General features: G+C 45.7%; 58 protein-coding genes, 1 riboswitch and 1 other annotated feature (1 of these 60 only partly in view). Of the genes, 40 read left to right on the top strand and 18 right to left on the bottom strand.

Annotated features, from left to right (window positions below; translation table 11 throughout):
- The 3 genes from recF to dnaN all read right to left on the bottom strand — a co-directional run.
- Positions 1–116: the start of a DNA replication/repair protein RecF gene (recF, locus tag DW091_RS10430; protein WP_118518108.1), read on the bottom strand. Its footprint begins 988 nt before the window's first position; the window shows 116 of its 1104 coding nt (coding positions 1–116); it begins with the start codon at positions 114–116; the stop codon falls past the left edge of the window.
- The gene (yaaA, locus tag DW091_RS10425; RefSeq protein WP_118518107.1) at positions 113–331 is read right to left on the bottom strand and encodes a S4 domain-containing protein YaaA; all 219 of its coding nucleotides are present in this window, start codon (positions 329–331) and stop codon (positions 113–115) included. Before yaaA ends, recF begins: the two co-directional genes overlap by 4 nt.
- Positions 332–538: 207 nt before the next feature.
- On the bottom strand, positions 539–1654 hold the full coding sequence (dnaN, locus tag DW091_RS10420) for a DNA polymerase III subunit beta (protein WP_074616389.1): 1116 nt from the start codon (positions 1652–1654) through the stop codon (positions 539–541).
- A 96-nt stretch (positions 1655–1750) separates the two neighbouring features.
- Between dnaN and DW091_RS20135 the strand changes: the two genes are divergently transcribed.
- Complete coding sequence (locus DW091_RS20135) at positions 1751–1918, top strand: hypothetical protein (RefSeq protein WP_158577868.1); 168 nt, start codon at positions 1751–1753, stop codon at positions 1916–1918.
- On the opposite strand, the gene dnaA is transcribed toward DW091_RS20135, so the two are convergent.
- Positions 1905–3254 (bottom strand): chromosomal replication initiator protein DnaA, encoded by a 1350-nt coding sequence (gene dnaA / locus DW091_RS10415; protein ID WP_074616390.1) that lies wholly within the window; start codon positions 3252–3254, stop codon positions 1905–1907. The genes DW091_RS20135 and dnaA overlap by 14 nt on opposite strands.
- 511 nt (positions 3255–3765) lie before the next feature.
- On the opposite strand from dnaA, the gene rpmH reads away from it, so the two are divergent.
- The 18 genes from rpmH (at position 3766) to rpsR (ending at position 17091) form a co-directional block, all read left to right on the top strand.
- Positions 3766–3900, top strand: a complete 135-nt coding sequence (gene rpmH, locus DW091_RS10410; protein WP_013378361.1) for a 50S ribosomal protein L34 — start codon at positions 3766–3768, stop codon at positions 3898–3900.
- 94 nt (positions 3901–3994) lie between these two features.
- Positions 3995–4345 carry a ribonuclease P protein component gene (gene rnpA, locus DW091_RS10405; protein WP_224168776.1) on the top strand — a complete coding sequence of 117 codons (351 nt, stop codon included), beginning with the start codon at positions 3995–3997 and terminating at the stop codon, positions 4343–4345.
- Positions 4338–4550 carry a membrane protein insertion efficiency factor YidD gene (gene yidD, locus DW091_RS10400; RefSeq protein ID WP_074616391.1) on the top strand — a complete coding sequence of 71 codons (213 nt, stop codon included), beginning with the start codon at positions 4338–4340 and terminating at the stop codon, positions 4548–4550. Before rnpA ends, yidD begins: the two co-directional genes overlap by 8 nt.
- 33 nt (positions 4551–4583) lie before the next feature.
- Positions 4584–5507: a YidC/Oxa1 family membrane protein insertase gene (locus DW091_RS10395; protein WP_058696311.1), complete on the top strand. Its 924-nt coding sequence runs from the start codon at positions 4584–4586 to the stop codon at positions 5505–5507.
- 62 nt (positions 5508–5569) lie between these two features.
- Positions 5570–6196 carry an RNA-binding cell elongation regulator Jag/EloR gene (gene jag / locus DW091_RS10390; RefSeq protein ID WP_038353309.1) on the top strand — a complete coding sequence of 209 codons (627 nt, stop codon included), beginning with the start codon at positions 5570–5572 and terminating at the stop codon, positions 6194–6196.
- 180 nt (positions 6197–6376) lie between these two features.
- On the top strand, positions 6377–7753 hold the full coding sequence (mnmE, locus tag DW091_RS10385) for a tRNA uridine-5-carboxymethylaminomethyl(34) synthesis GTPase MnmE (protein WP_058696310.1): 1377 nt from the start codon (positions 6377–6379) through the stop codon (positions 7751–7753).
- 9 nt (positions 7754–7762) lie between these two features.
- Positions 7763–9664 carry a tRNA uridine-5-carboxymethylaminomethyl(34) synthesis enzyme MnmG gene (gene mnmG / locus DW091_RS10380; protein ID WP_118518106.1) on the top strand — a complete coding sequence of 634 codons (1902 nt, stop codon included), beginning with the start codon at positions 7763–7765 and terminating at the stop codon, positions 9662–9664.
- On the top strand, positions 9657–10376 hold the full coding sequence (rsmG, locus tag DW091_RS10375; protein ID WP_074616395.1) for a 16S rRNA (guanine(527)-N(7))-methyltransferase RsmG: 720 nt from the start codon (positions 9657–9659) through the stop codon (positions 10374–10376). Before mnmG ends, rsmG begins: the two co-directional genes overlap by 8 nt.
- 50 nt (positions 10377–10426) lie before the next feature.
- Positions 10427–11236, top strand: a complete 810-nt coding sequence (locus DW091_RS10370; RefSeq protein WP_074616396.1) for a ParB/RepB/Spo0J family partition protein — start codon at positions 10427–10429, stop codon at positions 11234–11236.
- 146 nt (positions 11237–11382) lie between these two features.
- A complete protein-coding gene (locus DW091_RS10365) occupies positions 11383–12183 on the top strand; it encodes an AAA family ATPase (RefSeq protein ID WP_082669426.1) in 801 nt (266 codons plus the stop codon).
- 3 nt (positions 12184–12186) lie between these two features.
- Positions 12187–13086, top strand: coding sequence for a ParB/RepB/Spo0J family partition protein (locus DW091_RS10360; protein WP_118518105.1), 900 nt, complete (start codon positions 12187–12189; stop codon positions 13084–13086).
- Positions 13073–14149 carry a hypothetical protein gene (locus tag DW091_RS10355; RefSeq protein WP_074616398.1) on the top strand — a complete coding sequence of 359 codons (1077 nt, stop codon included), beginning with the start codon at positions 13073–13075 and terminating at the stop codon, positions 14147–14149. The genes DW091_RS10360 and DW091_RS10355 overlap by 14 nt, the downstream gene beginning before the upstream one ends.
- Before the next feature lie 2 nt (positions 14150–14151).
- Positions 14152–14802 carry a CvpA family protein gene (locus DW091_RS10350; protein WP_058696304.1) on the top strand — a complete coding sequence of 217 codons (651 nt, stop codon included), beginning with the start codon at positions 14152–14154 and terminating at the stop codon, positions 14800–14802.
- Positions 14803–14814: 12 nt separating this feature from the next.
- The gene (locus DW091_RS10345) at positions 14815–15696 is read left to right on the top strand and encodes a mechanosensitive ion channel family protein (protein ID WP_118518104.1); all 882 of its coding nucleotides are present in this window, start codon (positions 14815–14817) and stop codon (positions 15694–15696) included.
- 12 nt (positions 15697–15708) lie between these two features.
- Positions 15709–15912, top strand: a complete 204-nt coding sequence (locus DW091_RS10340; protein ID WP_058696302.1) for a DUF951 domain-containing protein — start codon at positions 15709–15711, stop codon at positions 15910–15912.
- Between the two features lie 171 nt (positions 15913–16083).
- On the top strand, positions 16084–16371 hold the full coding sequence (gene rpsF / locus DW091_RS10335; RefSeq protein ID WP_013382826.1) for a 30S ribosomal protein S6: 288 nt from the start codon (positions 16084–16086) through the stop codon (positions 16369–16371).
- Positions 16372–16381: 10 nt separating this feature from the next.
- Positions 16382–16846, top strand: coding sequence for a single-stranded DNA-binding protein (gene ssb / locus DW091_RS10330; RefSeq protein WP_013382825.1), 465 nt, complete (start codon positions 16382–16384; stop codon positions 16844–16846).
- A 17-nt stretch (positions 16847–16863) separates the two neighbouring features.
- Positions 16864–17091 carry a 30S ribosomal protein S18 gene (gene rpsR, locus DW091_RS10325; RefSeq protein WP_013382824.1) on the top strand — a complete coding sequence of 76 codons (228 nt, stop codon included), beginning with the start codon at positions 16864–16866 and terminating at the stop codon, positions 17089–17091.
- Between the two features lie 42 nt (positions 17092–17133).
- Here the strand turns inward: rpsR and DW091_RS10320 are convergent, their stop codons facing one another.
- Positions 17134–17403: an acylphosphatase gene (locus DW091_RS10320; RefSeq protein WP_074616402.1), complete on the bottom strand. Its 270-nt coding sequence runs from the start codon at positions 17401–17403 to the stop codon at positions 17134–17136.
- Between the two features lie 10 nt (positions 17404–17413).
- Entirely contained in the window at positions 17414–18832 is a 1419-nt protein-coding gene (locus DW091_RS10315; protein ID WP_118518103.1) for a PLP-dependent aminotransferase family protein, read from the bottom strand.
- A 125-nt stretch (positions 18833–18957) separates the two neighbouring features.
- On the opposite strand from DW091_RS10315, the gene pdxS reads away from it, so the two are divergent.
- Positions 18958–19830, top strand: coding sequence for a pyridoxal 5'-phosphate synthase lyase subunit PdxS (gene pdxS, locus DW091_RS10310; protein WP_118518102.1), 873 nt, complete (start codon positions 18958–18960; stop codon positions 19828–19830).
- Positions 19811–20446, top strand: a complete 636-nt coding sequence (gene pdxT / locus DW091_RS10305) for a pyridoxal 5'-phosphate synthase glutaminase subunit PdxT (RefSeq protein WP_074616405.1) — start codon at positions 19811–19813, stop codon at positions 20444–20446. Before pdxS ends, pdxT begins: the two co-directional genes overlap by 20 nt.
- Before the next feature lie 29 nt (positions 20447–20475).
- Here pdxT and hslO read toward each other — a convergent pair whose 3' ends face one another.
- Positions 20476–21381: an Hsp33 family molecular chaperone HslO gene (gene hslO, locus DW091_RS10300; RefSeq protein ID WP_058696297.1), complete on the bottom strand. Its 906-nt coding sequence runs from the start codon at positions 21379–21381 to the stop codon at positions 20476–20478.
- Between the two features lie 282 nt (positions 21382–21663).
- On the opposite strand from hslO, the gene DW091_RS10295 reads away from it, so the two are divergent.
- From DW091_RS10295 to DW091_RS10260, 8 genes are all read left to right on the top strand, one after another.
- Positions 21664–22632 (top strand): DUF2232 domain-containing protein, encoded by a 969-nt coding sequence (locus tag DW091_RS10295; RefSeq protein WP_074616406.1) that lies wholly within the window; start codon positions 21664–21666, stop codon positions 22630–22632.
- Complete coding sequence (locus DW091_RS10290; protein WP_058696295.1) at positions 22629–24608, top strand: DHH family phosphoesterase; 1980 nt, start codon at positions 22629–22631, stop codon at positions 24606–24608. The genes DW091_RS10295 and DW091_RS10290 overlap by 4 nt, the downstream gene beginning before the upstream one ends.
- Positions 24605–25054, top strand: a complete 450-nt coding sequence (gene rplI / locus DW091_RS10285) for a 50S ribosomal protein L9 (protein ID WP_118518101.1) — start codon at positions 24605–24607, stop codon at positions 25052–25054. Before DW091_RS10290 ends, rplI begins: the two co-directional genes overlap by 4 nt.
- 57 nt (positions 25055–25111) lie before the next feature.
- Positions 25112–26452: a replicative DNA helicase gene (dnaB, locus tag DW091_RS10280; protein WP_058696293.1), complete on the top strand. Its 1341-nt coding sequence runs from the start codon at positions 25112–25114 to the stop codon at positions 26450–26452.
- A 234-nt stretch (positions 26453–26686) separates the two neighbouring features.
- Entirely contained in the window at positions 26687–28072 is a 1386-nt protein-coding gene (locus DW091_RS10275) for an FAD-dependent protein (RefSeq protein ID WP_118518100.1), read from the top strand.
- Between the two features lie 14 nt (positions 28073–28086).
- Complete coding sequence (gene rsmI / locus DW091_RS10270) at positions 28087–28917, top strand: 16S rRNA (cytidine(1402)-2'-O)-methyltransferase (protein WP_118518099.1); 831 nt, start codon at positions 28087–28089, stop codon at positions 28915–28917.
- Positions 28918–28982: 65 nt separating this feature from the next.
- Positions 28983–29226: a binding site (T-box leader), on the top strand.
- 44 nt (positions 29227–29270) lie between these two features.
- A complete protein-coding gene (metG, locus tag DW091_RS10265; RefSeq protein ID WP_074616409.1) occupies positions 29271–31214 on the top strand; it encodes a methionine--tRNA ligase in 1944 nt (647 codons plus the stop codon).
- A gap of 82 nt (positions 31215–31296) precedes the next feature.
- Entirely contained in the window at positions 31297–33300 is a 2004-nt protein-coding gene (locus tag DW091_RS10260; protein WP_118518098.1) for an LTA synthase family protein, read from the top strand.
- Positions 33301–33337: 37 nt separating this feature from the next.
- Here DW091_RS10260 and DW091_RS10255 read toward each other — a convergent pair whose 3' ends face one another.
- The 3 genes from DW091_RS10255 to trxA all read right to left on the bottom strand — a co-directional run bounded on the left by DW091_RS10255 (position 33338) and on the right by trxA (position 34815).
- Positions 33338–33670 (bottom strand): helix-turn-helix transcriptional regulator, encoded by a 333-nt coding sequence (locus DW091_RS10255; protein ID WP_058696288.1) that lies wholly within the window; start codon positions 33668–33670, stop codon positions 33338–33340.
- 91 nt (positions 33671–33761) lie between these two features.
- Positions 33762–33849: riboswitch (cyclic di-GMP riboswitch) on the bottom strand.
- Positions 33850–33940: 91 nt separating this feature from the next.
- On the bottom strand, positions 33941–34276 hold the full coding sequence (locus DW091_RS10250) for a helix-turn-helix transcriptional regulator (RefSeq protein ID WP_058696287.1): 336 nt from the start codon (positions 34274–34276) through the stop codon (positions 33941–33943).
- A gap of 215 nt (positions 34277–34491) precedes the next feature.
- Positions 34492–34815, bottom strand: a complete 324-nt coding sequence (gene trxA / locus DW091_RS10245) for a thioredoxin (protein WP_058696286.1) — start codon at positions 34813–34815, stop codon at positions 34492–34494.
- A 97-nt stretch (positions 34816–34912) separates the two neighbouring features.
- Between trxA and DW091_RS10240 the strand changes: the two genes are divergently transcribed.
- The 7 genes from DW091_RS10240 (at position 34913) to DW091_RS10210 (ending at position 41078) form a co-directional block, all read left to right on the top strand.
- Positions 34913–36325, top strand: coding sequence for an aminotransferase class I/II-fold pyridoxal phosphate-dependent enzyme (locus DW091_RS10240; protein ID WP_118518097.1), 1413 nt, complete (start codon positions 34913–34915; stop codon positions 36323–36325).
- A 59-nt stretch (positions 36326–36384) separates the two neighbouring features.
- Complete coding sequence (locus DW091_RS10235) at positions 36385–37071, top strand: deoxynucleoside kinase (protein ID WP_058696284.1); 687 nt, start codon at positions 36385–36387, stop codon at positions 37069–37071.
- Positions 37058–37321 (top strand): hypothetical protein, encoded by a 264-nt coding sequence (locus DW091_RS10230; RefSeq protein WP_058696283.1) that lies wholly within the window; start codon positions 37058–37060, stop codon positions 37319–37321. The genes DW091_RS10235 and DW091_RS10230 overlap by 14 nt, the downstream gene beginning before the upstream one ends.
- A gap of 12 nt (positions 37322–37333) precedes the next feature.
- The gene (gene holB / locus DW091_RS10225; RefSeq protein WP_058696282.1) at positions 37334–38296 is read left to right on the top strand and encodes a DNA polymerase III subunit delta'; all 963 of its coding nucleotides are present in this window, start codon (positions 37334–37336) and stop codon (positions 38294–38296) included.
- An 18-nt stretch (positions 38297–38314) separates the two neighbouring features.
- Positions 38315–39214: a stage 0 sporulation family protein gene (locus tag DW091_RS10220; RefSeq protein ID WP_074616415.1), complete on the top strand. Its 900-nt coding sequence runs from the start codon at positions 38315–38317 to the stop codon at positions 39212–39214.
- A gap of 67 nt (positions 39215–39281) precedes the next feature.
- Positions 39282–39452: a 4Fe-4S binding protein gene (locus DW091_RS10215; protein ID WP_074616416.1), complete on the top strand. Its 171-nt coding sequence runs from the start codon at positions 39282–39284 to the stop codon at positions 39450–39452.
- Between the two features lie 192 nt (positions 39453–39644).
- The gene (locus tag DW091_RS10210; protein ID WP_118518096.1) at positions 39645–41078 is read left to right on the top strand and encodes a sigma 54-interacting transcriptional regulator; all 1434 of its coding nucleotides are present in this window, start codon (positions 39645–39647) and stop codon (positions 41076–41078) included.
- A gap of 40 nt (positions 41079–41118) precedes the next feature.
- Here the strand turns inward: DW091_RS10210 and DW091_RS10205 are convergent, their stop codons facing one another.
- Both DW091_RS10205 and DW091_RS10200 read right to left on the bottom strand, forming a co-directional pair.
- A complete protein-coding gene (locus tag DW091_RS10205) occupies positions 41119–42435 on the bottom strand; it encodes an MATE family efflux transporter (protein WP_118518095.1) in 1317 nt (438 codons plus the stop codon).
- A 102-nt stretch (positions 42436–42537) separates the two neighbouring features.
- Positions 42538–43977: a trimethylamine methyltransferase family protein gene (locus tag DW091_RS10200; RefSeq protein ID WP_118518094.1), complete on the bottom strand. Its 1440-nt coding sequence runs from the start codon at positions 43975–43977 to the stop codon at positions 42538–42540.
- 174 nt (positions 43978–44151) lie between these two features.
- Here DW091_RS10200 and DW091_RS10195 point away from each other — a divergent pair, with 174 nt between their 5' ends.
- Positions 44152–44796: a TetR/AcrR family transcriptional regulator gene (locus DW091_RS10195; RefSeq protein WP_096918788.1), complete on the top strand. Its 645-nt coding sequence runs from the start codon at positions 44152–44154 to the stop codon at positions 44794–44796.
- Positions 44797–44837: 41 nt separating this feature from the next.
- On the opposite strand, the gene DW091_RS10190 is transcribed toward DW091_RS10195, so the two are convergent.
- Positions 44838–45488 (bottom strand): TetR/AcrR family transcriptional regulator, encoded by a 651-nt coding sequence (locus tag DW091_RS10190; RefSeq protein ID WP_058696276.1) that lies wholly within the window; start codon positions 45486–45488, stop codon positions 44838–44840.
- 193 nt (positions 45489–45681) lie between these two features.
- Between DW091_RS10190 and DW091_RS10185 the strand changes: the two genes are divergently transcribed.
- From DW091_RS10185 to DW091_RS10175, 3 genes are read left to right on the top strand one after another with little or no spacing between them, the layout of a single operon-like run.
- Positions 45682–47118, top strand: a complete 1437-nt coding sequence (locus DW091_RS10185; protein WP_118518093.1) for a trimethylamine methyltransferase family protein — start codon at positions 45682–45684, stop codon at positions 47116–47118.
- Positions 47119–47135: 17 nt separating this feature from the next.
- Positions 47136–48404 carry an MFS transporter gene (locus tag DW091_RS10180; RefSeq protein WP_058696274.1) on the top strand — a complete coding sequence of 423 codons (1269 nt, stop codon included), beginning with the start codon at positions 47136–47138 and terminating at the stop codon, positions 48402–48404.
- A 44-nt stretch (positions 48405–48448) separates the two neighbouring features.
- Positions 48449–49957: a BCCT family transporter gene (locus tag DW091_RS10175; RefSeq protein ID WP_118518092.1), complete on the top strand. Its 1509-nt coding sequence runs from the start codon at positions 48449–48451 to the stop codon at positions 49955–49957.
- A 48-nt stretch (positions 49958–50005) separates the two neighbouring features.
- Here the strand turns inward: DW091_RS10175 and DW091_RS10170 are convergent, their stop codons facing one another.
- The 5 genes from DW091_RS10170 to DW091_RS10150 form a co-directional block, all read right to left on the bottom strand.
- Entirely contained in the window at positions 50006–51619 is a 1614-nt protein-coding gene (locus DW091_RS10170) for a BCCT family transporter (RefSeq protein ID WP_118518091.1), read from the bottom strand.
- 196 nt (positions 51620–51815) lie between these two features.
- Positions 51816–53408 carry a BCCT family transporter gene (locus DW091_RS10165; RefSeq protein ID WP_058696271.1) on the bottom strand — a complete coding sequence of 531 codons (1593 nt, stop codon included), beginning with the start codon at positions 53406–53408 and terminating at the stop codon, positions 51816–51818.
- Between the two features lie 166 nt (positions 53409–53574).
- Positions 53575–54855: an MFS transporter gene (locus DW091_RS10160; RefSeq protein ID WP_224168775.1), complete on the bottom strand. Its 1281-nt coding sequence runs from the start codon at positions 54853–54855 to the stop codon at positions 53575–53577.
- A 103-nt stretch (positions 54856–54958) separates the two neighbouring features.
- Positions 54959–56368, bottom strand: a complete 1410-nt coding sequence (locus tag DW091_RS10155; protein WP_118518090.1) for a trimethylamine methyltransferase family protein — start codon at positions 56366–56368, stop codon at positions 54959–54961.
- A gap of 365 nt (positions 56369–56733) precedes the next feature.
- Positions 56734–57633: an EamA family transporter gene (locus DW091_RS10150; RefSeq protein ID WP_118518089.1), complete on the bottom strand. Its 900-nt coding sequence runs from the start codon at positions 57631–57633 to the stop codon at positions 56734–56736.
- Between the last annotated feature and the right edge of the window lie 38 nt (positions 57634–57671).

Genomic DNA, 57671 nt, shown 5'->3' with positions numbered 1-57671 from the left:
AAGTTGGTTTTTCCCTGGGCATTCTGTCCGCAGATTACATTGATACCCGGTGAGAATTCAAAGGTTTCATCCATATAATTCCGGTAATGGACGAGGTGCAGCCTGGTGAGAATCATTGGGCGACGGCAACCTCAAAGCTTCCGGCGTCCTCCACCTCAACCACATCTCCGGGACGAAGTTTTTTACCGCGCATGGTACAGATTTCTCCGTTTACGCGCACCATTTCATCCTGAATCACCATTTTTGCGTCGCTGCCATTACCAACCAGCCCGGCAAACTTAAGAAGCTGATCCAGCTTTATGAACTCCGTGTTAATTTCAATAATTTCCATATTTATTCCTCTTTAAGTTTGTAAGCCTTTTAAAAAATAGTTTTTCGAGCGTTTTCCCCTTAAAATTGGAAATACGCTCGAAAAACAGCAATAAAAATCGCATACATAGGATAGTATACCACAAATAAAAAAGGATTTGTAAACAAATCCTTTAAAATCATGATTTTTCTTAATGATAATACAGGTTTTTCTCTGAGATAAAAAAACTCAGGCTTCCTCAGCGATCCGGACTGGCAGAATCAGGTAAATAAATTCATCTGAACCGTCTGCGGGCACGATAACCGCCGGTCCGACAGAGGTAGTCAGTTCAATACTCATCTCATCCCGGTCAATAACCTTCAGCGCGTCGATGAAAAATTTAGAGTTAAAAGCGATTTTGATGGGATCGCCCTGATTTTCAATGGGAATCACTTCAAAGACATCCCCGATTTCAGCATTGGAGGTCAAAATCAACTGATCAATGTTAAAATCCATTTTAATCAGGTTGTTTTTACCCTCTCTCGCCAAAAGGGCAGCGCGCTCGCTGCTCTCCAGCAAAAGCTTTCTGGAAACCTTGACTTGAGCAGCCTTTTCTGTTGGGATGATGTGCTTATAATTGATGAACTCACCCTCCAGCAGACGGGAAGTGAACTGGGTATTGCCCATTTCAAAGAAAATCTGGGTTTTTGAAAATTTCACAATAACATTTTCATTATAGCCGGATAACAGCTTGTTAAGCTCATTCATGCTCTTTCCCGGGATAATGACCGAAATGCTGCCGTCAATGGGCTCTTTAAGCTTGCCTTTTTTCAGAGAAAGACGATAGCCGTCCAGAGCGATTAAGCTGATAGCCTCATTTTCAATTTCCATTTTAAGACCAGTGAGCACTGGAATATTTTCGCTGACAGCCACTGAAAAGATGGTGCCACGGATCATTTCTTTCAGAACGCCTGCTTCAATGACAAAACTGTGCTCCTCAATGACTTCCGGAAATTCTGGAAACTCATCGGTGGGGAATCCCTTAATGGTAAAGTTTGACAGAAGACATTCGATTTTTACCTGGTTTGAGTCGTCTTTTTGGAAAAAAACCTCTTCTCCCGATAATTTTCGGATCACTTCTGTGATCAAATTGGATGATAAAATAATCTCACCATCCATGTCTACATTGGCTGGAATACTGGTTTGAACGCCGATTTCCAAATCGGTAGAAGTTAAGACTAATTGATTATTGTATACCTGAAACAAGATTCCCTCAAGCACAGGAAGGGTGGTTTTATTGGATACCCCTTTCTGGGCAATGGATAAAGCGTTGATAAGCGCGTCGCGTGAGCAGCTGAATTTCATAAAGGCACCTCTCTTTTGGGAAGGCTGCTTCCCTGAATATTAAATAATATATAAGTATTTATTTTAGTAATAATAGTAGTAGGGGATGTGCGGACTGTGGATAACTCAGAAAACAGCGAAAGACTGCTGGAATTTGAGATTATTCACAGTGGACAAGGTGTGGATAAGCCGAGGTATTCCGTGTTGAGAAAAATCCGGTTATCCACAACAGATAAAGGACGTTCCGCAGAGCAAAAATTTGGGCTCGGCGTCAGTTACCTGTAATTTCTTTTTGTATGCGGATAATCAGGTTTTTAAAATCTGTGTTGGCTTCCATTTCTTCGTTGATCTTCTGACAGGCGTGGATGACCGTGGAGTGGTCACGGCCGCCAAATTCTTCGCCGATCTTTGGAAGAGAAAGGTCGGTTAAATCGCGGGTAAGGTACATGGCGACCTGGCGGGGAAGGGAAATAGCCTTTGTTCTTTTTTTGGAGTCGATATCTTCAATGGTGACATTAAAGTATTTGGCGGTCATTTCCTTAATATAGGTACTGTTGATGACAATGTTTTCCTTGGCTTTGAAGATATCCTTTAAGGCGTCCTTGGCTGTTTCCAGACAGATGGGCTCGCCGTGAAGTTTGGAGTAAGCGACCACTGTGGTTAAAGCCCCCTCCAGTTCGCGGATATTTGAGTGTATGCTGTCCGCGATAAAGCTGAGGACATCGTTTGGAATCTCTTCCTTATAGGATTCGGCTTTTTTACGCAGGATGGCGATTCGCGTTTCAAAGTTCGGAGCGGAGATATCTGTGATCAAACCCATCTCAAAGCGTGAGCGCAGGCGCTCTTCCAGCTTTGGAATTTCCTTTGGCGGGCGGTCTGAGCTGATGACAATCTGCTTGTTTTCCTCGTGAAGGGCATTGAAGGTATGGAAAAATTCCTCCTGTGTTCCGTCTTTGCCGGCAAGGAACTGGATATCGTCGATGAGCAGGATGTCCACGTTGCGGTATTTGTTTCTGAAGTCAATGTTGTTCTGGTTCTGGATGGCGTCGATGAATTCATTGGTGAATTTTTCACAGGACACATAAACCACTTTTTTGGTGGGCGCATAGGAGAGAATATAATTCCCGATGGCCTGCATAAGATGGGTTTTCCCAAGACCAACACCCCCGTAAATAAACAGAGGATTGTAGCGTTCTGAAGGCGCTTCTGATACAGCGACGCAGGCAGCGTGCGCAAATCGGTTGTTTTCACCGATGACGAACTTTTCAAAGGTATATTTGGGATTCATACTGCCGCCGTTGTTTGAAGTCTTGGTGTTTCCCTCGTTTTTGGGCATGGGAGCGCTTTGTTCAGCAATATCCGGCACTTCCTTCTCGGATAAAACGATCTGGACTTTGCATTCCTGTTCCATCACCTGGCTTAGTGCGTTGGTAATCAAAGCCTTGTAGCGGGTTTCAAGCATGCCGCGTTCAAAATCATTATCTGAAATAAGATAAAAGGTGCCGCCGATTATTTTCAGCGGTTTTGTATTCGTAAACCAGGTATTGTAGCTGAGCTCAGACATCTCTTCCTTAATAAGGCTCAGCGCTTTCTCCCAGATTTTTACAATTGAATCATCCACAAGTCAACCTCCGATTTGTTTTTGAGTATTAGGGTCGTTTAATTAAGATTTTATGCACAAAAGTTAAACAGAGTTGTGCACAGGTGTTAAATTATTTTAATTGTAAACACAAATGTTAATAAAAAAATAAGTATTTATCCGCAAGAAAAACCGCCTAAACAAGCCGGTTTCAGAGTTTTTATCAAATTGTGCACAGCTTATCCATAAACTAATAAACAAAAAACGAAAGCTGTGGAAAAGTTTAGATACTTATTAACAGTATAGTACAGTATAACAAAGTCCTGTGGATAATTCAATAAGATTAAAGGAGATTGTGGATAAAAAAATGGGTTTTTACCAGTTTAGAACAAAAAATACCATTACAGATGCCATGAAAAAAACAAAGGAAAACATGCCTTTTTGAGAAAATTTCTTGACAACAGAGAGCCAAAATTATATAATCCTAAAGTAAAAGTCTAATATGCTTATGAAAACTAAATGATGATAAATCGGAAAGTCAGGGGGTGTCGTAATGAAAAGAACATTTCAACCAAAAGTAAGACAACGTAAAAAAGAACATGGTTTCAGAAAAAGAATGTCTACCACAAGTGGTCGCGTGATTTTAAAGAAAAGAAGATCAAAAGGTAGAGCAAAATTATCTGCATAGACTTGTATGGACCGTTTAAGCTTCTTGAACGGTCTTTTGTTTACTGTGGCTTACCTGTAAATCGGGTAAAAACTCAATGTCAGGAGTAATCTTTTTGGCAAAAATTTGTACATTAAAAAAGCAGAAAGACTTTAAGCTTGTGTACCAAAAAGGGAAGGTCTTTGGCAATCGTAATCTTGTGATGCATTATTTAAAAAATGGGAAAGATACCAATCGTCTGGGTATCATAGTGAGCAAAAAAGTTTCCAACCGTGCGGTTGTGCGCAACCGTATCAGGAGACAGCTCAAAGAAGCCTACAGGCTTAATGAAAATCAGTTTGCACTGGGATATGATTTAGTATTAATTGCCAAAGCCAGCTGTAAAGATGAAAAATATCCGGTTATCGAAAAATCTTTAAAGCATTTATTTTATAAGAAGAATCTTATGAGGCAGGATCATGATTAAAAGGTTTATTTTAAAATTGATACGAGGCTATCAGCGCTATATTTCGCCCTGTCTGCCGCATTCGTGTCGATTTTTACCAACCTGTTCAGAGTATTGCTACCAGGCCGTAGTAAAGTACGGTATTTTTAAAGGACTGTTCCTCGGTACCAAAAGAATTTTAAAATGCCATCCCTTTCATCCGGGAGGCTATGATCCGCTCCCCTGAAAATCTCAGGGGAAATTTTAAAGGAGCTATTGCATGCATATTTTATATCAGGCATTTGGGTTTGTACTGTTTCAAATCTATAATCTTGTTCAGAATTATGGCGTGGCCGTCATTCTGTTTACTATCCTGGTAAAATTTTGTATTTTACCACTGAACATCAAGCAGACAAAATCCATGAGAGAAATGCAGGCGTTACAGCCTGAACTGCAGAAGCTGCAGAAAAAGTATAAAAATAATCCAGAAAAGCTCAATCAGGAGACCATGAAGCTGTACAAGCTTTATAATGTCAGCCCGATGGCGGGCTGTCTGCCGCTTCTGATCCAGCTGCCCATTATTTACGCTTTGTTTGGAGCTCTGAGAGATCCTGGGAAATGGGTATTTACAAACGGTGATGTTTCAGCCATCAGCCAGCAGTTTTTATGGATTCCTGATTTAGGGAACCCGGACCCATGGTACATTCTGCCAATTCTTTGTGTGGTCTTTACCTTTATTACACAGAAGTTTACCATGTCTGTACAGAAGGGAACCATGGATCCATCTGCTGAAAAAACCCAGAACATGATGCTTTACATCATGCCGATTTTCATCGGTTTCGCAGCCATTGGCATGCCGGCCGGTGTCGCGCTGTACTGGGTTGTTCAGAACGTCTTTACCTTTGTCCAGCAGTTTATCATGCTGCGCAAGCCTGCTGAAAAGATCGACCCTCGTGAAGCTGAAAGACGTGTTGAAGAAGCAAAACGAGAAGAGATCAAAAAGAAAAAGGAAGAACGCAAGCAGCAGAGTGAAGCCAGAGCAGAAGCCATGGCGGCTCAGTCCGGCAAGCCAGTGAAAAAGAAGGAGGAGCCGACCGACAAAAAGCCTTTGACAAGACCGGCTTCCAGTAAAAAGGTAAAACGCCAGACCATCACTAAAATTCCTGAAAGGGATGCTTCGGTGGAAGAGCCAAAAAACAAATAGGATTATGGGAATGAGGCTCTGGTCCCTGGCCGGAGTCAGGATATCTGCTAAGGAGAAGAATCATGAATAAAATGGTAGTTGGTAAAGGAAAAACCATTGAAGATGCCATTAATGCAGGTTTAAAAGAATTGGGCGTAACGCTGGACGAGGTGGAAACCAACGTCGTTCAGGTACCGGAATCCGGCGTTTTTGGTATTTTTGGAAAAAAGGAAGCGGTTGTCGAGGTCACTGTTTTAAACAATGCAGGCAAAAAGGCGGAGGTTTTTCTGGGCGAAATGCTGGATGCCATGAATATTCCCTGTACCATCACCTCACATTTGGAAGACGATGTGCTTCATGTTGAGCTTGAGGGAAAGGATATGGGCATTTTGATTGGCCGTCGAGGCCAGACACTGGATTCTCTTCAGTATCTGGTAAGCCTGGTGGTCAACCGTTCTGGTGAAAAGTATATCCGCGTGGTTCTGGATACGGAAAATTACCGCAGCAAGCGCCAGAAAACTTTGGAAGCGCTGGCTGAAAAAATGGCCTCAAAAGCTGTGCGTTACGGAAAGAAAATGTCACTGGAGCCCATGAATCCGTCTGAAAGACGAATCATCCACGCAAAGCTTCAGAACAGCGATAAGGTTTTTACCTTCAGCGAGGGTGATGAGCCTTACCGCCATGTCGTTATTCAGCTAAAGGATAAGTAAGGTATGCTTGTCCTGTTATAGGTTTATTTAAAAAACTATGCTATAATGTTAGGGAAAAACACTTTGATTCTCATAGAATTAAAGTGTTTTTTCTGAATTAAGACCCTCATTAGCCATTACCAATGAACAATTTTTGAAATTATTTATTGTTAATTGTTAAAATGAGTAAAGGAAATAAAAATGAACGAAGCATTATTAAATGAAGATACCATCGCAGCGGTTGCCACTGGGCTTGGCGGTGCGGGCATTGGCATTATACGCGTCAGCGGACCGGAAGCGGTGTCCATTGTCACCCGGCTTTTTGTAAATCATGCTGGTAAAACTGTGGAGGACGCAGAATCGCACAAGCTGCTTTACGGCAATATCCTTGAGCCTGAGAATGGAAAGATCATCGACGAGGTTCTGGTCTCAAAAATGAAAGGCCCCTTTTCCTACACCGCCGAGGATGTGGTGGAGATCAACTGCCACGGGGGCATTGTGTCGCTAAAAAAAATTTTGGACGCGGTTATCCGATCAGGCGCGCGTCTGGCAGAGCCGGGTGAGTTTACCAAGCGCGCCTTTTTAAACGGACGGCTGGATTTAGCCCAGGCCGAAGCCGTCATGGATATTATTTCGGCCAAAACTGAAAAGAGCCTGGAGTATTCCGTTGGTCAGCTTGAAGGAAAGCTTTCGCAGCGTCTGGACGCCATCGACGCATTGCTCATTGATGTCATGGCAAATGTGGAGGCCAACATAGATTATCCAGAATACGATATTGAGGAGGTGACCACCGCCTATCTGAATGACCACATCCATCAGGCCATGGACATGGTGGATGCGCTGCTCAAAGCGTCCGAGACCGGAAAAATCTATCGCGAGGGGATTACCACTGCGATTCTTGGAGAGCCCAATGTTGGAAAGTCCTCCCTGCTCAATACGCTTTTGATGGAAAACAAAGCCATTGTTACAGAGATTCCTGGAACAACCCGGGATATTATTGAGGAATATATCAATATCGGCGGCATTCCATTTAAAATTATCGACACCGCCGGTATCCGTGAGACGGATAACCTGGTTGAGCAGATCGGTGTGGAAAAATCGCGCCAGCTCATTAAAAATACGAATCTGGTGCTGTTTATGACAGACCTCAGCCGTCCCTTCTCCGATGAGGAAAAAACGCTTATCGAGGAGCTGGACCCGTCAAAAACCCTTTTTATCGCCAATAAAACAGACAGTAGGATAGAGGGCCGGGATATTCCTGAAGGGTGGCTGCCGCTGTCCTTAAAAGAAGATGAGGGCATCGAGGTGCTCAAGGATAAGATGCTCGAAATGGTTATGGGCGGTTCTGTGGATCAGGAGGCAGATTATATCGTCAATAATGTGCGTCACGTCCATCTGCTGGAGGAGGCCATGACCTGTCTTAAAAACGCTCTTGTAACCATCGATATGGGAATGCCGCTTGAGCTTGTCTCTATTGATATCAAGGACGGGCTTGAAAAGATCCGTGAAATTACCGGACGTTCGGTAGGTTCGGATATTGTCAATCAGATATTCAAGAATTTTTGTATTGGAAAGTAGAGGAATACCATGAACTATCAGGGAGGAAGCTTTGACGTGGTTGTCATCGGCGCCGGACACGCCGGCGCCGAAGCAGCTCTGGCGGCTGCGCGTCTGGGCTTTGAAACCTTATTATTAACCATCAATCTGGATTCTGTTGCCATGATGCCCTGCAACCCATCCATCGGCGGAACGGGTAAAGGGCATCTTGTACGTGAGATCGATGCTCTGGGCGGCGAGATGGGTAAAAATATTGACGCTACCATGATCCAGTGCCGGATGCTGAACACAGGTAAAGGTCCGGCAGTCCATTCTTTACGGGCGCAGGCGGATAAAAAGGCTTATCAGTTCCGGATGAAGGAAGTGATCGAGAATCAAGAGCATCTGCTGTTAAAGCAGCAGGAGGCTACCCGTATTATTGTGGAAGACGGAAGCATTACCGGAGTAGAGGTGCAGACCGGAGCCGTTTATCAATGCAAGGCCTGCGTGATCTGTACCGGTACTTACCTTAAAGGGAAGATTTTTATTGGAGAGGTTCAGTACGACGGCGGACCAAACGGTCTTTTTCCTGCCATGCAGCTGTCAGACAGTCTTCTTAAACAGGGCATTGAACTGCAGCGTTTTAAAACAGGCACGCCTGCCAGAGTAGACGGAAAAACTGTGGATTACTCTAAAATGCAGATTCAGAACGGTGATGAAAAAATCGTTCCGTTTTCCTTTGAGACGGAGAAAATTGAAATTGACCAGGTACCCTGCTACCTGACCTACACCAACGAGGAAACCCACCGGATTATCAATGAAAATATGGAGCGCTCTCCGCTGTATACTGGGGATGTCGTCGGGGTCGGTCCGCGCTACTGCCCGTCCATTGAGACCAAGGTTATGCGTTTTGCCGATAAACCCAAGCATCAGATTTTTATGGAGCCTGAGGGGCTGAACACCAGCGAGGTTTATGTGCAGGGCATGTCCTCCTGCCTTCCTGAGGATGTTCAGATCGCTCTTTACCGCACGGTCCCTGGAATGGAGAATGTCGAGTTTATGCGTTCAGCTTACGCCATCGAGTATGATTGTATCTATCCCACCCGGTTAAAGGCCAGCCTGGAATCTAAAGATATTAAAGGTCTTTTCTTCGGGGGGCAGATTAACGGGACGTCCGGTTATGAGGAAGCTGCGGCCCAGGGACTTATCGCCGGTGTTAATGCTGTGCGCGCCATCGAGGGAAAGGAGCCGGTTATTCTTGACCGCTCGCAGGCATATATTGGCGTTTTGATTGACGATATTATCACCAAGGGAACAGAAGAGCCCTACCGCATGATGACTTCCCGCTCAGAGTATCGATTGCTTTTACGTCAGGATAATGCTGACTTGCGGTTAACACCCATTGGCTATGAGATTGGACTGATCTCAGATGAACGCTATTCGGCATTTTTGCAAAAAAAAGCAGCGGTTGAGCGGGAAAAGGAAAGGTTAACCCAGTTAACTATTAAACCCGGTGAACATACAAACAAGGTACTCGAAGGTATTGGAAGTTCACCCATTAAAAGCGGCGTAACCCTGGCAGAGCTTATCCGCCGCCCAGAGGTGGGATATGCCAATACCGCCGAGCTTGACCCTGAGCGTCCGGTTCTTTCTGACGCTGTGTGCGAGCAGGTAGAAGTCCAGATTAAATATGACGGTTACATAAAAAAACAAATTGCCCAGGTCGAGCAGTTTAAGAAAATGGAAAAAAAGCTCATACCAGAAAATATTGACTATAGCGGCATCGGCGGGCTTCGACTTGAAGCGGTTGAAAAGCTGACAGACATTCAGCCAAAATCCATGGGACAGGCTTCACGTATTTCTGGCGTATCCCCGGCGGATTTATCGGTCCTGCTCATTTATCTGGAACAAAACCGAAGACAGGCGCCGGCAGAGGGAGATAAAAATGAATAATGTTGAAAAGCTGATCGCTGCCGGTGAAAAATGCGGAATTGACATTGACGAAACGCAAAGCCGTCTGATGGTCCTTTATATGGAAAAACTGCTCGTTATGAATGAAAAGATCAATGTCACACGGATTACGGATGAGGATGAGTTTATTGAAAAACATCTAATCGACTCGCTCACCTGTCTTCGATTTATTCACCACGATGCGAAATCAATTTTAGATGTAGGCACTGGCGGTGGTTTTCCAGGAGTGCCCCTTGCGATTATGCTTCCAGAAGCGGAAATCACCATGATGGACGCTACGGGTAAGAAGCTGAAGCTCATTGAAAATATCTGTGCCGAGATAGGAATAAGAAACGTGGAATTTCTTCACGGCAGAGCGGAGGAATTTGGAAGAGATCCTGCCTACCGGGAAAGCTATGACTGTATTGTGTCCCGGGCGGTGGCGAACCTATGTTTGCTTTCGGAGCTGTGTCTGCCATTGGTGAAAAAGGGAGGCCAGTTTATTGCCCTTAAAGGAAAAAACTACCTGGATGAGATGGATGATGGAGAAAAGGCGATTAAGGTCCTTGGCGGAAAAATAACCGGAATAGAATCCTGTTTGTTACTGCAAAGCGACTTGGTTCATGTTATAATATTAATTGACAAAGTTAAAATCACACCGGAGAAGTTTCCCAGATCCTTTGGTAAAATTAAAAAGGAACCTTTTCCGGGTTAAGATGTTTCACGTGAAACATGTCATATGAAACACATGTAGGAGATAATCAAATGAAGAGTATTATTGAATCAAATGTTGAACAGATACCAGTTGATAAAATCCTTCCAAATCCAAATCAACCAAGAAAACATTTTGAGGATTCTGCTATTACCGAGCTGGCGGAATCCATTAAATCCTTTGGTATCATTCAGCCCATCCAGGTTCGGAAGATCAGTGATGAGTTTTATGAACTGGTTTCTGGTGAACGTCGGCTGAGAGCCAGCAAGGTAGCAGGGGAGGGAACCATCCCAGCCATCATTGTGGAAATGTCTGATCAGGATTCCGCTTTGATCGCGATTATGGAAAATGTTCAGCGTGAAGACCTGACTTATTTTGAGGAGGCTGAAAGCTACCGGCAGCTCATGGAATATTATAATTTAACGCAGGACCGCATTGCCGAGCTTCTTGGAAAATCCCAGTCCTTCGTCGCGAATAAAATTCGCCTTTTAAAGCTGGATCCATCCATTATCGATACATTGACTGAAAACAATTTGACAGAGCGGCACGCTCGAGCTCTTTTGAGAATCCCGGATACAGAGCTTCAGGAAGAAGTTTTAAAACAGGTCGTCAAAAAAGATATGACCGTCAAAAAAACCGAGGAATTGGTTGAGAAAATCCGTAAGGATGTCCTGACAAATAATTATGATGAAAAGCTGACGCCGGAAAAAAAGGCCAGGGTCAAATCTTTTATCAACGCTCAGATCTATATCAACACAATCAAGACTGCATTTAAGGCTGTTAAGGAAAGCCGTAACACGGCAGAGTATAAAGAAATCGAGCGGGAAGACTGCGTCGAAATAAAAATTATTATTCCGAAGTAGGGAGTAACAGAATTAAAAAACATTTTGCTTCTTCACGATGAAGAAGCATTTTTATGCAAAAAAATAATTAAGATACCAATAAAAAATGGACAAACCAGTCTGTTGTTTATTATAATATTAGAGTACAAACTGTGCCGAGATTATGTATGTTTCACGTGAAACATATTGGAAAGGACCCTGATATGGCAAAAACTATTGCGATTTTTAATCAAAAGGGTGGTGTCGGAAAGACAACGACAACCATGAATCTCACCACTGCGTTAAGCATGATGAATTATAAAGTACTGACCGTTGATACCGATCCCCAGGGGAATACAAGCAGTGGCTTCGGCATCAATAAAAATGAGCTGGAAAAAAGTATTTATGACGCGCTCATTGTCGGGGATGATCCCAAAGAGATTATCCTGACAACCTCGTACAAAAACCTTCACATCCTCCCATCTAATCTTGAACTGGCGGGAAGTGAAATTGAACTGACAAACATGAGTCAGCGTGAGCTGAGATTAAAACACAGCCTTGAGAGTGTTCAGGATTTTTATGATTTTATTTTCATTGACTGTCCGCCGTCCCTGGGGCTTTTAACCATCAATGCTCTGGCAGCCTCCGATTCAGTCTTGATACCGATCCAGTGTGAGTTCTATGCGCTGGAGGGGGTTGGTCAGCTGATGAATACCGTCGGGCTTGTAAAAAAAGGGCTAAACCCCAAGCTGGAAATTGAGGGCGTTTTAATGACCATGTACGACGGCCGTACCAATCTTTCGCTTCAGGTTGTGGATGAAGTAAAGGAATATTTCAAGGACAAAGTGTATAATACCTATATTCCCAGAAATGTCCGGCTGGCGGAAGCGCCGAGCTATGGTCAGACAATTTTTGAATATGCGATCAACTCAAAAGGTTCTCAGGCCTATTCAGAATTTTCACAAGAGTTTATAAAAAGGCAGGAATAGATCATGGCGAAAAGCAGAGGATTAGGAAAGGGTTTGAAGGCATTAATTCCCGATGAAAGCTTTATGAGCATTGACAACAGTGATGCTGATAATGCCGGAAAGCTGGTCTTTTTTCTCCAGATCAATAAGATAAGACCAAATGCCGACCAACCCCGTAAAAAATTTAATCGGGAAAAACTGGAAGAACTGGCCGCTTCCATTAAGGAGCATGGTATTCTTCAGCCATTGGTGGTAAGGCCGGAAAATAACGGCTATACCATTATTGCAGGGGAGCGCCGCTGGCGGGCAGCAACCATGGCTGGGCTGAAAGAGGTTCCGGTTATTGTGAAAGACCTGCCGGCAAAAGATGTTATGGAGCTTGCACTCATCGAAAATGTTCAGCGAGAGGATCTGAATGCTATCGAGGAAGCCGAGGCCTATGGCGCGCTTATGGAGCATTTCAATCTGACACAGGGTGAGATCGGTATCCGTATCGGTAAAAGCCGGGCGGCTATTACCAACACTATGCGGCTTTTGAATCTTCCGGATAAGGTGCGGCAAGAAGTTCTTGACGACCATATCAGTTCAGGCCATGCAAGAGCTCTTTTGTCACTGGAAGATCAGAAGCAGATGGAAGCACTGTGTGAAGAGATTATTGATAAAAAACTCAGCGTACGTGAAACCGAAAGAAAGGTGAAGCTGCTGAAGAATCCTCCGAAGGAGGAGAAGGTAAAGTCTGAAAAAAATCCGTATATTACCGCAGTGGAGGATGGATTAAAGCAGAAATTTGCCACCAAAGTAAAAATCTCCGGGAAAAAGGATAAAGGGAAGATCGAGATGGAGTACTATTCTACAGAAGATCTGAACCGTATTCTGGACCTTTTGGGATATGAAAATGACGGGAGTAATGATGAATCAGAATAATTATCACATTAAAAAAAGGATGAGCCCGATAGAGACAGCGCTGCTCGGCAACCTGATTTATATCGTGCTTGTTCTGATATTGAAAAATGTTCTAGATCTTATAGGAAATGATGGCAACTATAAGCTCTGGTTTGGCGCCATCGAGTTGGTGATAACAGCAGTTTACTGGATATTCCTGAACTGGTTTTTGTTCAGAAATCCGGCAAGTCACCAGGATGGGAGCTATGCAAAATACATATTTTTTAGTCTTCTGCCCATACTGGTCTTTACCATCGTATCCACTGTTGTGATTTACGCAGCGCCTGGAACAAACTTCACCAGCGCCTGGAATGAGTTCACCTTTCTGGTGGCACCGACGATTTTCTGGTATTTGCCCTATGGATTAATCTATCACTTTGTCGGCTCAGCCATTCCCATTATTGTGTACTTTGTTATCTGCCTGATACTGGTTGTTGTTTTCCAGAGTATTGGTATTGCCATGGGCTCAGGGAGACGTAAAAAGCTGCGCGAGCGTGCGGAAAGACGTGAAAAAGAAAAAGAACAGATCAGTGTTGAAAAGGTCATTGAGCCATATAATAAAAAAAGAAGACCCGCAGCCAGCCAGCAGGCAGCGCCGCAGAAACCAAAGAAAAAAGTACCGCCAAAGCAGCAGCCTAAAAAGGCTGACCCAAAAGATCCATTTGGCGATGACGATGATCAGCCGCAGATTATTTATACCGAAGCTTTTTCCGTCATAACCGATGAAATGCTTGAAGAAGCAGAACGGCGTAAGCGGGAAAATCTTGAGGACAAGATGGCTGATGCTGCTGGCCCTTCTGGAGAAACAGAAGAAATTCTGGATCATGTGGAAAAAGGCCTGATCGATGAAATTGATACTGAAGCAGTTAACCGCGCCATAGCTGAAACCCAAAGAGGCCTTAAGGCAGCGAAGCAGCCGGGAAGAGCGCCACGTGAAAAAGATAACGTGCTTGACAGAGAAAAATCAGAAACACAGGATATCACAGCAGAGCTGGAACATATCCGTAAGCTGATGTCTCAGAATGATAAAAACAAAAGGAAATAAATATGAATATGACAACTCTTGACATCATCTGCATTGTGCTGGTGATCGGGGTTGGAATGATCGGTTATATAAAAGGTGCAATAAATACGCTCATTGGTCTGGCGGGATTTATTGCATCTTTTGTCATAGCCAGGATTTTTTCAGCACCGGTAACAAACTGGCTGCTCAATGTAGAGCCTGTCAAAAATTTTATTAATGATGCCATCACTCAAAATGTCATAAACGCTGTGGGGCAGTATGGAAGTGAGGCGCTTACAAATCTTCAGGGAATCGCAGGACTTGACTTTTTGTCGGGCATTACCGACACATCGGCGCTGTCCGGCAGTGCGGCAGCCGCCCAGGCGGTTAATCAGGCACTTCAGCCGGTCATTTATCAGATTGCAAATGGATTTGTATTTCTGATTCTGCTGCTGTTGTGCAGCGCGGCCTTTGGCATTATCCGCCATATTGGAAAGGGAATGAACCGCGTGCCTGTTATCGGCACCGCCAATAGAGTGGCAGGGCTTGCCATTGGTCTGGTCATTGGACTGGTGATTGCTGTGATTGTGATCGCCGTCGTATTATATTATGGTATTTTTTCAGGGGACGTCGCCATTGTGCAGATGGTCAAGAATGGTGTCCTTACCGGGCCGATAGCATTGTATCTGCATTAGAAGGGAGGATTTATGGTATACGAAAATGTTGGAGATCTCTGGCAGCATTTGCTGAGTGGAATTGATCTGAGCGAGCTGACTGAAAAAATCATTTCGGTTGTCATCACGATTATTGTCTTTTTTATTCTCATCAAAGTCAGCAATGGGCTGGTCAATAAATTTTTTAATGAAAATAAGAAAAATATCACACCACAAGAGCGAAAAAGAGTACTTACCCTTAAAAAGGCTTTAAAGACGTTTTTAAGGACGGCATTGCTCTTGACGGAACTATTGACCGTTTTATCCTTTTTCACCGACGTAGGGGCCCTTCTCGCGGTTGCCGGAGTTGGAACTCTGGCCATTGGTTTCGGCGCCCAGGGCCTGGTGGAAGATGTCATGAGCGGTTTTGTCATTATTTTTGAAAACCAGTTTTCTGTGGGCGATTATGTGACCATCGATAATGACCACTACGGGGTGGTGGAAACCATCGGCGTCCGGACAACGGCGATTCGGGAAATGGATGGCGGTCTGTTTATTATCCACAACGGAAAAATTGACCGGCTCATTAACCACTCTAAGGGAACCATCAAGGCTGTGGTGGACGTCGGAGTTGCCTATGAAGAAAATATTGATTATGTAATCTCTGTTCTCCGGGAAATCTGTGAGGAAGTTTATAACGCCAACGAAACATTGTTTGTCGGGAAGCCAGAGGTACTGGGTGTGACCCGGATGGACCCATCGTCCATGAATATCCGCATCATTGCTGACGAGGACGCGGCCAGAAAGGTAAAGGCGGAAACTGCGCTCAGAAAACGCATTAAGGAAGTTTTTGACGAGAAGGGAATCGAGATCCCTTATGGCAAATACGTTGTCTATTCCAATGGACAGTCTAAGCCGCAAATTATGGAAAAATAGAAAGGAGCCTGTATGGAAAACAGGGAATATGGCCTCGGGGATATTGTGGAGCTGAAGAAAAAACACCCCTGTGGCAGCTATAACTGGAAAATTCTTCGCATGGGAGGAGAAATCAAGTTAAAATGTACAGGCTGTGAGCACATGGTTACTGTGCCGCGGTCCAAGTTTAATAAGATGATTAAAAAAGTTGTTGAACACAACGGGGATGATCAATAGCAGACGCATAAACTGGTATAGCCAAGACTGTATCTTTTATCTGGAGGAAATTCTGAGCAAATTCTTTTTTAAAAAAGAGTTTGCTTTTTTTTACTTTTATGATATACTATTGAACTGTACCCTTGCGCATTGCAGAAGCGGTGCGCCATAGTCCACAAGGAGGTGAATGAAATGAGAGCTTACGAAACAGTATTTGTTTTACAACCTGAATTAGAAAAGGAAGTTACAGATTCCTGGATTGAGAAGGTTAAAGGCGCCATTGCAGCAGCAGGTGAAGTTGGAACTGTTGATGAATGGGGTAAAAGAAAGTTAGCTTACGAAATCGACAAAAAGTATACCGAAGGTTACTATGTTGTGATTGAATTCAAAGCTGAACAGTCTGTATTAGACAGCCTTGACTACTTATTCAAGATGAATGAAGAGTTCATCAGAAGCATCATCGTTAAAAAAGAAAAATAGAGGTTAAACCGTGAATAAAGTAATTTTAGTAGGAAGATTAGCAAGAGACCCTGAACTGCGCACAACCAATACCGGAAAATCAGTAGCGACTTTTTCTTTAGCTGTTGACAGACGGTTCAAACAGGAAGGTCAGCCAACCGCAGACTTTTTCAATATTGTTGCATGGGGAAGACAGGCTGAAGTCATTTGCCAGTATCTTGGCAAGGGCAGACAAATCGCTCTGACCGGAAGATTACAGTCCCGTTCCTACGACGCTCAGGATGGCTCTAAACGTTACGTGACAGAGGTTGTTCTGGAAGAATTTGATTTTATCGGTAGCAAAAATGATGGCGGCGGAAGCGGTTATAATGATAATTTTGGTGGCGGCTACAATCAGGCGCCGGCAAAAGCAGCACCGCAGCCAGCCAATAATATGCCTTTAGATTTCGATGACGATTTCCATTTGATGGCAGACGATGACGAAGTACCTTTTTAAGATAGGAGGATAAAACAATGCCAAAACCGTTTAAAAGAAGAAGAAAAGTATGCGAATTCTGTGAAAGACATGAAACAGAAGTCGATTATAAAGATGTGGCTACGTTAAAGAAATACATTTCTGAACGTGGCAAAATCTTACCAAGAAGAGCTACTGGAACCTGCGCAAAACATCAGCGTAAGGTAACCGAAGCTGTTAAACGTGCACGTAATATTGCATTATTACCATACACATCTAACAACTAAAAAGCATAAAAAACACCAGAATCTTTAGATTCCGGTGTTTTTTTAATACTTTATTTTAAATTTGCCATCCACTCCCAGAGCGATGGGTTTCATGGAATAGTCATCCACACGTATAAAATGGTTGCCTTTTCGGACAGCGACCATAAACTTATGAATCAGAGCTTCCTCACCCTGGACTTCCATATCCACCATTCCGTTGTCCAAATTGCGGACCCAGCCAGTCAGGCCATAACCAGCTGCAATGGACTGGACAAAATACCGGAAGCCGACGCCCTGAACACGGCCCTCAACAATGATATAATAACGCTTCATAGTTTTCTCCTCAGTAAATCGCGCTCCAGGCATGACCTAAAAGCGCCACAGCATTCTCGATTTCTTCTTCAGTAAAGCTGGCGTAGCCCAAGACGATGACGTTACGGGGCATTTTAATATCTGACTCAATATAATATTCTGACAGTCCGTAGACCCGGATACCTGCAGCCTTTGCCCGTTCGACAAGGGCTTCCTCAGTACAGGGCGGATCAAATTTCAACAGCAGATGAAGCCCAGCGTTTTCACCGGAGATTTCTATTTTATCCGCCATGGGCAGCCTGCGGATACATTCCAGCATTTTATTCCGCCGCACCTTGTAAATTTTACGCATCCGGCTTAAATGACGCTCAAAATGGCCGTCCTCCATAAACTGGTGCAGGGTATGCTGCTCAAAGCGGGCAACAGTGGAGGAGTAAAAGGAAAAATCCTCACAGTAGCTGTGGAGCAGCCGCTCGGGCAGAATCATGTATGAGATACGCATGGAGGGTGCGAGACTCCGGGTAAAGGTGTTAAAATAAATGACCTTATCCGCGGTGTCAAGCCCCTGCAGGGCAGGAATGGGGCGGCCGTTAAAACGAAACTCGCTGTCATAGTCATCCTCGAGGATATAGCGCTCCGGAGACTCCAGCGCCCATTTCAGCAGCGCCATGCGCCGGCCCACAGGCATGACAATGCCCAATGGAAACTGGTGAGACGGCGTAAGATGGAGAATATCCGCACCGGAATTTTTCAGGCTTTCCATGGACACGCCGTCGTCATCCAGGGAAATAAGGCTCACGTCTGCGCCGTTACTTTTAATAACCTTGTAAACCTTGTTGTAATTGGGATTTTCCACCGCGTAGCGGCTTTTCCGTCCGAGAAGCTGCACTGCAAGGCCCAGCAGGTATTCCGACCCGGCGCCGATGATGATCTGCTCCGGCGTGCAGTTGACCCCGCGGTACTGGTGCACATAGTCCGCGATGGCCTTTCTCAAGGGATAATACCCCCGGGGATCGACGGCCCTCAGCAGATTGCGGTTGCGGTTGTGGAGGATTTCCCGCGAGATTTTTGCCCAGGTGGGAAAGGGAAAGAAGTTGGCGTCAACGGTATTGGTTTTAAAGTCATAAAGCCACTGCTTACGCTTGGGCTTTTCGCCTGAGCGGGCCGCCGCCTCGGGAGGATTTTCGGGCATATCGGGCAGCAGATCCTCCAAAACCGCCACGTAGTAGCCGCTCTTGGGCTTAGAGATAATATAACCCTCTGCAGACAGCTGCTCATAGGCTGTGGCCACAGTATTCTGGCTGATTTTCAGGTGGGCGGCCAGCTTTCTTTTTGAGGTCAGTTTTTCACCGGGCTGCAGCCTGCCGGTTTCGATTTCCTTCCGGATAAAGCTGTATAGCTGCTGATACAGTGGAATTTCGTGGTCGGGATTCAGAATAAAGGTCAGCATAATTCTCCAATCTGATACTATTAATTATTTTAAATCTGGTTATTGCGCAGGAGTCAGTTCTTAACTATAATAATACCCAAGCTTACAGATATCTGTCAATAAAAAATATAAATTGGAGAAAAATCATGTCAAATGAATTAAATAAAAATCTGGCTCAAATGTTTAAAGGCGGGGTGATCATGGATGTCACCACACCGGAGGAGGCGAAAATCGCCCAGGAATGCGGGGCGGTAGCGGTTATGGCGCTGGAGCGGGTTCCGTCAGACATCCGAAAGGAAGGCGGCGTCGCCAGAATGAGCGACCCGAAGATGATTAAGGAAATCCAGGAGGCAGTGACCATTCCGGTTATGGCGAAGGTGCGGATCGGCCATATCGCTGAGGCGCAGATCCTTGAATCGTTGGGAATCGACTATATCGACGAGAGTGAAGTCCTGACGCCTGCGGATGAAAGCTTTCACATTGACAAAACCGCCTTCAAGGTTCCCTTTGTCTGCGGCGCGAGAAATCTCGGCGAGGCGTTGCGCCGTATCGGGGAAGGCGCTTCCATGATCCGTACAAAGGGTGAGGCAGGCACTGGCAACGTCGTCGAGGCTGTGCGCCATATGCGGACCATTCAGGCGGATATGCGCCAGGTGGCCGGCATGCGCAAAGAGGAGCTGATGGCCTATGCCAAGGAAATCGGGGCGCCGTACAATCTGGTGTGTGAAGTCCACGAAAGCGGCAGGCTGCCTGTGGTTAATTTTTCCGCCGGCGGTATCGCGACACCGGCAGACGCAGCCCTTATGATGCAGCTGGGCAGCGAGGGTGTTTTTGTGGGGTCAGGTATTTTCAAGTCAGAGAATCCCGAGAAGGTTGGAAAGGCCATTGTCAAGGCAACGGCCTATTACAATGATCCGGAAATTCTGGCAGAGGTCAGCGAGGGTCTTGGAAAAGCCATGTCCGGCATCGATTTGAAAGATCTGACCGAGGAAGATCGCTATGCAGGCCGGGGCTGGTAAAGGCCCGAGCGTCGGGGTTCTGGCGCTTCAAGGCTCAGTGGAGGAGCATCTGGAGTGCCTGGGCCGTCTGGGCGTGCGGGGCATACCGGTAAAACGAAAAACGGAAATCGCGTCTGTGGACGGTATGATCCTGCCTGGAGGCGAGAGCACGACCATCGGTAAGCTTCTGCGGGACTTTGGCCTCATGGAGCCGCTGAAAGACCGTATTCTGAATGGCATGCCGGTCTGGGGGACCTGTGCGGGGCTTATTCTGCTGGCAAGGCATATACTGGGAGAAAAGCCGTATCTGGACGTCATGGACATCACCGTCAGACGTAATGCCTATGGACGGCAGATTGACAGCTTTAAGCGTTATGAAACCATTCCGGCCTTTGGCCAGGCGCCGATGCCGATGGTTTTTATCCGGGCGCCCTACATAGAGTCTGTAGGAGGCGGCACAGAGGCGCTGTGTGAGCTGGAGGGGCATATTGTAGCTGCCCGACAGGAAAATATGCTGGCAACCGCCTTTCACCCTGAGCTGACTGAGGACGCGGGAGTGTACCGCTATTTTCTGAAGATGGTTGAAGAGGCCGGAAACCAAGGTTTCATTCCGGTATCCACTAAAAAAACGAACTGAGTTTTCAGTTCGTTTTTTTAGTGCTTTTATTATTCTGCGTCCACGACCTTAAATTTCTGCATTTTTTTCTTTGTTACCATCTGAAGCAGGATCTGCAGATCCTCTGGAGTAAAATAGTAATGTTTGCCGCAAAAATCACAGTTGACCTCAATGGTCTTGCCGTCGTCGATCATTTCCTGCAGGTCTTTTTCACCGACACTGATGAGGGCTTTGGTGACACGTTCTCTCGAACAGTCACATTTGAACTGGGTGGGCAGACGGTCAATGATGTTTACGCCGAATTCGCCCAGTATAATTTCCAGAATTTCTTCGGGAGTCTGGCCCTTTTCCAGAAGTGTGGTGACGGATTCGGCCTGGCTTAATTTTTTCTCAAGCTGGTCGATGATTTCGTCAGAGGTATAAGGCATGAGCTGGATGATAAAACCGCCAGCCTGGTTGACCTCTGTCTCTTCCTTTAAGGTAAGACCAAGTGCCACAGAGGTTGGAATCTGCTCAGAAAAGGCATAGTAATAGGTTAAATCCTCAGCAATTTCGCCGGTTACCAACGGTGAGGTGCCCACATAAGGTTCCTTTAAGCCAATATCCTTAATAATACTTAAATTTCCATTTCCAATCACCTTTTCCGTTTCAAGCGGGTTTTCACTTTTCACCTGAGGTTCAAAGACGAATCCCTTGACATCGGCCTTGCTGTTGGCAGTGACAGTAATACCGCCAATGGGGCCGTCACTTTTAATCTGCAGGGTCAGTACCTCATCATCGTTTTTCATCATGCTTCCCATTAAGCTGCCGGCTGTCAGCAGGCGGCCGAGTGCCACAGTGGCAGCAGGGGAAGTATTGTGTATTTTATGCGCATGGGCACATAGCTCCCGTGTCGTCGCGGCATATGCGCGAATCTGTCCGTCGGCAGCTGTGGCTCTTACAATATAATCAGACATTGTTTCTCCTTTCAGTTATCCACTTAAAAATAGTTTAACATTTCGTAAAAGATTCTTCAATTAAATGCTGATATTATTTATACCACAAAATCATAAAGATAAAAAGAATGTTGCAAAAATGTTGTGAAATTTATAGAAATGTGTTCATTAAGCCGGGAATGTGGTATAATATCTAGGTTCATTTTAGTCTTTTTAAGGACGACAGGTATTTTAAAACTAATTCAAGGTGTATCGTGTATAATAAAAGTGGATATATATGCCTTGAAAAGGAAGGTATGAAAAATGAAAACTAAGGCCATAACAGAGGGTGCAATGCTGTGCGCATTGGCGGTAATCATCGCTCTGTTTTCTTCTTATGTTCCCTTTTTACTGCTGCTTTTTTTTCTGATTCCAGTACCGATGGTGATACTGGCGGAAAAACAGGGCTTTAGGGTAACACTTATCGCGGGCCTGGCGGCAACGCTGATTCTATTTATGTTTATGGACCCGCTTACAGCCGGGGGCTATGGTATCTATATGATTTTTGTGGGCTGTAGTCTTGGGTATATGTATTACAAGCGTAAAGATGGTTTTCTTAAACTTGCTGTCGCTTATGCGGGGATTTTTGCAGCGATCATTCTGATCATTATTTTGCTGCAGGTCCTGACGGGACAGAATTTTGTCGCAATGCTTACAGAAACCATTGATACCTCATCGGCGCAGGTAATGGACGTTTACCGTTCTCTGGGCGCGTTTCCGGAGGATCAGCTGAGCTTGTTGCAAACAGCCGTTGACCAGATGAAGGAGACCATGAAAATGGTCATTCCGCTGGCGTTTTTGATTTCGCCATTCTTTATTGCCTGGGCGAATGTGTTAATTTCTGACACGATCCTGAAACGGATGCGTCTGCCGGTAAAAACCCTTCCGCAGCTCAGTAAATGGCGTCTGCCGAGATCCTTTAAAAATTTTCTCATTATGGTGGTCATTGTCCTTTTAGTCATTGATCTGGCACATATTGATACGATTCCGGCCGTCTACACCTATACACTGATGATGATTATCTATCTTCTGTATTTTTTAATGGGGATATCCTTTGTGTACTGGCTGATAAACCGCAAGCGGGCGAAGGAATCCATGGGCCTGAAGATTCTGATCGTCGTACTTTGTCTGTTTATACCGTATATTTCCTATATCATTTCTTTTGTAGGCGTTGCGGATATTTACATTGATGTACGAAAATTTATAGAAAATCGAGATGGTACAAACATATGAAAGAGAAGCAATCAATCGCGTCGAAACTCTATCTGGTGATTTTTCTGCTGTCGCTGATTCTCCTGTTCTACAATATCCCGCTTGGGTGTCTGGGCGTTCTGCTCTGCGGTATCTGCTTCTGGCGTGACAGCCAGGAGGAAAAGCAGTCCAATCTGCGTCTTCAGAAAGCCATTGAGACTATTTATGGCGATATCGATCGTTTAAACCAGGAGCGGATGTATGAGCTGCCGATTGCCCTGGTCATTGTCAATGAAGACGGACAAATCTGCTGGTATAACCAGTATTTTGATCGGAATTTTAAAAAGAAGGATACGGCGGCCAATTTTTTTGGAAAAAAAATTCAGGAAGAGCTTGGGATTGATCTGGAAACCCTGCTCAGGGAAAAGGAACAGGAATTCAACCACAAAGATACAGACTATACCATTGTGTCAAACAGCTTCAGCGATGGAGATGAAACACTGATCCTGTTACACTTTTTCGATGTCACCATTCAGAAAAAACAGCAGGAAATCTATAAAGAAAACGAACCGGTTTTCTGTTATATTTTAATCGACAACTACGATGATATCATCGAGCAGCTCCCCAGCCACGAGCGGTCTGCGGTTCTGAGCCAGATTGACCTGAAGATCAACGAATGGGCCAAGACGGTCGGAGCGGTGATTATTCAATATGAAAATGACCACTATTTAATGATTTTTGAAAAAGAAAAACTCAGGGCCATGGAGGAAGAGCGTTTCCGTATTCTCGATGAAATCCGGGAGACAGAAACGGAAGAAAAATCCCAGGTAACCCTGAGTATCGGTATTGGTGTGTCTGATGAGCCACTGGCCATTCGTGAAGCCGACGAGCTTTCCCACGCGGCGCTGGACATTGCCCTTGCCCGCGGCGGCGATCAGGCCGTTGTCAGGCAGGATGAAAAGATGGCTTTTTATGGCGGAACCACCGAAGCCACGGAGAAACGGACCAAGGTTAAGGCAAGGGTTAAGGCCCACGGCCTCAGAGAACTTATCCGGGAATCCGATAATGTTCTGATTATGGGGCATCAGACGCCGGATATGGATTGTCTGGGCGCCGCAGTCGGTCTTCTGGGCGCCTGCAAGGCCCTCAATAAAACCGGTAAGATTGTTATCAAGGAGATTAACTACAGTATCAAGGAGCTGTTCCAGTATCTCATGGAAAACGACGAGTACCGGGAATCCTTTATCAAGCCAAAGGAAGCGGAGGACTACATTACGCCCAATACCCTGCTGATCATCGTGGATACCCAGAACGCCAATTATCTGGAGGTTCCAGAGCTGATCGAAGAAATCGAAAAGATTGTGGTTATCGACCACCACCGGCGTTCAGGAAAGTTCATCGAAAAGACGGTGCTCAATTACACCGAGGCCTATGCCTCCTCGACCTGTGAATTGATCACCGAACTGCTCCAGTACCTTGATGAAAAGGAAAGCATGAACGAAACCGAGGCCAATGCCCTCATGGCAGGTATGTGCATGGACACAAAGATGTTCACCTTTAAAACAGGGGTGCGGACCTTTGAGGCAGCCTCCTATCTCCGTCGTAAAGGCGCGGATACCATTATTGCTAAAACCATGCTTCAGGATGACCTCGCAACCTATTCCACCCGGTCAGAAGCGGTGCGGAACGCGAAAATCTATTTTGACAGCATCGCGATTTCCCAGTTGGAAAACGAATCGGAATATGCTAAGATCATCGCTGCCCAGGCAGCGGACGAGCTGTTAAATATCAAGGGGATCAATGCATCTTTCATCCTCTTAAAGAGTGGCAGCGGGCTGGTTATCAGCGGCCGTTCCATGGGTGAGGTTAACGTTCAGCTGATCCTCGAAAAAATGGGCGGCGGCGGTCATCTGGCCATCGCGGGTGCCCAGCTTCCGGATATCAATGATCTGGATGTCGGAAAACAGATGTTACTTGACGCTATAGAAGAATATATGAAAGAGAGAGAAGAAAAATGAAAGTAGTGTTATTAGAAGATGTTCAAAATGTCGGCAAAGCCGGCGAAATTGTCAATGTTAAGGATGGCTATGGCCGTAACTTTTTAATCAAAACCAATAAAGGCCTTCCGGGAACAAAGGAAAATATTGCTAAGGCAGAGGAAGCTCAGGCTCTGAAAAAACAGCAGATGGAAGAAGAACGCCAGGCTGCTGTGGCTATGGCCAAGGTCATTGACGATACGACCGTCACCATCGCTGAAAAAGCAGGGGAAGACGGAAAGCTTTTCGGCTCTGTCACAAGCAAGGATATTGCGGAGGCCCTGGAAGCTCAGAAAGAGATCAAAGTGGATAAACGCAAGATCGCTTTAAACGCACCGGTCAGAAATGTCGGACGCATTGAGGTGAAGGTTAAAACCTATGCCGGCGTTGAGGGCAACCTGACAGTGGTGGTTGAAGCCGCAAAATAAATTTGGAAATCCGTGCCAATTTCCTGGGAAATTTTTTAAAAAAGGAGGTGAAATCAGGTGATTAACCCGAAGACTCCGCCCCACAACCTTGAAGCAGAGCAGTCGGTGCTCGGAGCGATTTTGCTGGAAGAATCCAATATCGCCAGAGCCGAGGAGCTGCTGTCGCCGGATGATTTTTACAGCACAGCCAATGCCAGAATATTTGAATGTATGCTGGCACTGCATGATGAAAGACGGCCCATTGATACCGTAACCCTGATCAATATGCTTAAAAACCGGGGCGTTCTTGAAGAAATCGGAGGACCGGCCTATATCGCGGGATTGGTTGACCAGGTCCCCATGTACACGAATTATGAGGAATACTGTAAAATTGTTCAGGAAAAATCGGTTATACGAAACCTGATTGACACCGCCACAGAAATCCTCAATGAAAGCTACGGCCAGTATGACGATGTGGAATCCGTCATCGAAAGCGCAGAGCAGAGTATTTTTAAGGTTTCACAGGGGAAAAAACGTGGAGATTTTGAGCCCATAAGCGAGACCCTTGGTGAAACCCTGATGCAGATTGAGACGATCCAGCAGAACCAGGGTAATCTGACTGGTCTGACCACTGGCTTTTCAGAGCTTGATCTTTATACCTCCGGTCTGCAGAGGTCTGACCTGATCTTCGTGGCGGCGCGCCCCTCCATGGGTAAAACGGCCTTTGCCTTAAACCTGGCCCAGAACGCTGCCCTGAAAGAAAATGCAGCGGTCGCTATTTTCAGTCTTGAAATGTCTAAAGCCCAGCTGGTACAGCGTATGCTCTGTGCGGAATCTCTGGTCGACAGTAACAAGATCCGTACAGGAGAGCTTTCACCGGAGGACTGGGAGAGCATCTCTCTTGGCTACAGCCATTTATACAATACCAATATCTTTATTGACGATACTCCGGGGGTGACATTGTCAGAGGTAAGGTCAAAATGCCGCCGCCTCAAGACAGAAAAAGGACTGGACTTGATTCTTATCGACTACCTGCAGCTTATGAGCGGCAGGGGAAAGGCGGAAAACAGGCAGAATGAAATTTCGGAGATCTCTCGAGGTCTGAAGGGCCTTGCCCGTGAAATGGACTGTCCGCTGATCTGTCTCTCACAGCTCAGTCGTGCGCCAGATGCGAGGACAGACCATCATCCCATGCTCGCCGACCTCCGTGAGTCTGGCTCCATTGAGCAGGATGCGGATGTGGTTATGTTTTTATACCGTGATTATTACTATAACAAGGAATCTGAGCCACACATTGCCGAGCTGGATATCGCTAAACAGCGTAACGGCCCGACCGGCCGCCTGAAGCTTGCGTGGCTGCCTGAATATACTAAATTTAATGATCCCGCCCCTGATTTCTACGAGGACCCGGGATACTGACGCTGAATCCAAATTTGCTATCGGCAAATTTGGTAGCGAACAGGAGCGTAAGCGGGTGAACGATAATGAAGCTAACGCAGATGATGAGGAGATCATCCTATAATGGATGATCGATTTCCGAAGAATCTGTGATCCTTTATCGGTTGAATGGAGAATGGAAAACTAAAGAATAAATAATTTTTCATTATTTTTTATTGAAGGTTACCCTGACGATCAGGGTAAGAAGGGTTTCATATGAACAAATATGATGTAATCATAATCGGCGCCGGCCCTGCCGGCATTTTTGCTGCGCTTGAGCTAAAAAAAGAAAAGCCTGAGCTCAGTATTTTAATGCTGGAAAAGGGCAACGCCATTGAAAAACGAATTTGCCCAAAGCGTAAGACCGGTGTGTGTGTGGGCTGTAAGCCCTGTAACATTACAACCGGTTTTGCCGGAGCCGGTGCTTACTCAGACGGGAAGCTCTCGCTGTCGCCGGATGTCGGCGGGGAGCTGCCGGATTATATCGGCTATGAGAAAACCGAAGAACTTATCGCCTATGTGGATGAGCATTACCTGCGCTTTGGGGCAGACCCCAAGGTACACGGTCTTGATAATCCAGAGAAAATTCGTGAGATAAGAACAAAGGCCATTCAGAGTAATTTAAAGCTTATTGAATGTCCCATACGCCATATGGGGACAGAGGTTGGCTACACCATTTATAAGCGCATCCAGGATCATTTGATCCATGATCTTGGAGTAGAAATCAAGTTCCGCAATCCGGTAAAGAGCCTGATTGTGGAGGATAGTGCAGCCGTTGGCGTGCAGGCGGACTGTGAATATTACGCGGACAAAATTTTAGCCGGTGTAGGCCGTGATGGGTCTGAATGGTTTAAAGCCATGTGCGACACCTATGGCATAGATACAACGGTGGGCAAGGTGGATATCGGTATCCGCCTTGAAACCCGCAATGAAATTATGAAGGAAATCAACGACGCCCTTTATGAAGGCAAACTGGTCTACTACACGCCGACTTTTGACGACGCAGTGCGGACCTTCTGCTCAAATCCCGGGGGCGTGGTTTCAACCGAGTATTATGATGACAATCTGGCAGTGGTCAACGGCCACAGCTACAAATCTGACGCTTTAAAAACAGATAATACCAATTTTGCGCTGTTGGTTTCAAAAGGTTTTACCGAGCCTTTTAACGCGCCCATCGCTTATGGCAAGCATATCGCCAGCCTTGGAAACATGCTCACCGGGAATAAGATTCTGGTGCAGCGCTATGGCGACTTTATAAGAGGCCGGCGAACCAACGAGGAACGGCTTCACCGCAACAATATTCGTCCGACCCTCAAGGACGCTGTACCGGGAGACCTCTGTCTGGTTCTGCCATACCGCATCATGAAGGATATCGATGAAATGATCCAGGCGCTGGACCATGTGTCGCCAGGTCTGGCCAGTGACGAGACGCTGCTCTACGGGGTGGAGGTCAAGTTCTACTCCAACAAGGTGGCTGTGGACGAAAAGTTTCAGACCAATATTAAAAACCTGTATGTGCTGGGCGACGGCGCCGGCATCACCCGCGGTCTGATGCAGGCGTCGGTCAACGGCGTCTATGTGGCGCGGAATTTGTTTGATTAAAAATGGAGAATGCCATGCCGGGAAAATTATATATTGTCGGGACACCCATCGGGAATCTTGAGGATATTACGCTGAGGGCCCTTCGGGTTTTAGAGGAAGTGGATGTGATTGCCGCGGAGGATACCCGTCATACTGTCAAGCTTCTCAATCATTTTGAGCTTAAGAAGCATCTGCTGGCCTATCACCAGCACAATGAGCAGAGCGGAAGTGAAAAGCTGCTGGAGTTTTTGACAGCGGGTAAAAATATCGCCCTGGTCAGCGATGCGGGAATGCCTATTATCTCTGACCCTGGCTCAGTCATTGTCAGCCGGTGCAATGAAGCTGGAATTCCGGTGGAGGTGGTGCCTGGACCAAACGCAGGGCTTTGTGCGCTTGTGCTTTCAGGCATTGACGCCCGGGCTTTTACCTTTCTGGGTTTTTTAGGAAAGCAGAATAAAGAGATCCGCGAGGGTATCGAGAAAATAGCCGCTTCTGAAAATACAGTTATTCTCTACGAAACGCCCCACAGACTGGTGAAAACACTGGAAGCCATGGTTCAGGTCATTCCGGACCGAAAAATGAGTATTTCCAGGGAAATAACAAAAAAATACGAAGAGACCCGAATGGGTACAGTTCAGGAGCATCTGAACTGGTATTCTGAAAACCCGCCCAAGGGCGAGTTTGTGCTGGTCATTGAAGGCGGCGATGGGTTTACGGAGGGAGGTCAGGATTTGATGTCCCTTCCGCTGGAGGATCACATGGCCCATTACGAAGACCAGGGCATGGGCGAAAAGGAAGCCATGAAACAGGTGGCCAGGGACCGCGGCGTGAGCAAGCGGGATATTTATAATGAACTGAAACGGTAACCAGAGCGATTAGGGCTTGCATTTTAAAAATATTTGGATATAATAGTATAGTAATAAATTAAATATAAACTGCGATGAAGAGAAGAGTACATTCGGAGGAAGCATACAGAGAGCCGGGAAAGGTGAAAGCCGGCTGTGGACAAGGAATGGAAGATGGCCTCTGAGCAAGCTTTGGTGAGGGCTGCCGCCTAAGCCAGAGCCGCGGAAAGCGTTAAAAACAAATAATAAACCCCGCCGGTTTATTAGCTGAGCCGTCTGCCGTGAGACAGACGGAAAGTAAGGTGGTAACACGAGAGCTTCGTCCTTATATGGAGAGGCTCTCTTTATTTTTTATTTTTTTAGGAGGAAATACGATGGAAGAAAAGAAAACTTTTTATGTCACAACTCCGATCTATTATCCAAGCGGAGATTTACACATTGGCCATACCTATACCACGGTAGCCGCCGATACCCTGACCCGTTTTAAAAAGCTGACGGGCTATGACGCCTATTTTTTAACCGGTACGGATGAACATGGTCAGAAGATTCAGAAGGTTGCCGAGGAAAAGGGTGTTACCCCACAGGCCTATGTGGATGACGTAGTGGGAAGAATTAAGGAGCTGTGGAAGCTGATGAACATTAACTATGACCAGTTTATCCGCACCACAGATCCGGAACACGAGAAAACCATCCAGCAGATTTTTAAAAAACTCTATGATCAGGGCGATATCTACAAGGGAAAATATGAAGGCTGGTACTGCACGCCCTGCGAGTCCTTCTGGACGGAAAGCCAGCTGGTGGACGGCAACTGCCCGGATTGCGGACGTCCGGTTGAGAAGGCCTCTGAGGAAGCTTATTTCTTTAAAATGTCCAAATATGCAGACCGCTTATTGCAGTATATTGAGGACCATCCGGATTTTATTCAGCCGGAATCCCGGAAGAACGAGATGATCAACAACTTCATCAAGCCCGGCCTTCAGGATCTCTGTGTTTCCAGAACCTCCTTCAGCTGGGGTGTTCCGGTAACCTTTGACCCGGGGCATGTGGTATATGTCTGGATTGACGCTCTCCCGAATTATATCTCGGCCCTTGGCTACATGAATGACAAGCCTCAGCTCATGGATAAATACTGGCCAGCAAATGTGCATCTGGTCGGTAAGGACATTATCCGCTTTCATACCATTTATTGGCCGATTATCCTCATGGCGCTGGATCTGCCCCTGCCGGAACGCGTCTACGGTCATGGCTGGATTCTGTTAAAGGGCGGTAAAATGTCCAAATCTGTGGGCAATGTAGTTGATCCGGTAGAGTTGGCCCAAAAATACGGCGTGGACGCCCTGCGCTATCATGTGCTGCGTGAAATGACTTATGGTGCAGACGGTATTTACAACGAAGACCTGCTGGTCAGCCATATCAATTCTGATCTGGCCAATGACTTGGGTAATCTCCTGAGTCGGACAGTGGCCATGACCGTGAAATATTTTGGCGGTGTGATTCCGGCTGAGCGTGAAAGCGGTGATTTTGACGCTGACCTCGCTGCCTTGGCCGTGGAAACTCCCGGCGTTGTGGAAGATTACATGAATAAACTGGACTTCAGCCGTGCGCTGGAGGCGATCTGGAAGCTGGTATCCCGAACAAATAAATACATCGATGAGACACAGCCCTGGGTTTTGATCAAAGATCCTGAAAAGAAAGCCCGGCTGGCAATGGTTATGTATAATCTGACAGAGTCTCTCAGAATAATTTCTGTGCTCGTAAGCGCTGCAATGCCGGATACCGGCGTTAAGATCGCCGATGAGCTCAAGGTGCCGGAGGAACTCAGGACTTGGGAAAGCATCCAGTCCTTTGGAAAATATCCGGACGGCATCCAGGTAGAACGCTGTGAACCGATCTTCCCGAGAATTGAAGTAAAGAAGGAAAAACCAGAGCAAAAGCAGCAGCCTAAAAAGGAAAAACAGGCGAAGAAGGAAGAAAAAACCGAGGTGCCGGAAGGTCTGATCACCATTGACGATTTTGCCAAGGTTGAGATGAAAGTCGCGGAGGTTATCTCCTGTGAACAGCACCCTGACGCAGACCGACTGCTGGTATTCCAGCTGGATCTGGGGACAGAAAAGCGCCAGATTATTTCTGGAATCGCCAAATATTATAAGCCTGAAGACCTTGTGGGTAAAAAGGTGATTGTATGTACAAATCTGAAACCAGTAATGCTGCGCGGACTGGAGTCCAACGGAATGATTCTTTCCGCTGTAAAAGGAAAAAAACTGAGTATTCTGACGGTCGACGGCGATGTGATTCCAGCCGGTGGTAAAGTAAGCTAAAAGAGTAAAACTTAATTTGTATTGAAAATGACACAAAATCTCCCGTTTAATGGTATAATATCCAGAGAACGGGAGGTTTTTTTTGGATTCTGTAATCAATTTAACAACGAGTAAAAAAAGAATATTGGCGGCGCTGGCGGCAGTGGCAGCGCTGAGCCTGAGTCTGGCGCTTTGCTACCAGATGATGGGCTTTGATGAGGGCTACCTGAATACAGCAGGGCTGTGTGTGTTTATGATCGGGCTGGCCATCTTTTCAAATATAGCGTGCCGGGAACGGGCGGCAGCTCTGTGGAACGTGCTGCTGCTTGTCCTGTCCTCAGCCTTTTCCTATACCATCTTCCAGATTTTTCAGGAAGCACCCTTCGATACGGAGGGGATCCGTTTGTTTTTAAATCTGGCCTGCTGTATGGCAGTCTATGTGTTTTTATATATTATAACCGGGCGGATGAGAACGTCTTTGATAGGCGGAGGAATTCTGATGTATATTTTTGGACTGGCTGGCTACTTTGTCCGCCTGTTCAGAGGAGATACGCTGCTCTATACGGATCTGTTCTCAGCAAAGACAGGACTCCAGGTCGCCTCAGCTTATCATTTTGAGCTCAGCGGCACCATTTTGCTTGCTGCGCTGGTTTTGACGGCGCTGTTGTTCTGGGCCTTTAAAGCAAACGGCAGCATTAACGATAAATACAAAAGCCGTAAGCTGAGGCTGACAGCTTTTGTAACACTGGCCATCACCTTTGGTCTGTTTTTTGAGACCAATGTGGAGCGGTATTATTATGCCTGGGATATGCCGGTTAACGGTTACCCCTATACTTTTACGGTCAATGCCAAGCTTTCCCATGTCAGGGAACCCGAGGGCTATGACCTGGCGTTTTTGGGCGAGAGCATCAAAAATGTTCAGCAGCCCATGACCACCGGGGCCATCGGGCGGGGCGGGACAACGGAAAAAGCCGCTGCAGGACCTGGAGTGAAAAACAATCATAAACCCAATATCATTGCCATTATGAATGAGTCCTTCAGCGATTTGCGGACCGTGGGGGATTTTTCCACCAATATTGACGTTATGCCCTTTATTGACAGCCTGCAGGAGAATACCATTAAAGGGAATCTTTATGTGTCGGTTTTCGGTGGAGGTACCTGTGACTCCGAATATGCCTTTCTGACCGGAAATACGACGGCTTATCTGCCGGAAAATGCAAGACCCTATCAATTGTATATTAAGGGTCCGGCGCCCAGCCTTACGTCAACGCTGAACTATGAGGGCTACAACAGCTATGCCATCCATCCCGGAGAGCGGAACGCCTGGAACCGTGACAAGGTTTATCCGAATTTTGGCTTTCAGCAGTTTTTCTCAGAAGAAGAATTTTTGGAATCGCAGACGCTTAGAGAAAAATGGGTCAGCGATGCGGCCACCTATGACAAGGTCATTGATCTTTATGAGAACAAGGGGGATAATCCGCTGTTTGTCTTTGATGTGACCATCCAAAACCACGCTGGCTACCAGCTGAACGCTGATGATCTTGATCCAGTGCTTCTGGAGGGGATGGAGGGAAGTTACCCCGAAACCGAGCAGTATTTATCTCTGATGCGAAACTCCGACGCAGCGTTTAAAGGTCTGATCGATTATTTCAGCGGGCAGGATGAGCCCACGCTGATAGTTATGTTTGGAGATCACCAGGCATATATTGAGCAGGCGTTTTATGAAGAGCTCATGCAGAAGCCTTTGGATCAGTGGAGCACAGAGGAGCTGCAGAAGCGTTACGTCACGCCCTTTGTCATCTGGGCAAACTATGACATCCCAGAGGCCCAGGTGGATAAGCTGAGCATAAATTACCTTTCCAGCCTGCTGCTGGAGCAGGCCGGTATCCAGGGGACGCCCTACAATGATTATTTAATGAGGCTGTCTGAGACACTGCCGGTTATTAATTCTGTAGGGATTATCGATAATGAGGAGCAGTACTTCAGAAGGGGAGACCCGACGATCCACGACCGAGAGGTTCTGGAATACCAGCAGATGCTCTACAATAATATGCTGGATACAGCAAGGCGGCGAAACGATTTGTTTTACCCGGCCGCAGACTTTTAATTAAAAAACCCGGATCTTATCGATCCGGGTTTTTTAGCTATTTTTTCAATTTAAAGCCATCAGTCATTACCTTGATGACATCGCACACGATTTTAGATTGCTCGTCGTCCAGCCCTTCCATTGCAGTGGACAGAAAGTGAATCCGGCTGGTAAAGGACTCGACGGGAAAATCGGCAAGAAGCGCGCTGACAGGAACCTCCAGTGCTTCGGAGATAGTGATGAGTGTTTCAAGTTTGGGCAGATGGGTGCCGCGTTCCAGCATGCTCAGATAATTCGGTGTAATATGAACACGTTCCGCGAGCTGGTACTGCGTCAGTTTTTTATCAAGACGGGCTTCACGAATATGCCTGCCAATAACTTTATTATCCATTGTGGTTAACTCCTCTGCGTGAGATTGGGGCAATAAAAAGACCCCGGCACACAAACCAAGGCAGGGAGATTGCATTCAGTAAGTTTAATACCCGAGCAACCGGCTGTCATTTCATCTCCTGATGAATTAGACCCTTGGCTTTGCGTCACTACCTTTCAGTAGTTTTGCCCTATTTCAAAATGATTCGGATGTATATTATTTACTATAACTCACAATGCGAATGAAGTCAATATTCAATTATAGTTTTGTCCAAGAATTTAAACAAATAATTCAGTGATTTGTTGTTTTGAAATGGTCACACATCAGTTTGACCATATCCTGCACTAAAGTGAGCTCCTCATCTGACAGATTGTCAGACGGAATGGCGAAAGAAGTGTGCGTTTCTTTGCGAGATTCTGCGTGGTCTTCCATCAGAAGATCGTCGGCTGAAACGGACAGGATATTGGCCAGATTGATAAAAGTTTCCAGCCGGGGCAGCTGCGCTCCCCTTTCAATGATACTGAGGTATGTGGGGGTGATACCGGCTTTTTTAGCCAGCTGGTTTTGTGTAAGACGGGCGTCTTTTCGAAACTGGCGAAGCCGCTGCCCGAGGTATTTACTGTTCATCTGGAGTTCCTCCCGAGTGTTTGACAGATATGATTGAAAATAAGGAATCTATAAACAATTTTCATAGTAACATATTTTTGAAAAAGGTTCAAGGATTTTCGAAATAATAGTTATAAAAATAGAATAAAAAGAGAAACGTCTTGTATTGTAAAAGAAAATTTAATAAAAAATAGTTCGATAAAAAAAGACCATGCCCGAAGCGTGGTCTGAAAAACTTATAAATTTTTTAGGGTATCAATGTATTCCTGCTTATCGCGGCTTCCCACGAAACGTTCGACTTCACTGCCGTCCTTTAAGAATACACAGGTCGGGATGCTCATGACATGAAACTGCCTGGCCAGGTCAGTATTTTCATCTACATTCAGCTTGCAGATTTTGGCGGTTGAAGGGACTTCGCCGGCGATTTCTTCGATGATCGGAAGGAGAGCCTTACAGGGACCACACCATTCAGCCCAAAAATCAACCATGACAGGGCCTTCCGTATAGTTCAGAACTTCCGATTCAAAGTTAGTCATATCGACAGAGATGATATTTGCCATCTTTTTCACTCCTTGAATTTTTTTACAGAGATTATCATATCAATAATCCATCTAAAAATAAAGGGGAAAAATCCGGATTTTATGATAAAATAAATTCATGAAAAAACGACTTTTATATACAAGATTACAAGAACTCAGTGACAGAGGGGCTTTGCGGTTTCATATGCCCGGGCACAAGGGAAATTTTTGTTTTGATAATGAAAACTGGGCAACTCTGGATGTCACAGAGATACCTGGCGCGGATAACCTGCACGATCCCTCCGATATTCTTTTAAAGGTTCAGAAAAAGCTGGCAGAAGCTTACGGGTCGGAGGAGGCCTGTATTCTGGTAAACGGCACCACAACCGGCATACAGAGTGCCATTATGGGTGTTTGCAGAGAAGGCGAGAGCCTTCTGGTGCCGTTAAACTGCCACCGTTCTGTTTATGCAGGGCTGGCCCTGGGCAGGATAAAAGGTGTTTATTTTGAACCGGAATACGATGCGCGGCTGGGCTTTGGAAAATGTATTTCTCTGGAACAGGTAGAAAAAAATCTGCGGGAGCACCCAGAGGTAAAGGGGATGATACTGGTCAATCCCACCTATTATGGCACGGTCAGTGATGTTGCTGCCATTGCAGAGCTGCTTCATAAAAAAGGCAAGGTGCTGATCGTGGATGAAGCCCACGGGGCACACCTGAAGTTTTGTGCTGAGCTGCCGCCGGACGCGGTGAGCTGCGGAGCAGATATTGTCATTCAGAGCACGCATAAGCTTTTAAGCGCTTTTACCCAGAGCTCTCTGCTTCACATGCAGGGGCCCCTGGTAGAAAGAAGCCGTGTTAAAAAATTTCTGGCCATGCTTCAGTCCTCCAGTCCCAGCTATCTGCTGATGATGAGTGTGGAAAACGCGGTGGACGAAGCTTGCGAAAAGGGAGAAACTGTTTTTAAAACCATTGCGGAGCGTTGGGATTTTTATCAGAAACGGACAGGGGTGGGCGACTGCATTGCTCTGTATACTCCGGAGGATGGGCAGCCCTACGATAAAAGCAAGTGGCTGCTGATGGTAAAGAACGGAAAGGGCACTGCTGTTGAAAAGCGGCTGCTAACAGAGTATAACATTCAGTGTGAGATGTCCGGATTTAACTATGTACTGGCCATGACAGGAATCGGCACTGCAGCCGGCGAACTGGATCAGCTGATGGCAGCAGTGGCAGACATGAACAGAGACTGTCCGGAAGTCTCTGAGCTGCCGGATGCTGGATTTGTCAGTGTCTGGAAGCACGAGGAAAAATATCCCCTGTGGCAGGCACTCTACAATATGGAAACCGGGCGGCTGCCTTTGGAGGACGCAGCAGGCAGTGCCGCAGCGGGCTTTGTCATCCCGTATCCTCCAGGAATACCGGTGCTGCTGCCTGGGAGTCTGGTGACAGAAGAAACCGTGGCGGAGCTCTTAAGACGGCGGAGAAACGGCGAAGCGGTTGTGGGAATAGACAGTGGGGGAATGATTGAAGTCATTCTCAATTCTTCGTTTTAATGCATGGGCCGTTATGATATAATAATGCCTGAAACAAAATGAGAAAAGAAGGTTTATCAATGGAAAATAAAGGACAGCTGATTGTCATCGAGGGTGTTGACGGCAGCGGTAAGCAGACACAGACAGAAAAGCTCTACGACCGCCTGAAAAGGGAGGGACAGCGTGTTATGAAGGTTTCCTATCCCCGTTACGATAAGGAGTCCTCCGCCATGGTACGGCTGTACCTGTCCGGCGCCTTTGGCAATGACCCGGACAGCATCAGTCCTTACATCGCCTCGACCTTTTACGCAGCTGACCGTTATGCCTCCTACAAGGAAGATTACGAGGCCTTTTACAAGGACGGCGGCATCGTGATCGCTGATCGGTACACTACTTCCAATATGGTTCATCAGGCGGGTAAAATCAGCGATCCGGAGGAGCGCGGCCGTTTTATGGACTGGCTGTCAGATTATGAGTTTAACAAGATGGAGCTGCCTGTACCAGACGCGGTTTTCTTTTTGAATATACCGCCGGAAATTAACTTTAAGCTGATGGAGGGCCGCGCCAATAAAATCACGGGTAAAGCGGAGAAAGATATACACGAAAAAAGCCCGGAGCACCTGATCCACGCGTATCAGAATGCCCTTGAGCTCATTGAGAAGTACAGTTGGACAGAGATCGTATGTGTTGCGGAGGGCAGACTCCGGAGTATTGAGGATATACACGAAGAAATATATGAAAGGGTGATGACAAGTGGAACGGTTTGAGGACCGCTATGCGCTTTTGAAGGTAGCCTATTCGGACATGGAGTTTGCCATGACGCGGAGCTTTCTGGAGGCGAACGGCATTAAGGTCACCTCGAGGGAAAAAGGCTTTGGCGGCCCGATCCGCAGTATTTTTATGGGAACCTTCACCACGGCCAATATTGAAATATTTGTGGACCCGGGAGATCTTGAGGAGGCAAAGGCGCTGCTTAAAACAGATTTTTCAGAATTAGCCGAAGAAGAATGGCACTAGGAAGGAGCAGGCATGTTTAAGGCAATTATTGAGCAGGAGCGGATTAAAAAGCTTCTGGCGGGAAGCCTGGCTAATCATGAAGTGAGTCACGCCTATCTTTTTGTGGGAAAAAAAGGTATTGGCAAGACCATGATGGCCCTTGAATTTGCAAAAGCCCTTTTATGCCGGGGGGATGAAAAGCCCTGCGGCGCCTGTATTCCCTGTGAGAAGATTGAGCACGGCAACCATCCGGATGTTCTAATCACCCAGCCTGGAAAGGGCGAGAGCGCCATTAAAATTGATCAGGTCCGTAAGCTCATCACCACACTGCCGGTCAAGCCCTTTGAGAGCGATCTGCGGGTAAGCATCATAAAAGGCGGCGATAAAATGACACCGGAGGCCCAGAACGCTCTGTTGAAATCCCTGGAGGAGCCAGAACCTCACAATGTTTTCATCATTACAGCGGAGAATCTGGAAAAAATGCTGAACACCATCCGCTCACGCTGCCAGGTGCTGAGCTTTGAGCCGGTCTCGGACGCTGGCATCCGCGAAATTTTGAGGCAGAAGGGTTATGCGCCAGGCGAGGCGGTGGATCAGGCGGTCTACAGCTGCGAAGGATCGCCGGGAAAGGCTTTAGAATTTCTTGAAAATACTGAGCTGGAAAGCTTAAAAATTGAAGCATTAAATGTATTTTATGCTATACTTAAGGGAGATACCTTTAAGGCGTTCGCTTTCAGTGAAAAGATAGGGAAGGACAAAAACGCCAGCGCCGAGGTTCTGAATTTTCTGCTTGTCTGGTTTCACAGCATGGCGCTGTTTCTGGAAGGCGCAGAGGATGATGGGAATCCATATTATAGCTGGCAGGTAAAATACGCTTCGGTTTTGACGCCGCGTCAAAACAGCCGGATCGCAGAAATCCTTTTTGAGTTTATGAACACCCTGCAGTATAATGTCAACCTGAGGCTGCAGTGGGAAAGCGTCCTATTAAAAATATAATTTACAGGAGTACTATAGATGGCAAAATCAGTGGTTGGAGTCCGATTTAAAAAAGTCGGTAAAATTTATTATTTTGATCCACAGAATCTGGAAGTAGAGCAGTACGACCATGTCATAGTTGAGACTGTCCGCGGCGTGGAATACGGAGAGGTTGCCCTGGGGCCGAGGGAGATCGAGGATGATTTGATCACAGCGCCCATCAAGCCCGTTATCAGGAAAGCCACCGATAAAGATACAGCGGATTTTGAGCGGCTGAAGCGCAAGGAAATTGAGGCCAAGGATATTTTTATCGAAAAGGCAAAAGCCCACAAGCTTGAGATGAAGCTCATTGATGTGGAGTATACCTTTGATAAGAAGAAGGCGATCTTTTACTTTACAGCTGACGGCCGTGTGGATTTCAGAGATCTGGTCAAGGATTTGGCAGCTGTGTTTAAGGTGCGCATTGAGCTGCGCCAGATCGGTGTTCGGGATGAGGCTAAGATATTTAAGGGTTTGGGTGTATGCGGCAGAACGACCTGCTGTGCCCAGTGGCTTGGGGATTTTACCCCTGTGTCTATTAAAATGGCCAAGGAACAAAACCTATCGCTGAATTCCACCAAAATATCCGGTATCTGCGGCAGGCTTTTGTGCTGCCTGACCTACGAACAGGAGTTTTATGAGGAAGTCACCAAGAAGATGCCGAGAGTCGGCCAGCAGGTCATTACACCGGACGGCGAGGGCGAGGTTTTTAAGTTAAGCATCCTTGAGGAAACAGTTTTTGTCAAAATGCAGCTGGAAAAGGATGAAACCGAAGTTCGAAAATATCTGTTAGCGGATATTCAGAAGAAAAAGCAGGAAAAAAAGCCCGAGCGCAAGCCTGAGCGGAAACGCGAAAAAAAATCAGAAAAAAAACCTGAAAAAGGCAAAAAAGATAAATAATTGTCTTGCTTTAAATCAAGAATAAGATATAATAAAATAAATGTTGTTCAAGAAAGGGGTGTATTAAATGGCTTACAAAATCACAGACGAATGTATCGCTTGCGGTTCTTGTGCAGATCAATGTCCAGTAGAAGCAATTTCTGAAGGTTCTATCTATGAAATTGATGAAGCTTTATGTACAGATTGCGGTTCTTGCGCAGATCAGTGCCCAGTAGAAGCAATTGTACCTGAAGACTAATAAGAATACAAAAAGAAGACACCATTCCCCGGGGATGGTGTTTTTTTCTTGCCGTTTGCAGAATTGTACACAGCTTTTTAAGAATATAAAGGCTGTGAATTTAACTGGAAAAAGTAAGTGCTGCTATGATATAATACTTCTATTGAAATCGTATAGCGTTTGAGAAGATTCAGAAGACAACAGAGGTGCCTTATGGGAAAAATAAACAAAGAATTTGGAATTGATGAAGAGTACCTGGAATATCTCCGTTCCATTCCGGTGGACGTCTATATTAAAATTTTGGAAAACTGTTCATCAGATGTATATGTGATGGACAAAGAGGGAAAGATTATTTACGTTAATCCCAACTCCATCCGCCATTATGGGGTAGACCCTAAAGAAATGATCGGTCAGAACAACTATTCCTTCAGAAAAGGGAAGTGGACGCCAACAGCTTTAGAAAAATGTGTCATGGAAAAACGTACTGTCTTTGCAGAGCAGAACTATCTGCTCATTGGAAAAAGCGTTTCAACTGTGCTCACACCCATTTTTGATAAGGACGGCGAAATCGAAATGGTTGTGACCATTGCCAATGAACTCCCTGAAAAATATGACATGACCTGGCGAAAGCTGGATGGTGAAAAGAGCAAGGCCGGCAGCAAGAGTAAAACACACACAATAGAGGCGGAGGATGGCAAGGATGATGATGAGATTGTCGGACAAAGCTATATTTTCTGCAAAATTCTGCTGACCATTAAAAAAGTTTCAGAGTCCGACGTCCCAATCCTTTTAACGGGAGAGTCAGGGGTAGGCAAGACACTGATTGCCGAATATGTGCATAAAACAAGTCTGAGGGCTTCAAAGCCGTTCTGGGCTATCAACTGTGCCACAATCCCGGAAAACCTTCTGGAACCAGAACTATTTGGTTATGCGCCCCATGCCTTTACAGGGGCCAGCGCAAAGGGAAAGGTCGGTCTTGTGGAGCTGGCCGACGGCGGCACGTTGTTTCTTGATGAAATCGGTGAGATGGCGCCAGGGCTTCAGGCCAAGCTGCTGGACGTTTTGGAAAACAAGCGTTTCATCCAGGTAGGGGGCAGTGAAATGAAGCATGTGGATATCCGCATTGTGGCCGCCACCAACGCAAATCTTGAAAAGCTGGTCGCTGAAAAGAAGTTCCGTTCGGACCTGTACTGGCGGATCAATACCATCAATATTGAGATTCCTGCACTCAGAGAACGCCGGGAGGATATTCTGCCTCTGACAGCCTATTTTCTGAAAAAATATAATAAAAAATATGGAAAGGACATTGATTTTTCGCCAAAGTCCATGGCGATCCTCATCGCCTACGACTGGCCGGGCAACATACGGCAGCTGAAAAATCTTATTGAACGTACGGTTCTTCTGTCCACCAGTGGTCCGGTTGCGCCGAAGGATTTACCGGAATTTATGATTGAGGGTACGGCCATGGTAGAGGAGACCTATAAGGAAAGCTATGATTATATTCTGGAAAGCGTTGGGAAACAGCTGATCCGTGAGTCCTATAAAAAGTACAGAAATATGAAAAAAGTCGCTGAAGATCTGGACATCAGCCACTCCAAGGCATTCCGGCTGGTGAGTGAATACTGTAAGGATTTAATGAAAAAATAGATGGCTTAAGACGGAGTGTTTAGATAAAACGCTTCGTTTTTTAGTGAGAAAATTTTTTTGTCAGAAAAACACCAATTCCAAGGGAGGTAAACTCAGTCAGGGGCGCTGCCATCCAGATTCCGTTTACGCCCCAAAATAAGGGTAATACAGAAACAAACAGCACATTGAGAATACAACCTCTTAGCAGGCAAAGAACAAATGAAATTTTCGGACGGGCAACAGACTGAAAATAGTTGATCATAAAAATATTGATGCCAATGACAAAAAATCCAATAAAGTAGATGCGTATGGCTGAGGTTGAAAGTGCCAGCACCTCGGCCGTAGGGTTTAGAAAAATATGGGTGAACACGCCTGGCGCAAAAATTCCGAAAACAGCAGGGATGGCGCAGATTGCCAGGGAAGTCTTAATCCCAATTCTGCGAACCTCGCCGATGCGTTCGAACTTACTGGCGCCGTAGTTTGTGGATAAAATTGGCTGGGCAGCCTGACTGATACCGTTGCTGATCGCGGCCACAACATAGGCAGTGTTTGAAATAACGCCATATGCACTGACGCCGATGTCGCCCACATAGCGTAAAAGCTGAAGGTTAAAAACAAAAATAACAATACCGGTTGAGATTTCGGTGAGAAAACTGGTAAAGCCATTGCTGAAGACTGTTTTAAAATATAAAGTCGTTAAACCTTTAAAGCGGAAGCGCAGCCCGTTTTTCTTTGTGAAGAAGTGAGAAAGCAATATACAGTCTGCCAGAGCTGTTCCGGTGACACTGGCCAGAGCGGCTCCCGCCATCCCCATTTGAAGTGGGAAAACCAGAAGAATGTCGAAGATAAGATTAAAAATCCCGCCAGTAATAACCGCGGTCATGGCCAGCCTGGGGGCACCGTCATTACGGACAAAAGCCTGAAGAAATGTTGAAAAACAAAGAAATAAAGCCCCGCCCGACAGATAAGGCGCGTAGCTCATAATATACGGCATAGTGACGGGTGTTCCACCTAAAAAAACCAGAATTTTTTTTTCAAAGATAAAAAAGACCGAGATATAAAGGATGCCGGCCAATAAATTAAGCAAAAACGCAGCGGTAAAATACCGTTGGCCTTTTTCATCATGTCCCCGGCCTCTGCAAATGGACATGAGTACAGAACCGCCGACGCCAAACAGCAGGCCGGCACCATAAATAATGTTGAACAGTGGCAGGACAATGTTTAAGGCAGCCAGCGCTGTTGCGCCAATTCCCTTTCCGATAATGATCGTATCGGCCAAGATATAGACCGCGCTCACCATCGTTCCGCTGACAGCCGGGATCAGATACTGAAAAAATAATTTTGGAACAGGTTGTGAGATCAATTGATATTTGTCCATTTTCTCTGCTTTCTTTTAAAACAATGGAGAATTGAGCACATACAGGCAATATATGCCGCTGCCAATCCTCAATTCTCCATTAGAAGGGGTTGATACTTTTTACTATATGCTTTCTTTGTATTCTGGTGGAAGGTATGGGTTCAATAATTCCTGCTGTTCCTTGGTAATATCCGGCTGTACATAGGATTCGATTCTTTCGTCAACCGCTTTCCGGGCAACCTCTAAAACAGAGTGTGAGCCTTCGTTTTGCCAGACATTAACATCCTGTTTGTTAAAATATTTAGGCAGATAGAACTCTTCACGGTACATTTTGGGAGTTCTTCCGGTGATAAAGGAACCTCGAGGACCAGCCTTTTTCAATGCGTCGAAGCAGACTTTTTCTTCAGAAGGATCAATTCCCTGAACCATTCTTCTTGCAAAAGCGATACACTCTTCATCCAGAATAAATTTTTCATAGCTGTAAAGGTTCATACTGCCCATCATGCCGCTTGCGTGGTAGATCAGATCAGTACCGCATTCCATACAGGACTGGATCATAAACATGGATTCCGCGCCGGACTGGTAATCGGTATCTTTAGCGTCAGACTGTGCGCCGCCGGTACGGCAGGGAACATCGTAAAAGTCGGACATGGCAGCTGTGGCGTAGCACATGAGCATGGTTTCCGGAGCGCCAAAGCTTAGCAGTAAGGTACGCAGATTGGTAGAGGCGGAGGTGTTGCCGTAAATAACCGGTACGCCAGGTTTAATCATCTGAGCCAGTGCGTTAATGGCCAGAATTTCAGCGTTGGTCATCACGAGCGTTGCCATAACCGACGGCGGAGCGGTCATGCCGGGCATTGCACAGGGGGAGAACCAGAGCGGCTGGTTTTGTTCACAGAAGGCAAACATTTTTTCAAGAGGCGCAAAATCATAGCAAAGCGGAGAAATAGAATTGACACAGAAGGAGTTGATGTGTTTTTCACTGTCTTCAATGCCTTCAAATTTACGGATGAGGTCAATGCTTTTTAAAGTGGCGTTGTAAATTTTGCCCTCGTCCATTAAAAAGGTGTCAGGGTCAATACAGGCCGGCTGTTTGCCGTATTTCAGCAACAGCGCTTCGGAGGCGTAAATTTTCTGGTCTTCGGTCAGATGGTCGTCATTGGGGAGAAAATCGATGTATTGATAACCGATTTCATCGCTGGTCGAAGTTAATTTAAGAAAATTGATAATGTCCTGGTTAACAGTTTTACGGATAACGCCGTTTTCAGTAATGTAGACTGGGCCGCCGCTGGGCATGGTAATACGGCTTTCATTGCCGATGGTCAGATTGCCCTTGGTATTTGAGGTTAATTCAAAAACGGAAGGAGCAAGCTTCATGGCGTTTACGACGGTTTCCTCATCAAAATAGGCGATGCAGCCGTCAAGCTTGACGCCGTTTTTGGCCAGAAGATCCAGCGCGCGCGGGTTTTCAAAGCGCACGCCGATTTCTTTCAATACGCGCAGAGACTGCTCGTGAATACGTTCAATGGTTTCCTTTGAAACATAATGGCTATACTTTTTCATAAGGGACTCCTTTTAAAAATTTAAATTAAACGGTTTAATTTTTATGAGTGTATTATACAGCCATAATTTAAGTATGTCAAGAATAAAAATTAAACCGTTTAATTATTTTGAAGATTTTTTTGTCAGAGTATGTTATAATATAGCTATACAAAAATTATTTGATTGAGGCATTTCATGGAGTATAAAAAAGGCAAGGAAACAAAAGAAAAAATTTTAAGTATTGTCAAGCAGTCTTTTTATGAGGTGGGATTTAAAAAGACCACCATGCGTTCAATTGCAGACGCTCTGGGAACAAATCAGGCGTTGATCTATTATTATTTTGACAGTAAATATGAGCTGGCACACCGTATCATAGACGAGCATTTTTACAGGGCGTCAACAGTGTTTAAAAAATATATTGACGCGGAGAAGGATCTGTTTTTATTTTCTCTGCTGCTCGTCCGGGCAGTTTTAAGAGAGATATATCAAAATCCAAGGGATTTGGAGCTTTATCTTCACGCTTATGAAAAACCATATTGTGATAAATCGCAGGTTGAGTATTGTATGCTGGCGTGCCAGGAGCATGGGATGTCTGTGGATAAAAAAATGGCTGAGATCGCGGTGCTCTCGACAACCAGCGTCTGGAGCCAGCTTTATTTTAATGCAAAGCTGCTTTCCTCCCCGGTGGATCTGGACGAGATACGGGATACAACGGATATTTTAAGGTGGTGCTATCTGGGTTTCAGCAGAGAAGAAGTCACGCGAAAAATAAAAGAGGCAAAGCAGATTCTGGAAACTATCCCAATACAGGGTATCCCACTACTGGGAAAAGGGGATTAAAAAAACGCCATCTCAGTTTGTAGCTGGGATGACGTTTTTGTTTACTGTTTTTCTAAAATGCGAATATTCATAATGGGCAGAGAGGCAAGCAGCGCCTCAGACTGTTTTATTTTTTCAATGATAAAGTCTGGTTCAAAACCCAGGTAAGACCATCGCATAATATCAATGGAGTCCATAATATCCCTGTGTGTGAAGTGATCTCTGTAAGGGAGATCCTCGTTGGTATAAAGCTGCCCCCACGAGGAAGAAGTAGACAGAACCGCAATATCAATTTTCTTGCGGTCGATGGGATAATGATAAAAATTCAGAATTTTGACGCAGTTTTCCACAAGATCAGAATCATAGTAGGATTGCTGATAGACCTCGACATAAAAGTTAAAATCCCATTCGTTGTCATAAATTTCTCTCAGGCTGAAACGGTAAAGGGTCAGCAGACGGAGAAGTGGGTCTTCAAAGGCCATATCGGCCGTCAGCTTATTGAAGGCAGTCTCTGCTTTCTGGTGGAATTCATCAACAATATGATGGGCAATATCGTATTTTCCATTGAAGTGGTAATAAGCCAGCGCATGGTTGATGCCGGCTTCCTTTGCGATGTTGCGGATCGTTGTTTTTTTAAATCCAATTTCATAAAATGATTTTTTGGCAAGGTTGAAAATCTTATCGCGGGTTTCCTTGCTTTTTTTATATTCCATTGTTTCCTCTTTTCATGATATTGATCAATAATTGTGTTGCTGTGCTTATTCTATCACATTTCTCAAAACTTTTACAACATAAAAATTAACCCGTTTAAAAAAGTGTTGACACAATCGTAAAATCATGATATCCTACAGTTACAAAAATTAACCGGTTTAAATTTTTAGAATGAAAAAACGAGGAGAGAGAACGTTGAAGAAATTTAGTCATTATGTTTCGAAAGAAGATATCGAGCGCATCCACGAAGAGTCGCTGAGAATTTTAAAAGAGGTCGGCGTACGTTTTGAGCATCCAAAAGCTTTAGAATTATTCAAAGAGCATGGTGCAGAGATTGAGGGGGACATTGTTTTTATAAGCGAAGATTTGGTGAATCAGGCCGTAGCACAGTGTCCAGAGACATTTGAGCTGTATTCGACAAAGGGGTCTGTTACCATTGGCGACGGCAGCCGCGTTAATATGCCTGCCTGTGGTGCAGTATATGTTGAGGACCATAATTCCATTCGCCGTATGCGTAATGAGGATACCATCAATATTTTCAAACTGGCGTCTACCAGTCCGGCAACAGATTATAATTACATGGACTATTTCGCGGATACTACTAATTTTACAAAAGAACAGAAAATTTTCTCTAATGTTGGGATGCTGCTGAAATACAGCCCGCAGATCGCCTGTTTCGACCCGGATACCTTTTCGGTACCGCATGAGGAGCTGTTTGATACAACGGTTAAAAGCCTTAAAATCATTAAAGCCTTTGAAGGGGTAGAGGAACAGGAGCGTTATGTCAACTCCTTCTGTGTCAATTCCTTATCGCCGCTCTGCTATGATTTTGCCCCCCTTGAAAAAATGTTTGCTTTCTGCGCTGAAAAGCAGCCGATCTGGTTTACGCCCTGCGCGATGCCGGCGTTAACCTCGCCGCCGTCTGTCTTTGCGACTGTGAGCCTGACCAATGCAGAAATACTGGCAGGCTTAACGCTGGCGCAGCTTGCCTGCCCGGGAGTGCCGGTTATTTATGGCAACACCTCCGCCTCCACCGATTTGAGAAGTATTCTTTTGAGCATCGGCTCACCGGAAACGGCTTTAATGGTTTATGCAGCTGTTGCCATGGCGGACTATTATAAAATGCCGTGCCGCAGCGGCGGAAGCCTGAGCGACGCAAAGGATCTGGACTACCAGGCCGGCGCGGAATCTATGCTGGTGTTAAACGCAACTTATGAATCCGGCGTTGACCTGATCCTTCACGCCTGCGGTATTATGGGCTCCTTTAATATCTTCAGCTATGAAAAATATATGCTGGATGAAGATACCTTGCTCTACGCAAGACGAATGGCCGCTGGAATTGATACCTCCGAAGAAAAAGGCTGCTTTGATTTGATCAGGAAAATCGGCCCACGCGGCTCTTACTTAAAGGGCAGAACACCAAAGATGTACCGCGAAGAATTTGTTATGCCAAAATTTTTTAACAAGCAAGACCCTAACGTATGGCAGAACGAAGGGCGACACTCCTTAAAGGAAGTGGCTGAAAATGTAGTAAAGGAAAGAATTGCCTCTTATCAGCCGCCGGAAATCACAAAGGAACAGAACGATATTGTAGCCCCGTATATTCCTGAAGAATACCGGGAAAGCATTTAGAAAATTAGGAGAAAAAAATGGATAGCACTGCTAAAAACTCGAAAGTTAAAAAGTATGTGGCACTTTTTGCATTGATTCTTGCGGGAAGTACAATTTATGAACTTCCCTATTTGAGCTATAATTATTACGACGTGATTCTGGAGGCCATGAATATTTCAAATTCCCAGCTTGGTCTGCTGATGAGTATTTTTGGTTTCATCTCAATGATTGGTTACTTTCCCGGCGGGTACCTGGCTGACCGTCTTTCCGCCAGAAAGCTGATTGCCTTTTCACTGGTGGGAACAGGCGCTCTGGGGATTTTGTTGTCAACGTATCCTTCTTACCCTGTTCTTGTATTTATCTATGTTATGTATGGAGTTCTCTCATCGCTGACCTTCTGGGCCGCTATGCTGAAAGCCACAAGACAGTTGGGCGACAGCAGCGAGCAGGGACGTCTGTTCGGAATGCGTGAAAGCGGAACGGGCATTATGCCAGTGCTTTATGGAATGGTGATCCTGTTTATCTTTAACACCACCGGAGCCAACTATCTGGCGCTGCGCTGGGTGATTATTGGCTATGCGGTTTTGGCCATCATCGGCGGTGTTTTTGCCTGGTTTGGCCTGAGTGACAATAAGCCGACAGATAATCCAGAAGAAAAAACAGGGGCCTCAGTTAAGGATCTGGTAAAGGTTGTAAAAATGCCGAAGCTCTGGCTTTTATCCATCGTGGTATTCTCTGTCTGCTCCATTTACGCATCTTACTCTTATCTGACCCCTTATTTAACGGAGTTCTTTGGACTGTCTGCCTCAACAGCCGCATTTCTGGGAATTCTGCGTATTTATGGAATGGCTATTGTCGGCGGGCTCATCAGCGGGTTTATTGCAGATAAGATCGGTTCAAACATCAAGGTGATATTCTTTACCTCCATTATCCCGGTTATCTGTTATGCCGCATATATGATTATTCCGAATAACCCGCAGTATCTCGGCGTATTTATCGCTTTTATGCTGGCAACGGGACTTTCAATGTTCATGCTCAGAGGTATCTACTTTGCAGCTATTGATGAACTTAAGATTCCACTGTCCTACAGCGGTACGGCAATGGGCTTTGTCTCACTGGTCGGCTTCATTCCAGAGGCTTATATTTACAGCCTGATTGGCAACTGGATGGATAAGTATCCTGGAATTGGCGGATACCAGCATATCTTCGTGTACATGATTGTGGTGACAGCTATTGGGTTAGTCGCAGCTGGTGTGCTGTTCAGACAGATTCGAAAAAGTAAAGAACAGACAGCGGAAGTGGAGTAGACAATAAAAAAGAACCCTTCTATGCTTGGAATCGAGGCGCTCATATGAAATACAGACAAATAAGGTGGGGAGTTTTTTTGCCGCCAGCTATATTGTTTATTGGATGTATCATTTGGAATCTTTGTGACGGGGCGGGCTTTTCCGCTCTGGTCACAGCCTTTTACGACTGGATTCTCAATTATTTCGGATGGACGTTTCTGCTCACCGCTGTCGTTTCACTTGGGATCTGCATATGGATTTATTTTTCGCCGCTGGGCAGGGTGAGAATCGGTGGACCTGCGGCAAAGCCGAAGCTTACGAACTGGAATTGGTTTACGGTAACGCTTGGCACGACCATTGCAGCGGGCATTGTGTTCTGGGGAGCGGCGGAGCCGGTACAGCATATTTTATATCCGCCGGAATCAACCGGCATTGCGGCCATGACCGCGGAGTCCGCCCGTTTTGCCATGGCGGCGATTTACAGGCACTGGACAGTGCTGCCTTACGCCATGTATACTCTGCTGGCGGTGATGTTCGCCTACGGCTGTTACAATATGAAAGCTTCCTTTTCCATTGGTTCAATGATGGCGCCGTTGATTCGTGAGAAGGGCCGCGTGAGGATGAACGGGCTCATTGATGTGGTGTGTGTCTTTTCACTGGTCACAGGTCTTTCGGCGTCCCTTGGTATTGGAACTTTGAGCATTAACAGCGGACTAAGCCGGCTCTTTGGTTTGTCCTCTAACCCGGCTGTCTGGCTTGCGATCATTGTTTTTGTAGGCGGTATTTCCATTATATCGGCCATTTCAGGCATAAAAAAGGGCATCACGCTTTTATCAAATATCAATGTTGGAATATACATTTTTATTCTTTTGTTTATTCTGTGCTTTGGCGGCACGCTTTTTATCGTCTCCTTTGGAATAGAGGGAATAGGGGAGTTTTTAGATACCTTTTTTTCAGGCGCGTTGTTTACCGGTGTGCTGGAGCGCGATCCCTGGACTAAGAACTGGACCATGTACTATTTTGGCAACTGGATGGCCTGGACGCCCATCACGGCTGTGTTTCTCGGACAGATCAGCTATGGGAGAACCATCCGGGAGATCATAAAAATGAATCTGCTTCTCACCGCGCTGTTCAGTGTGCTGTGGTTTATGATCATCTCCGGTGCGACTGTAAATATTCTGTTTAATACGCCGGTCTGCGGATTGGTAGAGGCCTATCAGCTGGGCTATGAGAATGTTATTTACCAGCTTTTCAAAAATCTGCCGATGGCAGAGCTCATGGTCCCGGTTTATCTCGCGGCAGTGCTGATTTCCTTTGTGACAGCGGCGGATTCTTCAACTGTTGCCATCACCAACTTTTGCTGCCGTCAACCAGAGAATGAAACGGTGGACAGCCCGGCATACCTCAAGATTGTGTGGGGCGTCATTATTGGCGTCGTCACATGGATTATGATGGGAATAGGTGATGGGCTGACAGGAATAAAGATGCTGTCCAATATCGGCGGCCTGGCAGCGATGTTTCTGATCATCGGCGTTATTGCCAGCGCAGTAGTTTTGATAAAGAAAACAAAATAAAAAGGACTGCTGTCCGTTGATTAAAAATCACGGTGCAGCAGTCCTTTTTTATTCGGCCAGAGATTCCTCTTTATTTGACTTTTTATCCTGTTCGGGTAAAGTGAAATCGCCGGGATCAAAATCTGGAGTGGGGTCTTTTTCTTTTTCAATGATCTGGGCCCGTGTCAGACTTCCAAAGTCCTTTTTTAACCATTTATATAAGGATACAACGCAGAGAATCAGCGTTACAGATACCGGGAGCGCCGAAATGATAATGGCTGATTTTAAAGAATCCAGCGGCGCCTTTGCAAACATCAGACACAGTGGAATCGCCGAAATAACAATAGCCCAGAAGAGCTTGAGATGGTTCGGCGGGACTTCATCATCTCTGATGTTTTTAATAGAAGCCGCAGACAGAGTAAAGACAGCGGAATCCAAAGTGGTGATGAGCAGCATGACACCAGTGAGAAACCAGACAAGCAGGATGATCCTGCCAAACGGCAGGGCCGCGATAACCGTTGAAATAACCTGTTCCGGACTCTGAGTCTGGAGAATTTCGACAAAGTTAAAGGAACCGGTAAGCTGCAGCTGGAGTCCATAGTTGGATAATACGCCAAAGAACAAAATTGTACTGAGCAAGCCCGCTCCGGTGATGCACAGGATAACCTCTTTGATGGTGCGCCCCCTTGAGATTTTCGCAATAAAGATCCACATCCAGGGTGCCAGGGTAATCCACCAGGCCCAGTAAAAAACGGTCCAGTCCGCTGTAAAGCCAGTTTTGACAATGGGCTCAGTTTCAGTGATCATGGGCACAAAATTGGTGATCATCATGCCGAAGCTTTTAATGGTATTTTCCAGCTGGAATTGAGGTCCGCCAAAAATAAAGACATAGGCCAGTAAAAAGAAACACAGGTAAATAGTGGAGTCCGAACAGAATTTCATCCCCTTGTCAAGCCCTGCGTAAGAACTGGCTGTAAAGAAAATGGTGACGGCGATCACCATAACGACCTGCATGATAAAGTTATCGGGTGTGCCGAGACTGGTGTGCAGGTTATTAACCAGCATTGGAATCCCGGTCCCGAAGGACAGAATAATGCCGGAAACAATTCCAAAAATAAATACAATGTTGATGATTTTATTCCAGATTGGCCGGCCGCCGGTAACCCCCTCGCAGCCGTTTGCCAGGGAGAGGCCCTCCTGTCTGCGGACATAAAAACGATAGGCCAGAGGAATGGTGCCGATAGCATAGATTCCCCAGGCGGGAACGCCCCAATGGAAAAAGTTGTAGGACACAGCCACCTGAGCGGCAGCGATGCTCTCAGGCGTAATGCCAATGGGCGGTGTGATATAGTAATAGACCCACTCGAGAACGGCCCAGTACAAAAGCCCGGCGCCCATCGTTGCGCAGAAGATCATGGCGATCCAGCTGAAGGTTTTGTACTCCGGTTTATCCTTGCCAAGCTTGATATTCCCAAATTTAGAAAAAGCCACAGCAAAGTTAAACACGAATATTCCAATGGTAATGAGAATAAAGTAAACGCCCATCTTGGTGGTAATGAAAACTCGGATTTTATTCAGGGCTTCCGTCGCTGCAGCCGGCATCAGTATGATGTAGACGCTAAAGGCTGCAACCAGTGCCAGAGTGATAATAATAGCCCATTTATCAATTTTATATTTTTTCATGGTTTTTTACCTCCTTAGATATGTAAAGATGAGCTGGCTGAAAAAATCTTTACATTCGCAAGGTAATGTTATCTTAATATATTTTATGCGTTTTGTCCAATCTTGTTGAGACAGAAGCTTAATAATGCAAAAAAACCCCGAAAACCAATAAGGTTTTCAGGGTTTATGAAAGTCACCCGGGTCTGTTAAGCATTGATCACACTTGTTTCTCACCTGTGCTCGGGGAAAGGTCTCCGGTTTCGGGGAGATCGGGAGGTGTTTCCTTTTCCAGTCGAGTGATTTCATCCCTTGTCATGTCGCCGTAATCCTGCTTCAGCCATTTGAAAATGGAAATGATACAGAAAATCAGCGTGATAGAAACGGGAACCGCTGTGATGATAATGGTCGATTTCAGCGAATCCAGCGGAGCCTTGGCAAACATCAGGCACAGTGGAATCGCGGCAATGATGACTGCCCAGAAAAGTTTCAGGCTTTTGGGAGGGATTTCATCGGTTTTCAGGTTGGTGACCGAGGCCGCCGCCAGTGTAAATACAGCAGAGTCCAGTGTTGTGACCAGCAACATCAGGCCGACGATAAACCACACAAAGAGCACAATTTTGCCAAGCGGCAAAGCCATAATGGCCGATGAGATAACCTGTTCAGGGCTCTGGTTCTGTAGAATCGAGACAAAGTCAAACTGCCCGGTCAGTTGTAAGTTAAGGCCGTAGTTTGAAAGTATACCGAAGAACAGTACTGTGCTGATGAGGCCAGCCAGAGAAATGGTGAGCACGACCTGTTTGATAGTACGCCCTTTGGAAATCTTTGCAATAAAAATCCACATCCAAGGTGCCAGGGTAATCCACCAGGCCCAGTAAAAAACCGTCCAGTCTGCGGTAAAGCCGGTTTTGACAATCGGTTCTGTCTCAAAGATCATCGGGACAAAGTTATTGATCATGAGCCCAAGGCTTTTAATGGTGTTTTCAATCTGGAATAAAGGATTCCCAAAAATAAATACAAAAGCCAGCAAGATGAAAAAGAGGTAGGTTGTAGAATCTGAACAGAACTTCATCCCTTTGTCGAGCCCGGCATAAGAGCTAAGGGTAAAAATAAAAGTAACGATTACAACCATAATTACCTGCATGATGAAGGTATCTGGCGTTCCGATGCTGTTGTGCAGATTATTGACCAGCATAGGAATCCCTGTTCCAAAGCTGATGATAATACCGGATACAATACCAAAAATAAAAATGATATTGATGATCTTATTCCAGACAGGCTTTCCGCCGGTAACCCCTTCACAGCCGCCGGCCAGAGAAAGACCGTCTTTCTGACGGATATAGTAGCGGTAGGCAATGGGGACTGTACCGATGGCATAGATGCCCCAGGCCGGAATACCCCAGTGGAAAAAACTGTAGGATACGGCGACCTCCGCGGCTGCTATACTCTGCGGGGCCAGCCCCATCGGCGGCCCTGTATAGTAATAAACCCATTCCAGTGTAGCCCAGTACAGGATACTGGTTCCCATGGTGGCACAAAAAATCATGGCAATCCAACTGAAGGTTTTGTAGTTCGGATCGCCCTTGCCGAGTTTAATGTTTCCATATTTAGAGAAGGCAAGACTGATGTTCACAGCAAAAATGCCGATGGTAATCAAAACAAAGTAAAAACCCATTTTGGATGTTGTAAAAACGCGCAGATTATTGAGCGTTGCAGTTGCCTGTTCCGGCAGGAGTACAATGTAGATGCTGAGCGCCAGTACAATGACCAGCGTGATAATAATAGCCCATTTGTCGATTTTAAATTTTTTCATAAGTCCGCCCCCTTCTGTCTTTCACAATCACACATTTGTATTCGTAAGATGGTTTTATCTTACTACGTTTTGATGGTTTAGTCCAATGATTTAACGGATAAATTATGGTAAACAGGCTATTTTATATTTTGCAGGGAAAGCCAGGCCGTCCCCGCTCAGGTGTTTATTATTTATCTTCAGGTTGAATATTCTTTTTCTTAACATAGATACGGATAGCCACAGAGCAGAGTACCGCGATGATGGAAGCTGCGATCAGGAAGCAGCCAAAGCTCATCTGATAGCCAATCATACCTGGATGTTGATCCAGCCAGTTACCAGTGATAACCGGTACAAACATATCTGGAATAAAGGCGATAACCGACAGGATACCGGTAGCGGCACCGAAGATTGTGGTCGGCACAGCGGATTCGGTAAACTGGGAGGAAGCAACGCCGTATGCGCCTGTCAGGAAAAAACCAATGGCCAGAATTAATACGATGGCAACCATTAAAAGCGCGGCCGTTGTCGGCAGGAAGATCAGGATTGCCGAGCAGACTGCTGTTAAAGCCATGATCAGAATGAGCACCTTAGCTGGTGAGTTGATTCTGGTGGCAATGCTGCCGATGATCGGCGCAGAAAGCAGAGCAATACCGTAAGTACGGATCATACCGACAGTAGAGGTAATGCCCATGGAAGCCCCAAAAACATCGGTCAGGTAAGGTGTTGTATAAGCCATGGCGGCATAGGCGCAGTAGACAAAGAACATGGACGCTGTGGTCAGCCAAACGCCAGGATGCTTGATGGCTTCTTTAAATTCATTGAGGTTAAAGCCCTGTCCCTCCTTGATTTCATCGTCAAATTTTGGAACAAAAAACAAGGTGGCGATACCAAAAATAACATTTAAAATAGCGCTGACAATTAAGACAACCACAAAACCAGCGGCAGAGTCTGACACGAAAGCGTTAAAAATCTGCTGCGAGACAAAACCCAGAAGCAGGCCGCCGACGCCGTAGATTCCGTAACTCAGGCCAATATTTCGCGAATAAGTGGTGTCATCGCTGACCAGACGGATCAGCTTATAACGAATACCCCAGAAAATAAGGGTGCTGGTAACGCCGAGAAGGCCAAAAATAATCATGATGCTGGTGTAAGACGGAAGTGTCGCAAACCAGCAGATAACGGCAGCAGTGGTGAAGAAGCCGATCGAAGCAAGGTATTTTGCCCGGATCTTGTCTGCGATAATCCCGCCCGGAAGATAGCAGATGGTGGCGACAAGGCCGTAGATACCACCGGTGGCGCCAAGCTGGGCGTTGTTGATGTTCAGGCTGGTCATCATGGTGTCATAAAACGAAAAACGGAAGTAAATAATCTGAAAAAGCACTGCTGAACCAAAGCTGACCAGGAAAATGATCAGCATTGTCCTGAATTTGCTTAAGTTGTCCTTGTTGGTAACACTGTTATTCATCATAGGTCTCCTCTCTCCTTGATAAAAAAATTAGTGCAAAATAAGTTCTGGTATTGCCGAATCCCTATTTTGCACTAATGAAATGGGTTAGTTATTGTTAAGGAATTTAGAACATGAATTCTTCAGGAATCAAGTCTTTGATTATTTTTTCCTGGAACGCTTCGAGTTTGGTCGGCAGTTCGTAGTTGGCTACGCGGTCCTGCCAAGCCTTGCGTGCAAGTTCCTGTACGGTCGGGCTGCCGGCAGCTTCCCAGTTACCAATGGATTGACGGTTGTACAGTGGCGGCAGGAAGAAATCTGCCTTGTACAGCTTGTTGGTACGGGCGATGTAGTTGGTTTTGTGTTCGACTTTTTCCATTTTATCCATCATGAGTGTCTGGTCATTGATGGTGGTTCCCTTTAAGAGATGTTTGACAATGCGGGCGGTTTGTTCGTCAAGCATATATTTTTCATAGCCTAAGGCGCCGTAAGAATCCAAGATGCCGCCGAGCATGTATAACTGTTCAGGTTCTACCATATAGCCGGACAGACAGATCAGCATGGATTCAGCGCCGCTCTGGTAGTCATCCTGTTTGGCGTCTGCGAGACAGCCGTTGGCGCGGCAGGGCAGTCCGTAGAAGTCTGCCAGTTCACGCATGGTGCAGAAGGACTGGAAGGTTTCTGGTCCGCCGCATACGCACAGGGAGTATCTCAAGTCACATTCCAGTGAGCTTAGCTGGTAGATAACCGGTGCGCCCGGCTGAACGAGCTGAGATAAAACAAGACCGGCCAGCAGTTCGGTGTTGTTCTGAACCGTGGTGGAAGCCAGGGTCGGTGGAGAAGTCATGCCGGCTAAGCCAACGCCTGTGATAACCAGAGCCTGGCCCATTCTGGCGTAAGTGATGATGGTATCGCACATTTCCTTGTTCCATGCAAATGGTGCGGAGTTAGTGGCCAGAGTAATGGTCTGGCAGTGTTCGTGGTCATCATTGAAATCCTGAACCAGTTTGATGAATTTTTCGCAGCGTTCCTTGGTACCATTGTGACCGCCGATTAATTTATCGGAATATTTTAAGTTTGCCAGAGTTGTCCATTCAGTATGGATTTTTGTCGGGATATCATTTGGTACGACGATGTCGGCGTCGATCAGGTGCATGATATCACTGTCCTGATGAATTTTAATGAAATTGATATAATCTTCTGCGTTAGCCTTACGGTATTCGCCGTTATCCAGAACATTGACCGGACCCAGTGAAGACTGGACCATCATTTCCTGACCGACGCCTGTTGTGAATTTCATACCCCTTGAATACATATCAAAGGTCTTTGGAACCAGAGCCACACATTTTTCAACCAGGTCTCTGTCGATATAGACGATCTTGCCGTCTACCTTACAGCCCGCTTTTGCTAAAATATCGCGAGCTTCTTCGTTATCAAATAAAATCCCCTTATTTGCGAGCAGATACAAGCTTTTGTCGTGAATCAGTTCAATGTCCTCTTTGCGAGTGAATAAATTGGAATAAAAGTTACGTGTCATAATCATTACCCTCCATGATCATTATGTGTTTTTTCTTATGCCTTTATATAACGCAAGTCTCGTGCCAAAAAGTCGAAAGCGAAGGAATGGCTAAAAACAGCCGTTTTTTGTAAAAAAAACCATTAAAGGATTTCAAAGATGAAATATGAAGATTTTTATCCGTGTTTTCAAATTTCTATTTTAAAATTTATAATATTTTACGAAAAAAATAGAAAAATATTTTTGAAGGAAATAGTTTGGCGTATATATAATAAGGAAGCATAGAGGTGTTTACAGGATGCGGCAGGCAAAATAAAAAGCCGGAAAACGCAGCGCGCTCTCCGGTGACGGAAAATTTAAAGTTAAGTAAAAATTCAAAAATGAAATCAACCTTCAGGTTTCATTTTATTTTTAGAAGCATCCGCTGCTTTCTCTGGCAGCGCGGTTAGACATACCGATGCGATAACCAGGGCCGCGCCGAGCAGCTGAAGCGCTGTGAAGGTCTCGCCGAGCACAAGCGCACTGAAGATAATGGTGACGACCGGTACAAAATTGACGAGGATGGTCACCGTAAGAATGGGAATGCTCTTCAGGGCATACATATAGGTGAGGTTTGCCGTTGCGGAGACCAATACTGCCAAAAACAGAAAATTGATGATGATCTCCCCGGTAAAAAGGCTGAAATCCGGCGGGAAAATAAGGGCAAGTGGCAGTGTAACCCCCGCAATACAGGCCGAGAGATAGGTGGTGATATCCAGTCCGGTATAACGGCTGTAAAGGGGCTTGGCCTGATAGTTATATAAAAGCCAGCCAAGGCCCGAAAGAATCATGGCGCCACAGCCCCAGGGATTGATCTGAATTTCAGAAAGCCCCACAATCATAACAACGCCCACTACGGAAAAGGCTACGGCGGCAGCTTTTATGAGCGTAAAACGCTGTTTTAAAATGATTGTGTCAATGAGCATGCAGAAAATCGGCACAAGGCTCAATAAAATGGAAGCCATGGAAGCTCCGGTCAGGTCTACGCCCACAGCTTCGAAAACATAATAGCCCGTAAAGCCGATGAGGCCTGCGATTAAAACATGGGGAAGATCATGTTTCAGAAGCCGCTGTTCGGGCTCAAGCTTTTTTTTGACCAGCATCAGAATAATCGCCGCGATGGCGAAGCGCCCGAAAATTAAAGCGTATACTGAAAAAGCCTGAAGACAGATTTTTGTGCTGATAAAAGAAATACCCCAGAAAACAAGAGTATAGGAAATAGCCAGATAGGGTTTTATTTTTTGCATAAGCGCCTCCGGTGACAAGTGTCAAAAACTATTATACA

The sequence above is a fragment of the Eubacterium sp. AM05-23 genome, assembly GCF_003477535.1.
In the GTDB taxonomy this organism is placed as follows: domain Bacteria; phylum Bacillota; class Clostridia; order Eubacteriales; family Eubacteriaceae; genus Eubacterium; species Eubacterium maltosivorans.
Note: the sequence above shows the minus strand (reverse complement) of the source record. Positions and strands in the feature narration are given on the sequence as shown.

Bases quoted from the DNA above. Each gene is read 5' to 3' on its own strand.
- yaaA (WP_118518107.1), bottom strand. From the start codon at position 331: ATGGAAATTATTGAAATTAACACGGAGTTCATAAAGCTGGATCAGCTT.
- dnaN (WP_074616389.1), bottom strand. From the start codon at position 1,654: ATGAAATTCAGCTGCTCACGCGACGCGCTTATCAACGCTTTATCCATT.
- rpmH (WP_013378361.1), top strand. From the start codon at position 3,766: ATGAAAAGAACATTTCAACCAAAAGTAAGACAACGTAAAAAAGAACAT.
- yidD (WP_074616391.1), top strand. From the start codon at position 4,338: ATGATTAAAAGGTTTATTTTAAAATTGATACGAGGCTATCAGCGCTAT.
- DW091_RS10395 (WP_058696311.1), top strand. From the start codon at position 4,584: ATGCATATTTTATATCAGGCATTTGGGTTTGTACTGTTTCAAATCTAT.
- jag (WP_038353309.1), top strand. From the start codon at position 5,570: ATGAATAAAATGGTAGTTGGTAAAGGAAAAACCATTGAAGATGCCATT.
- mnmE (WP_058696310.1), top strand. From the start codon at position 6,377: ATGAACGAAGCATTATTAAATGAAGATACCATCGCAGCGGTTGCCACT.
- mnmG (WP_118518106.1), top strand. From the start codon at position 7,763: ATGAACTATCAGGGAGGAAGCTTTGACGTGGTTGTCATCGGCGCCGGA.
- rsmG (WP_074616395.1), top strand. From the start codon at position 9,657: ATGAATAATGTTGAAAAGCTGATCGCTGCCGGTGAAAAATGCGGAATT.
- DW091_RS10370 (WP_074616396.1), top strand. From the start codon at position 10,427: ATGAAGAGTATTATTGAATCAAATGTTGAACAGATACCAGTTGATAAA.
- DW091_RS10365 (WP_082669426.1), top strand. From the start codon at position 11,383: ATGTTTCACGTGAAACATATTGGAAAGGACCCTGATATGGCAAAAACT.
- DW091_RS10360 (WP_118518105.1), top strand. From the start codon at position 12,187: ATGGCGAAAAGCAGAGGATTAGGAAAGGGTTTGAAGGCATTAATTCCC.
- DW091_RS10355 (WP_074616398.1), top strand. From the start codon at position 13,073: ATGAATCAGAATAATTATCACATTAAAAAAAGGATGAGCCCGATAGAG.
- DW091_RS10350 (WP_058696304.1), top strand. From the start codon at position 14,152: ATGAATATGACAACTCTTGACATCATCTGCATTGTGCTGGTGATCGGG.
- DW091_RS10345 (WP_118518104.1), top strand. From the start codon at position 14,815: ATGGTATACGAAAATGTTGGAGATCTCTGGCAGCATTTGCTGAGTGGA.
- DW091_RS10340 (WP_058696302.1), top strand. From the start codon at position 15,709: ATGGAAAACAGGGAATATGGCCTCGGGGATATTGTGGAGCTGAAGAAA.
- rpsF (WP_013382826.1), top strand. From the start codon at position 16,084: ATGAGAGCTTACGAAACAGTATTTGTTTTACAACCTGAATTAGAAAAG.
- rpsR (WP_013382824.1), top strand. From the start codon at position 16,864: ATGCCAAAACCGTTTAAAAGAAGAAGAAAAGTATGCGAATTCTGTGAA.
- DW091_RS10320 (WP_074616402.1), bottom strand. From the start codon at position 17,403: ATGAAGCGTTATTATATCATTGTTGAGGGCCGTGTTCAGGGCGTCGGC.
- DW091_RS10315 (WP_118518103.1), bottom strand. From the start codon at position 18,832: ATGCTGACCTTTATTCTGAATCCCGACCACGAAATTCCACTGTATCAG.
- pdxS (WP_118518102.1), top strand. From the start codon at position 18,958: ATGTCAAATGAATTAAATAAAAATCTGGCTCAAATGTTTAAAGGCGGG.
- pdxT (WP_074616405.1), top strand. From the start codon at position 19,811: ATGCAGGCCGGGGCTGGTAAAGGCCCGAGCGTCGGGGTTCTGGCGCTT.
- hslO (WP_058696297.1), bottom strand. From the start codon at position 21,381: ATGTCTGATTATATTGTAAGAGCCACAGCTGCCGACGGACAGATTCGC.
- DW091_RS10295 (WP_074616406.1), top strand. From the start codon at position 21,664: ATGAAAACTAAGGCCATAACAGAGGGTGCAATGCTGTGCGCATTGGCG.
- DW091_RS10290 (WP_058696295.1), top strand. From the start codon at position 22,629: ATGAAAGAGAAGCAATCAATCGCGTCGAAACTCTATCTGGTGATTTTT.
- rplI (WP_118518101.1), top strand. From the start codon at position 24,605: ATGAAAGTAGTGTTATTAGAAGATGTTCAAAATGTCGGCAAAGCCGGC.
- DW091_RS10275 (WP_118518100.1), top strand. From the start codon at position 26,687: ATGAACAAATATGATGTAATCATAATCGGCGCCGGCCCTGCCGGCATT.
- rsmI (WP_118518099.1), top strand. From the start codon at position 28,087: ATGCCGGGAAAATTATATATTGTCGGGACACCCATCGGGAATCTTGAG.
- metG (WP_074616409.1), top strand. From the start codon at position 29,271: ATGGAAGAAAAGAAAACTTTTTATGTCACAACTCCGATCTATTATCCA.
- DW091_RS10255 (WP_058696288.1), bottom strand. From the start codon at position 33,670: ATGGATAATAAAGTTATTGGCAGGCATATTCGTGAAGCCCGTCTTGAT.
- DW091_RS10250 (WP_058696287.1), bottom strand. From the start codon at position 34,276: ATGAACAGTAAATACCTCGGGCAGCGGCTTCGCCAGTTTCGAAAAGAC.
- trxA (WP_058696286.1), bottom strand. From the start codon at position 34,815: ATGGCAAATATCATCTCTGTCGATATGACTAACTTTGAATCGGAAGTT.
- DW091_RS10240 (WP_118518097.1), top strand. From the start codon at position 34,913: ATGAAAAAACGACTTTTATATACAAGATTACAAGAACTCAGTGACAGA.
- DW091_RS10235 (WP_058696284.1), top strand. From the start codon at position 36,385: ATGGAAAATAAAGGACAGCTGATTGTCATCGAGGGTGTTGACGGCAGC.
- holB (WP_058696282.1), top strand. From the start codon at position 37,334: ATGTTTAAGGCAATTATTGAGCAGGAGCGGATTAAAAAGCTTCTGGCG.
- DW091_RS10220 (WP_074616415.1), top strand. From the start codon at position 38,315: ATGGCAAAATCAGTGGTTGGAGTCCGATTTAAAAAAGTCGGTAAAATT.
- DW091_RS10215 (WP_074616416.1), top strand. From the start codon at position 39,282: ATGGCTTACAAAATCACAGACGAATGTATCGCTTGCGGTTCTTGTGCA.
- DW091_RS10210 (WP_118518096.1), top strand. From the start codon at position 39,645: ATGGGAAAAATAAACAAAGAATTTGGAATTGATGAAGAGTACCTGGAA.
- DW091_RS10205 (WP_118518095.1), bottom strand. From the start codon at position 42,435: ATGGACAAATATCAATTGATCTCACAACCTGTTCCAAAATTATTTTTT.
- DW091_RS10200 (WP_118518094.1), bottom strand. From the start codon at position 43,977: ATGAAAAAGTATAGCCATTATGTTTCAAAGGAAACCATTGAACGTATT.
- DW091_RS10195 (WP_096918788.1), top strand. From the start codon at position 44,152: ATGGAGTATAAAAAAGGCAAGGAAACAAAAGAAAAAATTTTAAGTATT.
- DW091_RS10190 (WP_058696276.1), bottom strand. From the start codon at position 45,488: ATGGAATATAAAAAAAGCAAGGAAACCCGCGATAAGATTTTCAACCTT.
- DW091_RS10180 (WP_058696274.1), top strand. From the start codon at position 47,136: ATGGATAGCACTGCTAAAAACTCGAAAGTTAAAAAGTATGTGGCACTT.
- DW091_RS10175 (WP_118518092.1), top strand. From the start codon at position 48,449: ATGAAATACAGACAAATAAGGTGGGGAGTTTTTTTGCCGCCAGCTATA.
- DW091_RS10170 (WP_118518091.1), bottom strand. From the start codon at position 51,619: ATGAAAAAATATAAAATTGATAAATGGGCTATTATTATCACTCTGGCA.
- DW091_RS10165 (WP_058696271.1), bottom strand. From the start codon at position 53,408: ATGAAAAAATTTAAAATCGACAAATGGGCTATTATTATCACGCTGGTC.
- DW091_RS10160 (WP_224168775.1), bottom strand. From the start codon at position 54,855: ATGATGAATAACAGTGTTACCAACAAGGACAACTTAAGCAAATTCAGG.
- DW091_RS10155 (WP_118518090.1), bottom strand. From the start codon at position 56,368: ATGACACGTAACTTTTATTCCAATTTATTCACTCGCAAAGAGGACATT.
- DW091_RS10150 (WP_118518089.1), bottom strand. From the start codon at position 57,633: ATGCAAAAAATAAAACCCTATCTGGCTATTTCCTATACTCTTGTTTTC.